This is a genomic window from Bradyrhizobium sp. URHA0013 (assembly GCF_000518345.1).
Taxonomy (GTDB): domain Bacteria; phylum Pseudomonadota; class Alphaproteobacteria; order Rhizobiales; family Xanthobacteraceae; genus Bradyrhizobium.
In genome coordinates this window covers 1-56350 of sequence record NZ_KI912427.1, presented here as the reverse complement: position 1 = coordinate 56350, position 56350 = coordinate 1, and the positions used below count along the sequence as shown (strand labels likewise).

The window sequence follows — 56350 nt, the reverse complement described above, 5'->3', positions numbered from 1 at the left end:
GCGCAGATCGAGCAGGCCGGTGGCGGCATCGGCCCGTGCGGCACGCAATAGCACGTGATCGGCCTGGTGCTTGCGCAAGACATCGTAGACGAGATCGGTCGAGAACAGCACCTGGCGACGGCTCTTCTCCTCGCCAGTGTGCCGGCGCGCGATCAGGCCGGAGATGATCGCGCAATTGCGGAACGTGCGCTTCATCAGCGCGGATTCGGCAAGCCAGGCTTCGAGATCGTCGCCGAGCATGTCGGGATCGAACAGCGCGTCGAGGTCGATCCTGCCGTCCCGGATCATGAAGGACAGGTCGCCGAGCGCCCAGACCGCGATCGCATATTCGTTGGCGACGAAACCGAGCGGCCGGGCGCGGGCGCGCTCCAGCCGGCGAGTCAACAGCATGCCGAGCGTCTGGTGCGCGAGACGGCCTTCGAAGGGGTAGCAGACGATGTAATGCTTGTTGGCACGGGGAAAACTCTCGACCAGCAGCTCGCGCACTTCAGGCACGCGCGAGACATCCTTCTGCAACGACAGCCAATCGCGCACCTGCTCCGGCAAGGCGCCCCACGCGCGCCCGTCATCGAGCAGACGGCGGACGCGTTCGGCAAGATAGGTCGACAGCGGAAACTTGCCGCCCATGTAGGACGGCACTTTCGGGTCCTTGTCGTTGGCGCGCGACACGTAGACCTGGTCCTCGACCAGGGTCTCGTAGCGCACCACCTCGCCCGAGAACACGAAGGTGTCGCCGGGGCTAAGGCCCTCGATGAAGGCTTCCTCGATCTCGCCGAGCAGCCTGCCACCGCGCGCGATCACGCCCGTCGAGCCGCCTGCCTTGCCTTGGCCGCCGCCGCGCGAGCGCACCAGCCGCACCTTGAGCATGTCGTCCTCGACGATGGTGCCGACATTCATGCGGTAGCTCTGCCGCACCCTGGGATTGGCGACGCGCCAGCGCCCCTCCTTGTCCTGCTTGATGCGGGCGAAGCGCTCATAGGTCTTCAGCGCGTAGCCGCCGGAGGCGACGAAATCGACCACGTCGTCGAAATCCTGCCGCGTGAGATCGGCGTAGGGCGCGGCGGTGCGCACCTCGTCATAGAGCTCGTCGGAGAAAAACGGTTCGCCGCAGGCGCAGCCGAGCACATGCTGGGCCAGCACGTCGAGTGCACCGATGCGTAGTGGCGGCGTGTCCTGCGCATTCTCCGCGATGGCGTCGATCGCGACGCGGCACTCCAGCACCTCGAAACGGTTCGCCGGCACCAGCACCGCGCGTGAGGCTTCGTCGAGCCGATGATTGGCGCGGCCGATGCGCTGCATCAGGCGCGAGGAGCCCTTGGGCGCGCCGATATTGACGACCAGATCGACGTCGCCCCAGTCGACGCCGAGATCGAGCGAGGAGGTACAGACCACGCCGCGCAGTTTGCCCGCCGACATCGCATCCTCGACCTTGCGACGTTGCGCGACGTCGAGCGAGCCGTGATGCAGCGCGATGGCAAGGTTGTCGTCGTTCATGCTCCAGAGGTTCTGGAACAGCATCTCGGCCTGGCTGCGGGTGTTGACGAAAACAAGCGTGGTCTTGTTGGCCTTGATCAGCTCGTAGATCTCGGGAAGCGCATGGCGCGCGCTGTGGCCGGCCCAGGGCAGGCGCTCGCGCGTGTCCATCATCTCGACCAGCGGCGGCGCCGCGCCGCCGGCAATGACGATGTCGGCCGCCGCTTCCTTGCCGCCGGGCTGCGGCACCAGGAAGCGCGCCAGCGATTCCGGCTCGGCCACGGTCGCCGACAGGCCGATGGCGCGCATCTGCGGCGCCAATCGCCACAGCCGCGCGAGCCCAAGAGACAGAAGATCACCGCGCTTGGACGTCACCAGCGCATGCAGCTCGTCGAGCACGATGCGCTTCAAGGAGGAGAACAGGAACGGCGCGTCGTCGGACGACAGCAGCAGCGCGAGCTGTTCGGGCGTCGTCAGCAGGATATCAGGCGGATAGCGCCGCTGCCGCTGCCGCCGCGATGTTGGCGTGTCGCCGGTGCGGGTCTCGATCTTGATCGGCAGCGCCATCTCGGCGACGGGACGCTCGAGGTTGCGCGCGATATCGACGGCGAGCGCCTTGAGCGGTGAGATGTAGAGGGTGTGCAGGCCGCCGCTGCGTTGCAGGCTGCGGTCGGTGGAGACGACGGATTTCGCTGGAGCTGCGGGCGCGGAACTCAGCTCCACCAGCGTCGGCAAAAAACCGGCCAGCGTCTTGCCGGCGCCGGTCGGCGCGATCAGCAGCGCGGAACGGTCCTCGCGGGCTTTCTCCAGCAGCGCCAATTGATGTTCGCGCGGCGACCAGCCGCGGGCCGCGAACCACGCCTGGAAGCGGTCGGGCAACAGCGTGGCCGGCTGGGCCGATATTTTGCGGATACGGGGAGGCACGGCATGACAGGTAAGCCGTGGGGCGGGGTTCGTCGAGGGGTGGGAGGCCTTCCTTACCCTCTCCCCGCTTGCGGGGAGAGGGTAAGATACAGCAGTGCTCGCCTCTACTCCGTCACAGGCTTGTCGGACACGATCCAATCCTTGCCGTTGAAGGTCGAGATGAACAACGTCTTCATCGGGGTGTAGTCGCCGGGCGTGTAGTTGTAATTGACGCCGTCGAGGAAGAACGGCGAATGGAAGCCGTCGAGGGTCGATGCCTGCTTGAGCACGTTTTCGCGCGTGAGCTCATCGCCGCAGCGGCGCAGAATCTCGCCCATGGTCACCGCCTGGCCGTAACCGGCGTAGGCGATGGTGTTGTCGGGATCGACGCTCGGCAAATAGGCTTTCCGCAGCGCGTCGAACGCCATCACGTCCTTATCCGCCTCCCAGGGGCCGGGCCCGGCATCCTTGGAGTAACGGATCGCGACGATGCCGGTCGCATTCTCGAGTCCGGCGGCACTGAGGATCGAGCGGCCGGTGGAGCCGGCCGACAGCAGTTGCAGCGGCTTCCAGCCGAGCTCGGTGACCTTGCGGATCGACTGCGACGAGGCCTTGCCGGTGGAGATGTTGTAGAAGACGTCGGCGCCGGACTTCGAGAGATTGATGAGCTGGGAATCGACGGTCGGATCGGTCAGATCGTAGGTCTGCTCCATGATCACCTTTGCGGCCCCGCCGGCGTCTTCCAAGACTTTCTTGAAGGGCCCGAGGAAGTCGCGGCCAAAATCGTCGTTCTGATAGAGGATGCCGACCTTGGCATTCGGCTTCACGCTGAGGACGTGCCGCGCCAGGATGCGGGCTTCGGTCGGATAGAGCGGCAGGCCCGCCATCGTCCATTTGAACTCTTTCGGATTATTCCACTTGGAGGCGCCGGTGTTGAGCAAAAGCTGCGGCACGCCCTTTGAGTTCAGATATTTGTGCACGGCGGTTTGCGGCGCGGTGCCGAGCGAGCCGTAGAGCGCGAGCACCTCTTCCTGTTCGACCAGGCGCCGCGTCGCCTCGACGCATTTCGGCGCGCTGTAGGCATCGTCCATGGTGAGGAATTTGACCTTGCGTCCGTTGATGCCGCCCTTCTCGTTCAGCATCTGGAAATAGGCTTCGCCGATGCGCCCGAGCACGCCGTAGAGCGAGCCGGGGCCGGAATGCGGCACGGTCTGCCCGATCTTGATCTCGGTGTCGCTGGCGCCGGCATCGTATTTCTTCTCGGCAGCCCAGACGGAGGGCGCGGACAAGGTGGATGCCGCGATGGTGGCGAGCGCGGCGGCGCTGAAATCGCGCCGCGATGGATTCTTCGTCATTATTCGTTTCTCCCTGGTGCGCGCATTGTGCTGGCATCGCCGCACGGCTCGCAAGTGGGAAGTCACGGCTTTGCGACGCAATGACGCTTAAACCGCCGCATATAGCGCCTAGACTCAAGTTTTCTCGGCGACCACGACGAGGCCGCGCACCGGCTCGTTGTTCTCGGTGCGTGGCGAGGCCTGCTCCAATGTGAGGAGCTTGAAGCCGGCCTGCGCCATCGTATCGCGCACATATTCCGCCGAATGGGCATAGCGCAGGCCGTCGCCGAGCACGATGCCGCTGCCGTCATGGGTCTCCAGCGTGAACGCAAGCACGCCGCCGGGCGCGAGCACGCGCCTGGCTTCACTGAGCACCGGGGCGAGATCGGGGAGATAGACGAACGCATCGGCCGCGACGACGAGGTTCGTGCTCGCATCGCTCCTGCTGCGCAGGCCCTCGATCATGTCGGCGACTTCGAGCTCGGCATAGAGGCCGGTGGCGCGCGCCTCCTTGACCATGCCGGGCGACAGATCGATGCCGATGAACTGGTCGACCTGTTTTGCGAAGGCGGCGGCCGCAAGCCCCGTCCCACATCCGAGATCGATGGCGCGCTTGAACAGGGCGGGCTTCTTCGCGGCGACGCGGGCAGCCACCACCGCCTTGAAGATCAACGACGGCGCGCGATAGCCGAGATCGTTGATCAGAACGTGCTCGAAGCGCGGCGCGTATTGATCGAACAAGGCCTGCACATAGGCCTTTGGCATCTCGGACAATTGCGCGTCGCCGAGGCGCATCAGATGCAGATGAGCGCCGTGCTGATCGCTCGGGTCGGACTCGCGCGATTTGCGAAAGGCCGCAATCGCCTTGTCGCGCTCGCCGAGTTGCGCGCAGATTTCGCCGAGCGTGAACCAGGCCGAGGTGAAATTCGGCGCAAGCTCGATGGTCTGCTCCAGCAGATTGGCAGCGGCCGCCAGATCGCCCTTGAGCTGAAGATCGCGCGCGAACTCGAAGCGGCGGTCGGCCATGAGATCGCCGGAGGTCAGGAACAGGCGCAGGGGCATTGGGGAACCAGGAAGCGAAGTGGGCGGGTGACTCGAAGATGCGGGGTCGCGACCTATATAACAGGCATGCGTCCGCAAGACATCCTGCTGCCAGTTGCTGCCGGCCTATGCTGCAAGCCGGGCGGCTTCCATATCGACCCCGTCCGGCCGGTCGAGCGGGCCGTGATCACCCACGGCCATTCCGACCATGCCCGCGCCGGCCACGGCGCGGTGCTGGCGACGCAGGAAACGCTGGACATGATGCGGCTGCGCTATGGCGAGAATTTCGCCGGCTCGACGCAGGCGATCCGCTATGGCGAGGAGATCCGGCTCGGCGACGTCAGCGTGAAGTTTCACCCGGCCGGCCATGTGCTCGGTTCGGCGCAGGTCGCGGTCACCTGCAAGGACACCTGCATCGTCGCCTCCGGCGACTACAAGGATGCACCCGACCCGACCTGCACGCCGTTCGAGCTGGTATCCTGCGACGTCTTCATCACCGAGGCGACGTTCGGACTGCCGGTGTTTCGCCATGGCGATGCGGCCGATGAGGTCAAGAAGCTGCTGGCTTCGGTGGCGCTGTTTCCGGAGCGCGCGCATCTCGTCGGCGCCTATTCGCTCGGCAAGGCGCAGCGCGTGATCGCGCTGCTGCGCCAAACCGGCTACGACGCGCCGATCTATCTGCATGGCGCGATGGAGAAGATCACGCATTACTATCAGAGCCGCGGGATCGAGCTCGGCGAACTCAGGCCGGTGAAGGGCGTCAAGAAGGTGGCGCTCGCCGGCACCATCACGCTGGCGCCGCCCTCTGCGACATCCGATCTCTGGACCCGGCGGTTTCCCGATCCGGTCACGGCATTCGCCTCCGGCTGGATGCGGGTGCGCGCCCGCGCGCGGCAACGCGGCATCGAGCTGCCGCTGGTGATCTCGGATCATGCCGATTGGGACGGCCTCACCGTCACGATCGCGGCGACCGGTGCCGGCGAGATCTGGGTCACCCACGGCCAGGAAGACGCGCTGGTGCATTGGTGCCAAAGCACGGGCTTGCGGGCGCGGCCGCTCGATCTGGTCGGCTACGGCGACGAGGAGGAGACCGAGACCCCGCTCGCTGACGAGGCCGAAGCGTGAACCGCTTCGCCGAACTGCTCGACCGCCTCGCCTACGAGCCCGGCCGCAACAACAAGCTGCGCCTGATCACCAGCTATTTTCGCGAGGTCGCGGATCCCGACCGCGGCTACGCGCTGGCCGCGCTGACCGGTGCGCTCAGCTTCAAGCACGCCAAGCCCGCATTGATCCGCGACCTGATCGCCTCGCGCACCGATCCGGTGCTGTTCGGGCTGAGTTACGATTATGTCGGCGATCTCTCCGAGACGGTGGCGCTGATGTGGCCGAAGGCCATGGGTGTCCACAACAACCCGCCACCCCCAACCCTCACCGAGGTCGTCACCACGCTGCGCACGCTCGGCAAGACCGAGCTGCCAAAACAGCTCGAGCGCTGGCTCGACGAGTTGGATGAGACCGGCCGCTGGGCGCTGTTGAAGCTCGTCACCGGCGCGTTGCGCATCGGCATCTCCGCGCGCCTGGCCAAGACTGCGGCCGCGGCACTCGGCGACAAGGACCCGCATGAGGTCGAGCTGATCTGGCCCGGTCTCGCGCCGCCCTATCTCGACCTGTTCGCCTGGCTGGAAGGCCGCGGCGACAAGCCGGTCAATCGCGATCCCGCGCCGTTTCGCCCGGTGATGCTGGCGCATGCGATCGAGGACACGGATTTCGCCGCGCTCGATCCCGCCGACTACATCGCCGAATGGAAATGGGACGGCATCCGCGTGCAGGCGGTCGCCGGCCGCGACGAGCACGGCCAGATCACCGCGCGGCTCTATTCGCGCACCGGCGAGGACATCACCGGAAGCTTTCCGGATCTCGTGCCATCGTTGCGGCTACCCGGCGCCATTGACGGCGAGCTTCTGATTCTGCGCGAAGGGCGCGTGCAGAGTTTCAATGTTCTGCAACAGCGGCTCAACCGCAAGGTCGTGTCGCCGAAGCTGATCAAGGAGTTTCCAATTCATCTGCGCGCCTACGATCTGCTCGGCGACGACGAGAATGATCTGCGCGAGCTGCCCTTTGCGGAGCGGCGCGAACGGCTGGAGACCTTCATCGGCAAGCTCGACGATTCCCGCATCGATCTCTCGCCCACCGTGCCCTTCGCAAGCTGGGACGCACTGACCGCCGCACGCGCCGATCCCGCGAGCGCTGGTGCGGGCGAAGACGCGGACGCCGTCGAAGGCGTGATGCTGAAGCGGCGCGATGCCCCCTATCTGCCGGGACGGCCGAAGGGACAGTGGTGGAAGTGGAAGCGCGATCCGCACATCATCGACGCCGTGCTGATGTATGCGCAGCGCGGCCACGGCAAACGCTCGTCCTACTATTCCGACTACACCTTTGGCGTCTGGACCGCAGGCGCGGGCAGTGACGAGCTGGTGCCGGTCGGAAAAGCCTATTTCGGCTTCACCGACGAGGAGTTGCTCCAGATCGACCGCTTCGTGCGTCGCAATACCACCGAAAAATTCGGTCCCGTCCGCCACGTCGTGCACGAGCCGGACAAAGGCCTGGTGCTGGAGGTCGCCTTCGAGGGGCTGCAGCGCTCACCACGGCACAAATCCGGCGTCGCGATGCGCTTTCCCCGCATCAGCCGCTTGCGCTGGGACAAGCCGCCGCGGGAGGCCGACCGGCTGGAAACACTGGAAAAGATGCTGAAAGCGGAGGCGGCGGAGATTGAGGCTTAAGAAGCCCCGGGCGTGTGGTTGCCCGAATTAAAATCCCGTAAGCCGATTGACGCCCCCTCACGGGTTCCCCATGTCCACCGCCTTGCCCTATGATAGGGTCGAATCCCCTGAGGAGTTTGAGATGGCCCACGACGTCAGAGATTTGCCGGCCGGCCGCAGTGATGGCCTGAACCGCTTTCTCGGCGGCTCGCCGCTGGCGGTCGCGTTTCGCCTGGTGCTGCTCTCGATCCTCGTCGGCGTCGTGCTGGCGGCGATCGGCTTCGATCCCTGGAATATTCTCTACAGCATTCGTCTCTTGTTCCAGCGGTTGTGGGATCTCGGCTTCGATACCGTGAACTGGCTGTGGCGCTACTTCCTGCTCGGCGCTGTCATCGTGATCCCGATCTGGCTGCTGATGCGCGTTTTCGGCGCGCCGCGCAGGTAGGCCGTTAGTTTTGAGCATGATCTTGTCGGAAAACCGCTTCACACTTTTCCGGATCATGCTCTAGGGAGCTCGCAGCCGATGCAATTGCGCTTTGTCGGCTGCGGCGACGCCTTCGGATCGGGGGGCAGGCTCAACACCTGCTTCCACGTCTCGGGGCGCGAAGCCAACTTCCTGATCGATTGTGGCGCGTCGGCTTTGCCGGCGCTGAAGCGGCTTGAGATCGACTGCAATGAGATCGATCTCATCCTGATCACGCATTTCCACGGCGACCATTTTGCGGGGCTGCCGTTTGTTCTGCTCGACGCGCAATTCTCGCGGCGGACGCGGCCGCTCACGATCGCCGGCCCCAAAGGCATCGAGACGCGGCTGCGTGCGGTGATGGAGGCTCTGTTCGAGCACTCCTCGAAGACGAAACAGCGCTTCGAGCTGTCGGTCGTCGAGCTCGCGCCCGAGCAGAGCCAAAGCTTCGGCGCGGTAACGGTGACGCCCTACCCCGTCGTGCACGGTGAATCCGGCGGACCGTTCCTCGCTTATCGCGTCGAAGCGGAAGGCCGCACGCTGGCCTACAGCGCCGATACCGAATGGACGGAGACGCTCATTCCGTTGGCGCATGGCGCGGACCTTTTCATCGCCGAGGCCTATATGTACGAGAAGGTGGTCAAGAATCACCTCAGCCTGAAGACCTTGGAACAGCACCTTCCCGAAATCGGCGCAAAACGGCTCGTGCTCACCCATATGAGCGAAGACGTGCTGTCGCGCCTCGACGACATCGCCCATCTCGCCGCCGAAGACGGCATGGTGCTCGTGTTCTGACATGCACGCACCCGTTCACGTGAAGATCGGTTCCCGTCAGGTCTTCGCCATCGCAGGCCCCGCGATGGTCGCGAACCTCACCACGCCGCTGATCGGCGTGGTCTCGACCACCGCGATCGGACGGCTGGACGATGCCGCGCTGCTCGGCGGCGTCGCCATCGCGTCCGTCATCTTCGATTGCCTGTTCTGGCTATTCGGCTTCCTTCGCATGAGCACGCTCGCCTTCACGGCGCAGGCGCTCGGCGCCGGCGAGACGCGCGAGCTGACCGCGATTCTGGTGCGCGGCTTCATCGTCGCGGGCCTGATCGGCATAGCCCTGATCGCGCTGCAACTGCCGCTGGCCGCCGTGCTGTTCGACCTGATGGGCGGCAGCGAAGGCGTTACGCGCGCGGCGAAAACCTATTTCGTGATCCGGATCTGGTCGGCGCCGCTGGCGCTCGCCAATTATGTCATCCTCGGCTGGCTGGTCGGCCAGGCCCGCGCCAATCCGGCGCTCGCTCTCCAGGTCGTCATCAATCTCGTCAACGCGGCGGCGACGATCCTGCTGGTGCTGGTCTACGACACCGGCATCGCGGGTGCTGCGATCGCCGCACTGCTATCTGAAGCGGCCGGATTCGGGCTCGGCATGATGGTCTGCCGCCGCTATGCGGACGGCGGGTTCGCGGTGCCATACGCAGAGCTGTTCGACCGGACCAAGCTGATGCGGCTGCTGGCGGTGAATTCCGACATCCTGATCCGCACCGCGGCACTGATCGCCGTGTTTCTGTTTTTCACAGCCAAGGGCGCACGGGCTGGCGACGTCACGCTGGCCGCCAATTCCGTGCTCAACAATTTTCTGCTGGTTAGCGCCTTCTTCCTCGACGGTCTAGCGAACGCAGCCCAGCAGCTTTGCGGCCGTACGCTCGGCGCACGCGACGCGAGGGGATTTGCGGATTCGACCCGGCTGGTGCTGCTATGGGGGCTCGGCTTCGCGCTGGTCGTGTCCGCGCTGTTCGCGCTGCTCGGGCCGAATTTGATCGATGTCATGACGGCGAGCGAAAGCGTCCGTCGCGGCGCGCGGGAATTCCTGCCGTTCGTCGTGCTCGCGCCCATTCCCGGCGTGTACGCCTTCGGCTTCGACGGCATCTATATCGGCGCGACCTGGGCGCGCGAGATGCGCAATCTGATGCTGGCCTCGCTCGCGATCTTCCTCGCCACATGGTGGGCGCTGCAATCGTTCGGCAATGCCGGGCTGTGGAGCGCGCTGATCGCCTCCTACGTCTCGCGCGGCGGCTTGCAGGCCGCGCGCTATCCGGCGCTGTACAGGAAGACGTTTTCGAAACAGTCGCTGTAACGCGTAGCCCGGATGGAGCGAAAGCGTAGTCCGGGGCCTTCGCGTCCGCGGATCGAATCCCGGATTGCGCTTCGCTCCATCCGGGCTACGCCGCGAAGAGCTACATCCCCGGCCAGGCTTCCGCCGTCAACGTGGCGGCGTCGGAGCCGACGATCTCGGAGAGAGAATCCCGCCCGGTGCGCAATAGGGTTGAGGTGAGGTCGCGCTTGATCTCGTCAACGAGGCCGAGGCCCTTGTAGACCAGCGACGAATAGAGCTGGATCAGGCTCGCGCCGGCGCGGATTTTCGTCAGCGCGGCGCCGCCCGAGTCCACGCCGCCGACGCCGATCAGGGGGAATGCGCCCTCGACGCGCACATAGGTCTCGGCGACCATCCGCGTCGACAGCCGGAACAGCGGCCGGCCGGACAGGCCGCCCTGCTCCTTGGCGCGCATCTCCTCGCGCAGCGTGCTCGGCCGCGCGATCGTGGTGTTCGACACGATCATGCCGTCGACCCGGCGCGAGCGCGCGACCTGCACGACATCGTCGAGCTGGGCGAGGCTGAGATCGGGCGCGATCTTGAGCAGCACCGGCGTGTCGCCGGCGCTCTCGCGCACCCGCTCGCGCGCGTCGATCACCCTGGCGAGGAGATCGTCGAGCAGCGCGCCTTCCTGCAGATTGCGCAGGCCCGGCGTGTTCGGCGAGGAGACGTTGACGGTGAAATAGCTCGCGACCGGCGCAAAGGTCTCGATCAGCCTGACGTAATCATTGACGCGATCGGGTGAATCCTTGTTGGCGCCGACATTGACGCCGACGATGCCGCCGTGCTGCGCGCGCGCCGCGAGCCGGCGCAGGGCGGTCTCCGCGCCGTCATTGTTGAAGCCCATGCGGTTGATCACGGCCTCGTCGCGCTCCAGACGAAACAGCCGCGGCCGCGGATTGCCGCTTTGCGGTTTCGGCGTCACCGAGCCGATCTCGACGAAGCCGAAGCCGAGCCGCAGCAGCGCATCCGGCACTTCGGCGCTCTTGTCGAAGCCCGCGGCCATGCCGATCGGATTGGGGAAGTTGAGCCCGAAGGCACGCACCGCAAGCTTGGGATCGTCAGCCTGCGGCTTGCCCGGCGGCAGGAAGCGCAGGCCTTGGATCGCGAGGCGATGCGCATCCTCCGGATCGAGCCAACGCAACACCGGCAGCGAGAGAGCGTCGAAAGCGCGGATCACGGGGCAAGCTCCGGAACGTCGTGGCCGCCGTCGGAGCGCGTGTTGAGGTTCATCACGGCCATCACAGCGCCGAGATCGAGCTCGCCGTAAAGATGCGGAAACAGCTCCTCATTGCGCGAACGCTCCCAGCGCAATGCGCTGCCGAGCGCATCGCCGTCGACCTCGACCAGGAACAGCGCGCGCTGCCCGACATAATGCTTGTGCAGGGTCTCGGGAACCTGGGCGGCGGTCGAGAAATGGATGAATCCGTCGCGCGAATCGTCCGCGCTGCCGCGGTAGACACCCTGCCGTTCCGCCTCACGCCAGGCCGAGGCCGGACAGATTTTGTAGATCTTGACCACCGCTTACGCAGTCCTGTTTGCCCGTGGAGACAGCTCTTTGAGTCTCCTGGGGATTTTCGTCTCTCGTGGGTCGTTAATCCCGGGCGGGACCGTAAAGGCCACCCCTGCCGAACTCAAGACTTAGACGCCGCCTCTTGCACCGAAAACGGAAAACCGATTGATTTGAGGATAGTTTTCCTGAGTTGCGACGGGCTGGACCTTCCATGGTCAGGCAGGCCAAAGCGCAGAGGATGCTCACCCACGACCAGATCTGGGGCGCGCTGGATCGGCTGGCGGCGCGTGCCGGCCTGTCGCCCTCCGGCCTCGCCAAGCGCGCCGGGCTCGATCCCACCACCTTCAACAAGTCCAAGCGCGTCACCTCCGACGGCCGCGAGCGCTGGCCCTCGACCGAATCGATCGCGAAAGCGCTGGCGGCCGCAGATTCCTCGATCGACACTTTTGCAAGGCTGATCGCCGACGAGGCAGGCGGCGGCCGCTCGGTGCCGCTGCTCGGCTTCGCGCTGGCGAGCGCGAGCGGCGCCTTCGACGAGTCCGGCTTTCCCATCGGCAAGAGCTGGACCGAGTTTGCGCTTCCCACCGCCGAAGACAGCCACAGCTTCGCGCTGCAGATTTCCGGCGAAGCGCTACAGCCCGCCTATCGCGACGGCGACGTCATCCTGGTCTCACCCGGCACACCGATCCGCAAAGGCGATCGCGTGGTGGTGAAGACCAAAGCGGGCGAGGTCACGGTGGCAACGCTGAAGCGCCGCACGGCAAAGGTTCTGGATTTGCAGCCGCTCGATCCGCCACAGCCCGAGCGGACGATGGCGGCGAGCGAGGTTGCGTGGATCGCAAGGATCGTGTGGGCGAGCCAGTGAGGGGGGCTCCGCTGTCATTCCCCGCGAAAGCGGGGAATCCAGTACGCCGCGGCGTTTCGGTTCAGCACGGCGGGCTCTGGAATACTGGATCGTCCGCCTTCGCGGACGATGACGGTGAGTGCTGGACTCACGCACTCCGCGCCAGCGCGCCGTCGATCATGTTCACCGCGTTCTGCACGCCATACACCGCGACAAAGGAGCCGAAGCGCGGGCCCTTTTCCTGGCCGAGCAGCACCTGGTAGAGCATGTTGAACCAGTCGAGTGTCACGCCGGGACGGCCGTCCTTGCCCTTCTTGACCTGGTCGAGGAACGGCTCGCGGCGGCCGATCTCGTAGACGACGTTCTGGATGTCCTCGGCCGAGGCGTCCTGCGGAAGCTGCGATAATGCATCCCGCAAATCCTGCAGCGCCGCGCGCTCGGTCTCGGTCGGTTCGCGGAACGTCTTTGTCGGCGCGACGAAGTCGCGATAATAGTTGATGGCATAGCCGACCATCGCATCGAGCTTGGGATGCGTCTGCGGGCTCACGCCGGGCCGATAGCGGCCAATGAAACCCCACAGCGTCTCGGCATTCTCCGCGTTCGACGAAGACACCAGCGTCAGCAAGAGCTGGAACGTGACGGGCATATCGAACTTCGGCGGATGGCCGCTGTGGACATGCCAGACCGGATTGCCGAGCTGCTGCTTGGCGTCCTGCTTCGCAAAGCCGTCGATGAACTGCTGGTAGTCGTCGACGTTGCGCGGGATGACATCGAAATACAGCCGCTTGGCCGCCTTCGGCTCGCGATACATGAACAGCGACAGCGATTCCGGCGAGGCATAGCGCAGCCATTCGTCGATGGTGAGGCCGTTGCCCTTCGACTTCGAAATCTTCTGGCCCTTGTCGTCGAGGAAGAGCTCGTAGTTGAAGCCCTCCGGCGGCGTGGCGCCGAGTGCCCTCGCGATCGCGCCGGACAGCTTGACCGAGTCGATCAAATCCTTGCCGGCCATCTCGTAATCGACGCCGAGCGCGACCCAGCGCATCGCCCAGTCGGCCTTCCATTGGCACTTGACGTTGCCGCCGGTGACCGGCGTCTCGACTTCCTGGTTGGTATCGGGATCGAGATAGGTCACCGTGCCGGCCGCAACGTCGCGGCGGATCATCGGCACCTGCAGCACGACACCCGTGGTCTTGCTGATGGGGAGGAACGGCGAATAGGTCGCGCGGCGGTCGGGTCCGAGCGTCGGCAGGATGATCGCCATCACCTTGTCGTAGGCAGCTAACATCTTGAGCAGCGTCGCGTCGAAACGGCCGGACGTATAATAGTCGGTCGAGCTCGCGAATTCGTAGTCGAAACCGAAATGATCGAGGAAGGCGCGCAGCCGCGCATTGTTGTGGTGCCCGAACGACGGATATTCGTTGGAGAACGGATCCGGCACGCGGGTCAGCGGCTTGCCGAGATGCGCGGCCAGCATCTCCTTGTTGGGGACGTTGTCGGGCACTTTCCGAAACCCGTCCATGTCGTCGGAGAACGCGAGCAGGCGCGTCTTGATCTTGTTCTCGGTCAGCACATGAAAGGCGTGCCGCACCATCGAGGTGCGCGCGACCTCGCCGAAGGTGCCGATATGCGGCAGGCCTGATGGCCCGTAGCCGGTCTCGAACAGCACCTCGTCCTTCGGGCTTTTCTTCAGCCGCGCGACAATGGCCTTCGCCTGCTCGAACGGCCAGGCGTTGGATTGTTCGGCGAGCGCACGCAGATCGCTCGGGTTCGCGGCAAGATCGATAACGGACATCTAAGGGGCCTCCGGGGCGCGGAAAATAGCGATTTCCAGGCAGAATGCAATTTTGCGGGGTACTGCCACCGCGCCGTCATTGCGAGCGAAGCGAAGCAATCCACTGCGGAAACAGCCTGGATTGCTTCATCGCAAGGGCTCCTCGCAATGACGGCAGAGCAGGCAGCGAAACTAGAACGGGCTCACCGAGAAGTACCGCAGCCACAGATCCGTGTAGCGGCCCTTTTCCCAGACGCGGAACATCGCCCAGTTCAGGGCCTGGCGCAGCACGTCGTTGCCCTTGCGCACGGCGATGCCGATGCCCTCGCCGAAGAACCGGCTTTCGACGAAGGGGCCGCCGGAGAAGGCGCAGCAATCGCCGGAATCGGTGCCGTTGATCCAGAACGCGAGCGCGATGGCGTCGCCGAAGATGAAATCGACCTCGCCCTTGCGCAAGGCGCCGCGCATGGCATCGTCGTTGGGATAGGGGTGCAGCTCGGCGTCGGTGAACATCGCCTTGAGATAGGCTTCATGCGCGGAGCCGGCGATGACGCCGACCTTCTTGCCCTCGAGATATTCGGGACGGATCTCCGGCATCACCGCGTCCTTGCGCGAGGCGAAGCGCGCCGGCACGCGGTAATAGGGGTCGGTGAAGTCGACCCGGGCGCGGAGCTGCGGGCTCACCGCCATCGAGGCGATGATGGCGTCGCCCCGGTTGGAGGCGAGCGCATCGACCAGCGTCTCGAAGCGGCGCATCTGCACCGTGCAGGTGACCTTGATCTCCTCGCACAGCGCGCGGGCGAAGTCGACGTTGAAGCCGGCCGGATTGCCGTCGGCGCCGGTATAGTTGAAGGGCGGATAATCAGTCTCGGTCAGGAAGCGGATCACGGTCAGGCGCGACAAATCCGGCCGCTCCGGCCGCCGCCGCGGGTCCCAAAAGCCCGGCACGGCCTGCGGGGCGGCTTGCGGCGCGACCTGGGGTGAGGCTTGCGGCGCCGTTGGGGGCTGCTTGGCCGGGGCCTGCGCCTGCGCGCGTGGCGCAGCAGCGAGCAGGCAGACGCCGACGACCAGCCCGGTCAGCAAGCCACGGGCGGATTTGGACGATTTCGCCTGTTGCGATGGGGCCATCGGCTGAAAATGAACGAATTTCGTTGGGATCGGAGGGCCTTATAGCCCATCCGGCCGGGAACGCGAGCGCGGATTGCGGCCAATAGGGAAGCCTACAGATACCGCTTCAAGTCCACCGCGGCCTCTTCAGGCGTGCGCTTCAGGTTGAATGGCGAGACGAAGCGGCCGTCGCGGTCCATCAGATAGATCAGCGCGGTGTGGTCCATGGTGTAGTCGCCGTCCTTGGTCGGGACCTTCTTGGCGTAGACCCGGTAGGAGGTGATCACCTTGGCGGTCTCGGCAGGATCGCCGCTGAGGCCCTCGAGGTGCGGGTCGAAGCTCGACAGATAATCCTTCATCGCCGCCGGCGTATCGCGCTCGGGATCGACCGAGATGAAGACAGCATTGACCTTGTCGGCGTCCTTGCCCAACGCGCGCAGCACTTCCGAGATCTCGAACAGCGAGGTCGGGCAGACGTCGGGGCAATGGGTGTAGCCGAAGAAGATCAGGGTCGGCTTGCCCTTGAGGTTCTTGTCGGTGATGGCCTTGCCGTTCTGGTCGGTGAGCTGGAACGGGCCGCCGATCGCGGCCGGCTGCGCCACCTTGCTGACCCCGCCCATGGCCCAGAATACGATCAGCAGCCCGAGGATGAGGCTTGCGGCGAAGGCGGTCGCGATCACCAGCGGACGGGCGGCGGAGCTCATGGGCGGAAAACTTCCTGTCGCGGGTCAGAAGCAGGCGGCGAAACCGGTCCTGATCATTTCGAAGAACACCTGGCTGCCGTAGTGGAACCAGAGCGCGAGCACGCCGAGCACGACCAGGCCGCCGACGCCAGCACCCGCCAACAGCAGCACGAACGGCATCCGGCCGGCAGTGGGCGAATTGTCCGATACAGGATGTGCGGGGTGCAGTGGTTGAGCCATGACAACGATCGGGGTGAAGGCCGGAATTCCCTGCCTTTCAAATAGGCGCTGGGACGGGACCGGGCAAGCGCAGCCGGCGGGCCGGAGATCAATTGGGGCGGAGGATCTCCATCATGCCCGGGCTTGTCCCGCCTGCGCGGCCGGAGCCGCTCCGGCGAGGCGAAGGCCCGGGCATCCACGGACTTTCCAGCCGGGCCAAAAACGTGGATGGCCGGGACATAGGCGAGCGAAAGCGACGCCGTCCTTCGGACGGCTACGCCCGGCCATGACGATCAATTAGTGAAAGGCGAATGACTGCCGCGCCCTACCGCGGCGATGGCTTGTTGGCGGAGGCCTGCGCGTCGAGGTAGCAGGGCTTGTACATGGCCTGGAGCTGCCTGCCCTTCAGGAAGAGCATATGCGGGGTGAGGCCGCCGCGCTGATTGATCCAGCGTTTCACCTGCGAAGGATACATCGCATAGAGCATCTGGGTCGCTTCGGTATTGGTGACGGCGCGGCCGTTGCTGCCGAAATCCCACGCGGCGTGGAAGCCCAGTGTCGCGTGCGACGTCACGCAGATGCGGTCAGGCGGGATGGCGCCGAGGACGATGGTGCAGGCAGAGGCGCAGAGACCGTCAATGATGACGGTGTCGCCCGACTGTCGCAGGTCCTGATATTTGTCGACGTAGGTTCCGATCCGGCCACCGCGGTCATCCGCGATCCGAACCACCGCGTGAGAAGCGCCCATGCTCGCGATCAGGAGAACCGCCGCAAGCAACCCCGTCAGAAACTTCATTGGCCCCCGCCCCAGTCGAATTCGAATCTGTGTGTCAGGTGGTGATGCCCTGCTAGGGTCCGTCGTAACCGCGGTTTTGTCTAGGCATGCCGGCTCGCTCAAAACAAATTCAAATCCAGTGTTGCGCCGGCGCTGCACTCAGCCGGTCTTTTTCCCGAAGTGGAACAAGTTAACGATGTCTTACGCGGCACACTCTTGATCTCAGTTGCAACCGCCGGCTTCAATCCGGGCAACTACAGGGGGGAACTGTGAAGGGGAGACACATGAAGGGGGAAACATATGGCCGAACAGATGGCTGAAGAGACTGACGTCATCGTTGTCGGCGCAGGACTGTCCGGCCTCGTGGCCGCAACCGAGATCGCGGACGCCGGCAAGCGCGTGATCGTGGTCGACCAGGAGGGCGAGCAGTCGCTCGGCGGCCAGGCGTTCTGGTCGTTCGGCGGATTGTTCCTGGTCGATTCGCCGGAGCAGCGCCGGCTCGGCATCAAGGACTCCTTCGACCTCGCGATGCAGGACTGGCTCGGCACCGCCGGCTTCGACCGTGACGAGGATTTCTGGCCGCGGCAATGGGCCGAGGCCTATGTGGCGTTCGCGGCCGGCGAGAAGCGTGCGTGGCTGCGCGCGATGGGCCATCGCATTTTCCCCGTGGTCGGATGGGCCGAGCGCGGCGGCTATGACGCCATGGGCCACGGCAATTCGGTGCCGCGCTTTCATGTCACCTGGGGCACCGGGCCCGGCATCGTCGAGCCGTTCGAGCGCCGCGCGCGCGAGGCCGTCAGAACCGGCCGGCTGAGCTTTCGGTTCCGCCATCGCGTCGATGCGCTCTCGATCACCAACGGCACGGTGGATGGCGTCAGCGGCGCCATTCTCGCCCCGGATAATGTCGAGCGCGGCAAGAGCTCATCGCGCAACGTCGTCGGCGAGTTTGCGTTGAAGGCCCAAGCCGTGATCGTGGCGTCCGGCGGCATCGGCGGCAATCACGAGCTGGTGCGGCAGAACTGGCCGAAGCGGCTCGGTGCGCCGCCGAAATTCATGATCTCCGGCGTGCCCGAGCATGTCGACGGCCGCATGATCGGCATCACCGAGAAATCAGGCGCGCGCCTGATCAACCGCGACCGCATGTGGCATTATGTCGAAGGCATCCAGAACTGGTCACCGATCTGGCCGCGCCACGGCATCCGCATCCTGCCCGGCCCCTCCTCGATGTGGTTCGACGCCACCGGCACGCGCTTGCCGGCGCCGTTGTTTCCCGGCTCCGACACGCTCGGCCAGCTCCAATACATCATGTCCACCGGCTACGATTATTCCTGGTTCATCCTGACCCAGAGCATCATCAAGAAGGAGTTTGCGCTGTCGGGCTCGGAGCAGAACCCCGACCTCACCGGCAAGAGCTGGCGCATGACCATCAAGCGCGCCACCAACAAGGGCGCGCCGGCGCCGGTGGAAGCGTTCAAAAGCCATGGTGTCGACTTCATCGTGCGCGACAAGATCGAGGACCTCATTGCGGCCATGAACAAGCTGGCCGGCAGCGACCTCCTCAAGCTCGAGCACATCAGGATGCAGATCGAGGCGCGCGACCGTGAGATCGCCAATCCTTACGTCAAGGATGCGCAGGTGATGAACATCCACAATGCGCGGCGCTATATCGGCGACAGGCTGATCCGCACCGCCTCGCCGCACCGCATCCTCGATCCCGCGCAAGGGCCGCTGATCGCGGTCAAGCTCAACATCCTCACCCGCAAGACGCTGGGCGGTTTCGAGACCGACCTCTCTTCGCGCGTGTTCGGCGAGGAGGGCAGCGTCATCGCCGGCCTCTATGCAGCGGGCGAAGCCGCCGGCTTCGGCGGCGGCGGCGTGCACGGCTATCGTTCGCTGGAAGGCACGTTCCTCGGCGGCTGCCTGTTCTCGGGCCGCAATGCGGGCCGCGCCGCGGCGAAGGCCGTGGGCTAGATGATGCGGCGGCGAATGCGCATCGCGGCGTTTGTCGCGGCATTGGCCGCCACTTCGGCTGCGTCCGCCGACACGATCGACATCGACGGCGTGAAGCGGTCCTATACTGTGCAACTGCCGGCGAAGCGGCTCGTGCCGCTTGTCGTGGTGTTGCATGGCAAGACCCAGCGCGGCGCCGACATGATGACGCGGACGGCGTGGCCGCAGGTCGCAAAGCGCGAAGGGTTTGCCGTGGTCTTTCCTGATGGCCTCAACCACGCATGGGCCGATGCGAGGACCAAAGCGGGACCGGCGCTCCGTGGCCCGCCCGCGGGCACCGACGACGTCGCCTTCATCGCAAAGCTCGTCGAGAAGCTGGTGGCGAGCGGCACCGCCGATCCTCGCCGCGTCTATGTCACCGGCATCTCCAATGGCGGCGCCATGGCCATGACGCTGGTCTGTGCCCGCGCCGATCTGTTTGCTGCCGGCGCGAGCGTGAGCATGAACCTCACCGATGAGGCCGCGGTCACGTGCCATCCGTCGCGGCCGCTGCCGATGCTGCTGATGAACGGCACCGCCGATCCGCTGGTCCCCTACGAGGGCGGCCGCGGATCGAGCTATTATGCCGCAGACGGGTTCTGGTCCACCGACGAGACGCTTGCGTTCTGGCGCAAGCTCAACGGCTGCGAGACCGACAATGCCGACGCGACCGATTTGCCCGACAGGGCGCCCGCAGATCAGTCCACGGTGACACGGATCTCGTCGCGCTGTCCTGGAGGGCACGACGTCGTGCTTTATCGCATCAATCAAGGCGGTCACCGCATGCCCGGATTTTCTCCGGATGCGCGCTTCCCGAAGGTCGCCGCCAGCTTGCTCGGATCGCAGAACGGCGACATCGACGCCGCCGAGACGATCTGGACGTTCTTCGGCCAGTTTCCTTGAAGTGCGACGCATGCATAGCCAGGCACGCATGCGTGCCTGGGGTGGCACGAGGCAGGCCGCTGCGCTAGACAGAGCCGCCATTCAAAGGAGACTCCCAATGAGCATTCAGCGTCTTGAAACCGGCCCGCGCATGAGCCAGGTCGTCGTGCACGGCAACACCGTCTATCTCGCCGGTGTCGTCGCCAACAACGCCGCCGGCGAAAGCGTGACGAAGCAGACCCAGGACATCCTGGCGACCATCGACAGCCATCTCGCCAAAGCGGGCACCGACAAGTCGAAGCTGCTCTCGGCCACGATCTACATCACCGACATGAAGACGTTTGGCGAGATGAACGCGGTGTGGGACGCCTGGGTCTCGCCCGGCAACACGCCGGCACGCGCCACCGTCGAAGCCAAGCTCGCGGCAGCCCAATACACCGTCGAAATCATGGTCACGGCGGCGAAGTAAGTTCGCGACGACATTTGCGCGCGCTTGTCGACGCATGATCTGATCGGGAAACCGCCTTCCCGGATCATGCGCATGACCTCCGAGGTAATCGATCAGCGCGCGCAAACCTTCGATAGTCAGGTCAGCCGAACGACACGGCGCCATCGAAGGAGACCACAATGACCGACCCCATCACCATCGCCCGCCGCTACATCGATCTCTGGAACGAGCGTGCAGCCGGCCGCCGGCGCGAACTGCTGAGCCAGAACTGGACGGCGGATGCGAGCTATGTCGATCCCCTGATGAAGGGGGATGGCCATGACGGCGTCGATGCGCTGATCGCAGGCGTGCAGCAGCGCTTTCCCGATTTCAAGTTCAAGCTGATCGGCGAGCCCAACGGCTACGGCGACCATGTTCGCTTCAGTTGGGGCCTTGGTCCCGATGGCATCGACAGCCCGATCAAGGGGACGGATTTCGCCGTACTGAAGGACGGCCGTATCAGGAGCATCACGGGATTTCTGGACCAGGTGCCCGCAGGCGCGTGAGCACGCGCTGATCGTTGCCAGGCCCTCTCCGTTGTAAAGGGAGAGGGCGCACTTTCGCTCGTCGCACAGGCGCTAGTTATTCGCGCTCGCGGAATCGTCCATTGCCTTGAAGGCTTCCTCCAGCTGCAGCGAGATCGGCACGTTCAGCCGTTCGCCGGTCGGAAGCCTTGCGGTGAACCATTTATTGTAGAGCGGAACGAGGTCGTGGTTGGAGCCGAGCTTGCGGAAGGTGCGGTCGACCACGGCCGTCAGTTGCGGCTCGCCCTTGCGGAACATGATGCCGTAGGGGTCGTAGGACAGGTAATCGCCGGTGACGCGGAACTTGTCCTGTGCCTTGTGGCGCACGATCAGGCTGGACAGCAGGATGTCGTCGGTCGCAAACGCATCGGCCTTGCCGTCGACGAGCATCTGGTATGACTGTTCGTGATCGGCACCGACAACGATGGTCAGTCCCAACGAGGACTTCTTGTCGGCCGCCTGGATCGCCTGCTCGTTGGTGGTCCCCTTCGTCACCACGATAGTCTTGCCCTTCAGATCAGTCAGTGACTGGACGCTGGACGCCTTCGGCACCATCAGTTTGGTGCCGGCAACGAACATCAGCGGCGAGAAGGCGACGCGCTTGCCGCGCTCGGCATTGGCCGTGGTCGAGCCGCATTCCAGGTCGATCTTGTTCTGGAGCACGGCGTCGATGCGGTCATCCGAGGTGACCTTGACGTAGGCGATCTTGAGATTGGGATCGTCGACCTCGACGCCGATCTCCTCGACGATGGCTTCGCAAAGCTCGAGGCTGTAGCCGATCGGCCGGTTGGCCTGATCGAGGAAGGAGAACGGCGGCGAGCTCTCGCGATAGCCGAGCCGCACTGTGTGCGCCGTCTTGATCGCTGACAGCGTCGGGCTAAGCCCTTCGCTGCCACCGGTCTGGGCGGAGGCACCCGTGGCCAGCTGGCACGCTGCTAAAAACAAGCCGCCCGATATCGCCATTGAAAGGCGCATGATGCACTCCGATCAATGGCCGGCCATCGCAGGCACTTCGCCGGGGATCATGTCCCCCGGCACGGCATCGCCCGGCTCAAGCTCGTGCTCGGGCCCGAGCTCGCCTTCCCACTTGGCCACCACCGAGGTCGCGAGCGTGTTGCCGATCACGTTGGTGGCGCTGCGGCCCATGTCGAGGAAGGTGTCGATACCCATGATCATCAACAGCCCCGCCTCGGGGATGCCGAACTGCGACAGCGTCGAGGCGATCACCACGAGGGAGGCGCGCGGCACGCCGGCGACGCCCTTCGAGGTGATCATCAGGGTCGCCAGCATCGCGAGCTGAGTGCCGAGCGGCATGTCGATGTGGTAGCTCTGCGCGATGAAGACGCTCGCGAAGGTGCAGTACATCATCGTGCCGTCGAGATTGAAGGAATACCCGAGCGGCAGCACGAAGCTCGATATCCGCGACGAGGCGCCGAACTTGTTCAGCCCCTCCAGGGTTTTCGGATAGGCCGCTTCGGAGCTCGCGGTGGAGAACGCGATCATCAGCGGCTCGCGGATCAGCTTCAGCAGATGGGCGTAGCGCGGCCCGATCACGATGAAGCCCACGACCACCAGGATGCCCCACAGCAGCGCGAGCGAGAGATAGAAGCCACCCATGAAGACGATGAGCTTCCAGAGCACCAGCAGGCCGTTCTTGGCAACCGTCGCGGTGATGGCGGCCCAGACCGCGAACGGCGCGAACAGCATCACATAGCCCGTCACCTTGAGCATGATGTGGCCGATATCGTCGATCAGCGCCAGGATCGGCTTGGAGCGCTCGGGCATCGAACCCATCGCCACCGAGAAGAACACGGCGAAGATCACGATCTGCAGGATCTCGTTCTGCGCCATCGCGTCCGCGATCGAGGTCGGGATCAGATGGGTCAGGAATTTTTCGATCGAGAAGGCGGAAACCGGCAGGCCGGTCGACTGCGCCTTGTCAGGCAGCGTACCCGGGAAATTCGCGCCGGGCTGGAGCAGATTGACCATCACGAGGCCGAGCATCAGCGAGACGAAAGAGGCGCTGACGAACCAGCCCATGGTCTTGGCGAAGATGCGGCCGAGCTTGGAGCCCGAACCCATATGAGCAATGCCGCCGACCAGGGTCGCAAACACCAGCGGCGCGATGATCATCTTGATCAGGCGCAGGAAAATCACGGCGATCAGGTTGATGGACGAGGCCCAATCGCCCCGCGTATCGGGCAGGAAGTTGTAGATCGCCGCGCCCATGATGATGCCGAGCACCATCGCCACCAGAATGAATTGCGTAAACCTGTTCGACATTGAACACCCCCGCTACACCGACCGCTTCATGATGTCGCAGATATGACGGCTGCGCAACACGCTTGGCGTGCGATCGTCGGGGCGGATGTTCCCGTTGCGAAACTGGCCCCCGCGATCTAGCCTTCATGCAGCGCACAACGAAAGCGGCTTGCACGTTTTTCTTGCGGCAGCTGCATCAATAATCGTCAAACGACCGAGGGGAAACATCATGAGCGGCAGCGTCAATCGTCAGATTCTTTTGGTGGAAAAGCCCAGCGGCAAGCTCGGTCCCGAGCACTTCAAGCTGGTCGAAGGTGCGGTGCCCGAGCCGAAGGACGGCGAGGCCTTGCTGCGCGTGCGTTACATCTCGCTCGACGCCGCCAACCGCGCCTGGATGCACGGCGCGACCTACCGTTCAGCAGTCGAAGCCAACAGCGTGATGGCCGGCGGCGCCATCGCCGAGGTCGTCAGCTCGAAGGCGCCGGGGCTTGCGCCGGGCGACATCGTGTTCGGCGACACCGGCTGGCAGGAGTTGGCGGCAGTGCCCGCCAAGCACCTCACCAAGATGCCGAAGCTCGAGCCGATGACGCATCTGCTCAGCGTGTTCGGCATCGCCGGCCTCACGGCCTATTTCGGCCTGCTGGAGATCGGCAAGCCCAAAGAGGGCGAGACGGTCGTGGTCTCCGCGGCCGCAGGCTCGGTCGGCTCGATCGTCGGGCAGATCGCGAAGATCAAAGGATGCCGCGTGGTCGGCATCGCCGGCGGCGCCGACAAGTGCCGCTGGCTGACCTCCGAACTCGGCTTCGATGCCGCCGTCGACTACAAGGACGGCGCGGTGTTCAAGGCGTTACGCGCGGCGGCGCCGAAGGGCATCGACGTCTATTTCGACAATGTCGGCGGCGACATTCTCGAGGCCTGTCTGCCGCAGATGAACAATTACGGCCGCATCGCCTGCTGCGGCGCGATCTCGCAATATGACGGCGCGCCCTCGGCACACGGCCCGCGCGGCGTGCCCGGCCTGATCGTGGTGAAACGGCTCGTCATGCAGGGCTTCATCGTGATGGACTACATGAAGGAAAGCCAGCGCGCGCTCGCCGACCTCCAGGCATGGGTCACATCCGGCAAGCTGAAGGTTCAGGAGGACATCATCGACGGCCTCGAGAACACGCCGAAGGCGCTGATCGGATTGCTGGCGGGCGACAACCGCGGCAAGCGGATGGTCAAGCTCTGACGACGTAGTTACGTCGCAATTGCAAAGCCAATATCTACTTGCGGTAGAGGTCGCGGCGGCCAATGATGCCGCGCGCGGCATCACTCGCGACGATTGTTTGCATCACATTTGAAAAATTGTCAGCATTACCGATAGGGCGGGAATTCACTCAGATGTTCAACATGTTGAAACATGCGTCGGCACGCGGGACGTTGCTGGCGGCGACTCTCTTCGCAACTGCAGCAGGCGCATTCGCACAGGCACCGACCGAGGCGCAGAAGAGCGCGATCCGCTCCGCATGCCGTTCGGATTTCATGGCGCACTGCGCGAGCGTCACGCCGGGCGGTGTGGAAGCGTATCAATGTTTGCAGAAGAACATGTCGGGCCTGTCCTCCGGATGCCAATCCGCGGTTCGCGCCGTCGAGCCTGCTGCGGCGCCGAAGACCGAAGCCGCGCCGAAAACCGAGGCTGCACCCAAGGAGGCTGCACCGAAGGCGGAGGCCACGCCTGCCGCGCCGAAGGCTGAAACCGCTCCCGCCGCAAAGCCGGCTGCCGCGCCCAAGGCTGCCGCAGCCGCCCCGGCGACCAAACAGCCGAGCAGCGCGCAGGTCGCTGCCGTCAAGAGCGCGTGCCGCGCCGATTATCCCAAGGTGTGCGCCAGCGTCCCGCCGGGCGGCGCGCCCGCGCTCGAATGCCTGGAGAAGAACAAGGCAAAGGTTTCGCCGGCCTGCGAGAAGGCCGTGAGCGCCGCGGCCGGCGGCGGTGGCGCGGCAGCAACAGCGGCACCTGCGGGCGCAGCTCCTGCGGCGGCAGCAGCACCGGCAGCCGCGCCCGCCGTGATCGTGCTGCGCCCGCTGCGGCCACGCGAAGAGCTGTTCATCGTCCAGTCCGCATGTCGCGAGGATGTCCGCACGCTGTGCGGCAGCGTGGCGCCAGGTGGCGGTCGGATCATCCAATGCGTTGCCAGCAACGCCGCGTCGTTGTCGCCCGCCTGCAAGGACGTGCTGGCGCCGTTCGCTGCACGCTAGAGAAGCAAGCCATCCGGCGGCCCGCCGCACCACGGCGCTGGTGAACGGCGGCTGGATCAAGCCCTGCGTCTGACCTGCGGATGGCCAAGCCGGCGCGGTTTGTCTATGCTTCGCGCGTCGCTGCTTCGGACACGCGCCAAACGCGTGTCCGGGCATGAGCTTCGGCGTGCCGCGCGCTTCGCCGATAATTCCGCTGGCGCGGGAAGCCGGAGCACATTAGTCTACCCCTAGATAGTAAGTATACTGTCAATCAAGGAGGACAGACGTTGCGGATCGCCGTGATTGGCGGGGGGCCCGGTGGGCTCTACTTCGCCTATCTCTGGAAGAAGCGTCACCCCGAGGATCAGGTCGACCTGTTCGAACAGAACCCGGCCGACGCGACCTGGGGCTTTGGCGTCGTGTTCTCGGACCAGGCGCTCGAATTTTTGCGCGCCGACGACCCCGAGACGGTCGACGCGATCGCGCCGCACATGGAGAGCTGGGAGAACATCACGCTGAACCTGGGCGGCGATAGCGTCGCCATCGACGGTGTCGGCTTCTCCTCGATTGGCCGGCTCGAACTCTTGCGATTCCTGCAGCAGCGCGCGCTCGATGCCGGCGTCACCCCACGCTTCGACACGCCGATCCACTCCATCGACCAGCTCAACGGCCATGATCTGATCGTCGCCGCCGACGGGCTGAACTCGCTGGTACGCCGCGCCTTCGAGGGCGATTTCGGCACCTCGCTGTCCTACTCCTCCAACAAGTTCGTCTGGTACGGCACCTCGAAACGCTTCGACACGCTGTCGCAGACCTTCGTCAAGACCGACCGCGGCACCTTCAACGCCCACCACTACCGCTACTCGCCGACCATGAGCACGTTCCTGGTCGAATGCGACCACGCGACCTGGCAGGCCTACGGTTTCGCCTACAAGGACGTGGAGCAGTCCAAGGGTGTCTGCGAGGAGGTGTTCGCCGACACGCTCGGCGGCCGCTCGCTGGTCTCCAATAAATCGGTCTGGCGCAACTTCCCCTGGGTCTGGAACGAGCACTGGTCGTTCAAGAACATGGTGCTGCTCGGTGACGCCCTGCACTCGGCGCATTTCTCGATCGGCTCTGGCACGCGGCTCGCAATCGAGGACGCCATTGCGCTGGTCAAGGCGCTGGAATCGGACGCCCATCTCTCGACCGCCCTGCATCGCTACCAGGCCGCGCGAAAGCCGGTGGTGCAGAAGCTCGTCAACGCCGCGCGGACCAGCGCTTTCTGGTACGAGCACTTTGCTCAGCACATGCAGCAGGGCCTGATGGACTTTGCCTACAGCTACATCACCCGCTCCGGCCGCATCGACGACTCCCGCCTGCGCGCGATGTCGCCGGCCTTCATGGCGCGCTACGAAGCCGCCAAGAACGGTGGGGACGAGGCATGAGCGGGCAGATTAACGACCAGGTGCCCGTCGACAGCGCGGGCGCGCGCGAGATCGGCTTTTCCGTTCCGCAGGTCTACAATGCCAGCCGCGTGCTGTTCGACAATCTCGCGAGAGGATGCGGCGACAAGCTCGCACTCATTGGCCCCGCGGGCACGCGCACCTACGCCGAGCTCTGCGCGGAAGCCTGCCGGTGGGGCAACGGCTTTGCCTCGCTCGGCCTCGAGCGCGGCGATCGCGTGCTGTTGTTCCTCGATGACACCTCGGCCTATCCGGCCGCATTCTTCGGCGCGGTGCGCGCCGGCTTCGTGCCATTGCTGATCAATACGCTGACGCCGCCGGATCTGCTGCAATTCTATCTCGCCGATTCCGGCGCTTCTGTCGCGGTGGCGGATGCCGAGTTCTGTGCACGTTTCATCGCCGAGGCCTGCAAGGACACGGCCCTGCATACGCTGGTCGTCGTCAATGGCACGGTGAGCGATCACGCCGCACCAAACGCCATTTCTGCCGCCGGTTGGCTTCCGCAATTTCCGACTGAGCTCGCGGAAGCCGACACGCACCGCAACGACATGGCGTTCTGGATGTACTCGTCCGGATCGACCGGCCGGCCCAAGGGCATCGTGCACCTCCAGCACGACATGGCCTATAGCGAGGCCGCCTTTGCCAGGAACGTGCTGAAGCTGGCTCCCGGCGACATCTGCTTCTCGGTGCCGAAAATCTTCTTCGCCTATGGCTTTGGCAACGCGATCACCTTCCCGTTCTCGGCGGGCGCGACCACGCTGCTGTTGCCGGGCCAGCCGAAGCCCGCGGCGATCTTCAAGGCGATCGAGCAATACAAGCCGACGGTCTTCTTCGGCCTGCCGACGCTTTATACGTCGCTGACCAAGGCCGAGTGTGCGGACAGGACCGACTTCTCTTCCCTGCGCATGGCGCTCTCAGCCGCAGAGGTGCTCTCGGCCGACGTTTTCAACGGCTGGAAGACGCTCACCGGTCTCGAGATCGTCGAAGGCCTCGGCTCGACCGAGGTGCTGCACATCTATCTCTCCAACCGCCCCGAGCGGAAGAAGCTCGGCGCCGCCGGCCTGCGCGTGCCCGGCTACGAGGTCGCGCTGCGCGACAAGGACGGCCGCGACGTCGCCGACGACGAGGAAGGCATCTTGTGGGTGCGCGGCGATTCCAACACGCCGCTGTACTGGAACCGGCCGGACAAATCCGCCGAGACCATCCGCGAAGGCGGCTGGATCTACACCGGCGACCGCTTCGTCCGCGATGCCGACGGCTTTCACTTCTTCCGCGGCCGCGCCGACGATCTCATCAAGATCTCCGGCCAGTGGGTCTACCCGCTTGAGGTCGAGCTGTGCCTCGCCGATCACCCGGACATCCGCGAATGCGCGGTGTTCGCGGCCGAGCTGCCGGACCGGCGCATGACGCTGAAGGCAGTCGTGGTGATGAACAGCCGCGCGGCGGATCAGAGCGAGACGACCCGCAGGCTGCAGGACTACGTGAAAGGCAAGCTGCTTCCGTACAAATATCCGCGCGAGGTGATCTTCATCGACGAGTTGCCGAAGACGGGCACGGGGAAGATCGACCGGCAGGCGCTGTTGAGGATGTGAGGAAGGATGTGGCCACACTCTCGCTGTCGTCCCGGCGAAGGCCGGGACCCATACGCCGAGTGAGAGTTATTGCGCGAGCTGGTCACCACCTGTCTTCGCCAAACCGAACTAGGTGGTTATGGGTCCCGGCCTTCGCCGGGACGACGGCGGTATTTGACGCCCCCACCCTCACCCCGCCTTCCCCAGATGCTCCAGCGCGTCCTCCGCCCGGAGCGGCACCCGCGACGCCTCGTTGTTGAGATCGACGAGCTGCACCAGGAGCCCCATCAACGCCTTGCGGTCCGCCGGCTTGAGCGGTTCGAGCATCCGCGCCTGGGCGCGCTCGACGGCGGGAATGATGTCGCGTAGGATCGCCGCGCCTGATTTGGTCAAATAGAGCAGCTTGATCCGCTTGTCTTCCGGCGCTGGCCTGCGCTCGACGAAATCCTTGGCCTGAAGCCGCTCGATCACGCTGCCGAGCGTGGAGCGATCGAAGGCGATCACCGCGGACAGCCGCGTCGCGTCGATGCCGGGGTGGGTGTGGATGGCGATCAGCGCCGCGTATTGCACCGGCGTGAGGTCGAACGCCTTGCACTCCTCCATGAAGATCGAGACCGCGATCTGCTGCATGCGCCGGAACAGATAGCCCGGCGCGGCATAGACCGCGTCTATCGTGATCTGAGGCGCAGGCTTACTCGGCATCGGGTTGGTTCTCCGGCGCGGCGTTGACGAACGCCGGCAGCGTCTTGGCCGCATCTTCCGCCTTCAGCAGGCGCGGATAGGCAGAGACGTCGACGCCGAAGCGGCGCGCATTGGCGAGTTGCGGCACCAGACAGAGATCGGCGAGCGTCGGCCCATCCCCGAAGCAGAACAGGCCCGGCTCGTTTCTGATCAGCATGTCGCAGGCCGCGAGCCCCTCGCGGTTGACCCAGGCCGCCCAGTCCTGAACCTTCTCCTCAGGCAGCCCGAGCTCGCGCAGCCGCGCCAGCACCTTCAGATTCTGCACGGGGTGAGTGTCGCAGGCGATCGCCAAGGCGAACGCCCTCACCTTGGCGCGCTGCAAAATATCCTTCGGCAGCAGCGGCGGGTTGGGATGGGTCTCGTCGAGCCATTCGATGATGGCAACCGATTGGGTCAGCACTGCGCCCGCATCGTTCTCCAGCGCGGGCACCAGGCCCTGCGGATTGATGGCGAGATAGGCGGGCGCGCATTGCTCGCCCTTGCGAAGGTGATGCGGCAGGTGCTCGGCACCGAGACCCTTGAGGTTTAGCGCGATTCGTACCCGGTAGGCGGCGCTGGAGCGGAAATAGCCGTGCAGCTTCATCGGAACCCTCCCGTTTCGTTCTCGTTCGCACGTTGACGCTACCTAGATCGTAAGTATACTGTCAATCAACAAAACGACGGGAGCCGCACCATGGAAGCCGTGACCAAGACGCCGGAACGCGAGGCGTTCTACAAGAAGATCGACGGCGAGAATCTCACCGCGCTCTGGACCGTCATGAGCGATTTGATCACGCCGGAGCCGAAGAGCGCCTGCCGGCCCCATCTGTGGAAGTTCGACATCATCCGCGACTACATGACGGAAGCCGGCAAGCTGATCACGGCGAAAGAAGCCGAGCGGCGCGTACTGGTGCTGGAAAATCCCGGCCTGCGCGGGCAGTCGAAAATCACCACGTCGCTCTATGCCGGCGTGCAGATGGTGGTGCCCGGCGACGTCGCGCCCGCCCACCGGCACAGCCAATCGGCCCTGCGCTTCGTGCTCGAAGGCAAGGGCGCCCACACAGCGGTTGACGGCGAGCGCACCGCGATGGAGCCCGGCGACTTTATCATCACGCCCTCGATGACCTGGCATGATCATTCCAACGAGACCGACCAGCCGATGTTCTGGCTCGACGGTCTCGACATTCCGCTGGTGCAGTTCTTCGACTGCTCCTTCGCGGAAGGCTCCAACGAGGATCAGCAGAAGATTACAAGGCCCGCCGGCGACAGCTTTGCGCGCTACGGCCACAATCTGCTGCCGGTCGACGTGAAGCGGAGCTCGAAGACCTCGCCGATCTTCAGCTATCCCTACGCCTACACGCGTGAAGCACTGGAGAAGGCTCGCACCAGCCAGGAGTGGGACGCATGTCACGGGCTGAAGCTGAAATTCAGCAACCCCGAAACCGGCGACTTCGCAATGCCGACCATCGGCACCTTCATCCAGCTGCTGCCGAAGGGTTTCAAGTCCGCGCGCTATCGCGCGACGGACGCAACCGTGTTCTGCCCGATCGAAGGCCATGGACGCACGCGCATCGGCGATGCGACCTTCGAATGGGGCCCGCGCGATTTGTTCGTGGTGCCGAGCTGGCAATGGGTGACGCACGAGGCTGACATGGATGCGGTGCTGTTCAGCTTCTCGGACCGACCCGTGCAGCAGAAGCTGGACTTGTTCCGCGAGGATCGTGGGAACGTTTAGGCTGCGCTGTCAGCCCCATCGTCATTGCGAGCGCAGCGAACCAATCCAGAATCTTTCTGGGGCGACAGTCTGGATTGCTTCGCTGCGCTCGCAATGACGGAGTAAACCTCACCGCCAGTGCAACAGCCGTGTCTCCAGCCAGTTGATCACCCGCCCCACCATCAATCCAAACACCGATAAAATCACCACGCCCGCGAGCAGCTGATCCGTCTGCATCAAATTGCCGGCCTGCAGTACGAACGCGCCGATGCCGTATTGCGCGCCGATCATCTCGGCGCTGACGACGAGCAGCAGCGCCACCGACGACGTGATGCGGAAGCCGGCGAGGATCGCGGGCAGCGCGCCCGGCCAGACCACCTTGCGCACGATGGTGGCGAACGGCACGTTGAAGCTTTGTGCCATGCGGATCAGGTTGCGCGGCACCGCGTCGACGCCGCTATAGACCGAGATCGCGGTCGAGAAGAACACCCCGAGCGCAATGGTCGCGATCTTGGGCTCTTCACCGATGCCGAGCCAGAGGATCAACAGCGGCAGCAGCGCGATTTTCGGGATCGGAAACAGCGCCGAGATGAAAGTGATGCCGACGCTGCGCGCCAGCCGCGACAGGCCGATGGCAAAGCCAACCGCGACACCGGCCGCCGTGCCGAGCAGCCAGCCGACACCGATGCGCAGGAGCGACGCGGAAAGGTGCTGCCACAGCGCACCCGAGATCGCGAGCTGGTAGATCGCACGCGCGATCGCCGATGGTGGTGGCAGGAACAGCGGATTGACGAGACCGCCGCTGCCCGCCGCCTGCCAGATCGCAATGACCAGCGCGAGCGCGATCCAGCCGCCGAAACGGCTGCTCGCCGGCACGAAGCCGGCGCCGCGAAAACGGACGCGCCGGACCACTTCATCCTTGGCAGATGTTCCCACTGGCGCGCGATCAAGCATGCTGGACCTCGCGCTCGGCATCGATCGCCTCGTTGCGGATCAGCGACCAGATCTGGTTCTGCACCGCGAGCAGCTTTTCACGGGCTGCAATTTCACCGCGCTCAGTGCGCGTCATCGGCACGCTCACGACTTCGCGAATGCGGCCAGGACGCCGCGACAGCACCACGATGCGGTCGGCAAGCCGCGCCGCCTCTTCGAGATTATGCGTGACATAGACCGCGCCCATGCCGCCATCGGCGAGCAGCCGGACGAAATCCTCCATCAGCAGTTCGCGGGTCTGCGAATCCAGCGCCGACAACGGCTCGTCCATCAGGAGAATGGCCGGCCTGACAGCAAGCGCACGCGAAATGCCGACGCGCTGGCGCATGCCGCCGGACAGCTGCTTTGGATAGGTTTTGCGAAAATCGGTCAGGCCGGTGCGGCGCAAGGCGTCGTCGACCAGCGCGCGGCGCTGCACGGCCGAGAGCTGGGTGTGCAGCAGCGCGAATTCGACGTTCTCCTCCACATTGGCCCAGGGCAGCAGCGCAAAATCCTGGAACACGAAGGTGAGCGGATTGAGACTGTCCGCCGGCGGCGATCCACGCAGCTCAGGCGCGCCGGAGGTCGGCAGCAACAGCCCGCCGACGATCGACAGCAGCGTGCTCTTGCCGCAGCCCGAGGGCCCTACGATCGCCACCACCTCGCCCGCGCTGACGGTGAACGAGACGTCGTCGAGCACCGCGAGTTCGCCGAAACGATGGGTGATGTGGTTGGCGATCAGGTCCATAGGCTGCGTTCTACTCTCAATCCGCCTTCACAAATTCCTTGGCTATGATCGCATTCGCGTCAAAGCCCTTGTCGGCAAAACCCTGCTCCTGGAGCCATTTGATCTGGTTGTCGACGTTCTTCACATCCAGCTTGCCGTCGGGATCGATATAGGCGCAATTGCCGACCACCTGCTCGACCGGGAGGTTCGTATATTTGGCGATGATCTCCAGCAGCGGCTTTGTCTTGTCATTGATCGGCGCGACGCCGTCCTTCATCGCGGCAAGGATGACGTCGTGATATTCGCGGTCGGCTTTTGCCAAAGCGCCGAGCAGCTTCGTCACCAGCACCTTGTTGGTCAGCGTCTTCGGTGAAGCGAACACCGCGCCCAATTGCCAGGGCGTCTCGTCGCCGACCCAGCCGAGAAACTTCGCACCGCCGTCGTCCATCAGCTTTCGCGCGGTGGAGATCGGCAGCAGCGCGGCATCCACGGTCTCGCCCTTCAGCGCCGCCGCCGCATTCGACAGCGATTGCAGCGGCACGATCTTCACGTCGGCGAGCCTGAAGCCGTATTTGTCGGCAAGCAGGCCGAGCGAATAGTGAAAGGAGGAGCCGACCTGCGTCATCGCCACGCGCTTGCCCGCGAGATCCTTCGGCGTCTTCAGGCCGCTCGCATAGGCGTTGTTGCTGGCGAAATAGCCGATCAGGGGATAGCCGGCCTTCTCGCGGCTCATGCCGCCGATCACCTTGAGCACGCCCTTGCCGGCGAGATTGTAGAGACCGGCGGTAAAGGCGGTGACGCCGAAATCGATGTCGCCCGAGGTCGTCGCCACCGCGATCGGCTGCGCCGCATCGAAGAATTTCAGCTCGACGTCGAGGCCGGCCTCGCGGAAATAGCCCTTGTCCTGCGCGATGAAGACCGGCGCGGAGGAGGATAGCCTGAGCACCCCGATCCTGGCCTTCAGCGCGTCCTCGGCTCGGGCCGTGCCCATCGCTGTGATCGCCATCAGGGCAGCTAGCGCGAGCCGCACAATTCCGGTCATTTCGTTTCCTCGCCGTCGTTATCTTGCAGTCGGTTACAGGCCCTCGGGCACGGGCTGGTCCCGTCCGATGAAGGCGCCCTGTTGTTTCAACGCTTCCTGCAGCTTTTCAACGGGGATGTCACGCGGGATCCGGTTTCCGGAGAGCGCCAGCGCGGCGGCGGAACCGGCGGTCTCCCCCATCACGAAACAGGCACCGGAGACCCGGGCCGCCGACTGGCCCTCATGGGTCATCGAGGCGCAGCGGCCGGCGACCAGCAGATTGTCGACGCCTTCGGGCACCAGCATGCGGTAAGGCAGCTCGTTATAGCCGCGCGATTCCGGGATCGGCGGGAAGGTGAAGACGACGTCGCCGGGGACATGGGCCTCGATCGGCCAGCCATTGACCCCGATGGAATCCTCGAACGAGGCGCAGCCGAGCACGTCCTCGCCGCTAAGCTGATAGCCGCCGGTGATGCGGCGGGTTTCGCGGATGCCGAGCTGCGGCGGCAGGTCGACGATGTAGGATTTTTCAAACCCCGGCACGGTGCGCAGGAATTCGAATGCGGCGAGCGCTTGCTTGCGGCCCTCGATCTCGCCGCGGGTGAGATCGTCAGGCTCGATGCCGTTGATGGCATGGCCGTCCTCGCGCGCCACTTGCGTGAAGTTCACCCGCCATTCGATGCCGGACTTCTGCGGCCGCACGATCGCGCTCTTGCGCGGGAATGTGTGGGTGCCGGCGGCGGTTGCCTTCTCCATCAATTGCGGGATGGTGCGCCAGGCATCGCCGGCCTTCGCGGGATCGATGCCGTTGAGACGGAGCATCATCGACGGGTACATCGGATGACCGTGCTCGTCGCCGAATTCGAACGGCGCGCCGGCCCAGACCGCAAGATCGCCGTCGCCGGAGCAATCGATGAAGATCTCCGATCGCACCGCCTGCCGGCCGGCCTTGGTCTCGACCATCAGCGCATCGATGCGGCTGTTATCACCCATCACGACGCCGGCACCGAGCGCGTGGAAAAGGATGTGCACCTTGTGGCTGGCGAGCAGCTGGTCGGCCGCGATCTTGTAGGCGGCGGTGTCGTAAGCCTGGGCGAAGACCTTGCCGAGAATCAGATGCGGCGCATTGAGGCCGTTCAAGCGATCGATCCGCGCCAGCAGCTCGGACGCCATGCCCTGCACCAGCCGGTGGGCCTCGCCGTAGACATTGCCGTGCAGGCCGCAGAAATTGGTGACGCCGGCAGCAGTCCCCATGCCACCAAGAAAGCCGTAGCGCTCGATCAGCAGCGTCTTCCGTCCCGCGCGTGCGCTTGAGGCCGCCGCCACGATGCCGGCCGGACCGCCGCCGAGCACGACCACTTCATATTCGCCATAGATCGGCACATGGCGCGCCGGTTCTTCGATGGTCATGGCCTGCATGGCGCGTTCTGCTCCCGAAATCTCTTGCTTAAGCCGACTATGAATTAACGCGTCCCGGGCTACAATCCACCAAAATACACGATCAGCTTTCGCGAATCGAGAAAGGTGAAAAATGGACGTCCTCGTGAACCTCCAAGCCTTCCTCGCCACCGCGGACGCCGCCGGATTTTCCGCCGCGGCGAGAAAACTCAATGTCGCAACTTCGGTGGTCGCAAAGCGGGTCACCCAATTGGAGACGCGGATCGGCACGCCGCTGTTTCATCGCTCGACGCGGCAATTGCGGCTGACCGCGGCCGGTCAGGAATATGTCCAGAGGGCGCGGAGCGTGGTCGCCGATGTCGGCGATCTCCTGTCGCGCATGGGCGAGAAAGGACATGATCTTATCGATCATTTGCGTATCAAGGCACCGACATCGCTGACCATCGCCCGGCTTGCCGATGTGTTCAGCGCGTTCCAGACCCAAAACCCGAAGCTGAAACTCGAAATCGTCTTGATCGACCGTCCCGTCGATCCGGTGACGGAAGGATTCGATATCGCCATCGGCGCGTTCCCGCATTCGTTTGGCGGCGTGGTCGACGAACCCCTATGCCGATTGAAGCGCTTGTTATGCGCGTCGCCGGCCTATCTCGGCGCACACGGCATGCCGCGCCACCCGCGCGATCTGGTCGATCATCGTTGCCTGAGTTTTCTTCCCACCGGCCCGGACTGGGTGTTCGACGGGCCGCGCGACCGTATCACCGTTCAGGTCCGCCCACTGTTGAGTTCGAACGAGGGCCACGTGCTCGTGAAGAGCGCGATCGCCGGCAACGGCATCGCCTTCACCTCGCACTACCTTGCGGAAGAGGCCCTACGCCAAGGCACGTTGCAGGTCGTGTTGCCGGATTTTCCAATCCCCGATCTATGGGTCAAGGCAACCATTCCCGAGCGACGGGTCCAGGCTGCAGCGGTTCAGGCGCTATTGCGCGAATTGAAGAGTTCGCTGTTGCCGGTGCTGTAAGGCCCGTTTCGTTTGCACCGGCGGCGTCGCCGATTTCTCCGAAAATTCAGGCCGCCGAGCGGATGGTGTGGAGGAAATCGTCGACGTTCGACTTCATTGAATCCGCTTGCTGCTTGAGGGCCGCCGCGACCGTAAGAGCGGCTTCAGCACCGGCGTCGGTCTCGCCCGCCACCGCGCGCACCTGACCGATTTCCTGCGTCACCGCCGTGGTGCCGTTGGCCGCCTCTTCGACGTTGCGGGCGATTTCGCCCGTTGCCGCGCCCTGCTCTTCGACCGCCGCGGCGATCGCGGTGGCGATGTCGGCCATTTCCTTGACGGTGGTGCCGAACTGCTTGATCGCCTGGACCGATTGGCCGGTCGCACTCTGGATCGTCGCGATCTGGCTGGCGATCTGCTCGGTCGCCTGCGCTGTCTGGGTGGCGAGACTCTTGACCTCGCTGGCGACGATCGCGAAGCCCCGGCCGGCGTCCCCGGCGCGGGCCGCTTCGATGGTCGCGTTCAGTGCCAGCAGATTGGTCTGACTGGCGATGGCCTGAATCAATTGAATGATGGTGCCGATCTTTTCGGCTGCGTCCGAGAGCCCATGGATCAAATCGGAGGTGCGGTTGGTCTCGTCGGTCGCCCGGTTCGAGACCGCGACGGAGCGATGCACCTGGCTCGAGATTTCGCGGATCGAGGCCGCGAGCTGCTGGGTGGCGGAGGCGACGGTCTGCACGTTCATCGATGCCTGCTCGGCGCGGGTCGCGACCGCTTCGGCGAGCCCGCGACCACGCTCGGCGACCTTTGCCAACTCCTCGGCGCTGCGCCCCATGTCGTCGGCGCGACCACCGACACCGGCAATCACCCCCTGCATGCCCTGCTCGAAGCGGCCGGCAAGATCAGACATCATGCGGGCACGGTCGGCCTCGGTAGCTTCGCGCTGTGCCGTGGCTTCGCCTTCCATACGACGAACCGCCAGTGCGTTTTCGCGGAACACCTCGACGGCACGCGCCATGCGGCCGATTTCGTCGCGCGATTCGCCGCCCGGAATGGGATCATCGAGCTCGCCCGCCGCCAGCGATTGCATCCGGTCTGTCATGCCGCGAATCGGGCCGGATACGCTGGCGCCGATCAGCCATGCGAGCACCGCTCCCAGCAGCAGCGCCCCGGCCGCGGTCGCGATGACGGTCTGTTTGGTTTGATCGACCGCTGCCGAGGTCTTGTCACCCTGCTCGGCGCGCACGGTGCCGAGCTTCGCATTGATCTTGTTGACCTGATCGTCGATCGCCGCACTCGCCTTTTTCAGTTCGGCCTGCCTGGCGCGTAGATCGGCGGCAACCTTGATGACCTCTTCGAGCGCCGTCGTGTCGGCGGCGATCGCGGTCTTGAGTGCTGCGACCAGCGTCTTCAATTTGGGGGCGTCCGCCGTCGCCAGCTCAGCCTCGGTGTCTGCGATCGCCAACTGGGCGTAGGACAACGCCTGCCTGGCGTCGTCGGCATCGCCTGTCGACAAAGTGGAGCCATAGCGCATCACGGTGACGCGCAGCGCGTCGACGACGCCGGCCAGCCGCATCGGGTTGACAAGCCGTTCCGCGTCATCCGAGCGATTGGCGAGTGCAACCTGAATGCCGCTGACATTGAGACCGGCGGCCGCGCCCTGGGCGTCGGTCTTCGTGGTGGCGGCGCGCAGCCGATCCGCGGCATCCGCCGCCGCGGTGAACGACGAACGATAGGTTTCCAGCGCCGTCTTGACCGGGCCGATGCCTTCCGCGATCGCTTGCAGTTTGCCGAATTGCCGATCGGCCTGATCGGCCAGTTTGCCCACGCCGTCGATCGCCTTGGCCGCGGCATCCTTGTCGCCGACATTCCAGGTTCGGATGAATTTCTCGACCGCCGAGTTCGCTTCCAAAAGCGCGGCACGCGCCTGTGACATGCCGGCGTCGCCAGCAGCGCTGGTCACGAGGTCATTGACCGTTCCTCCGATCCGCTCGACCTGGACTACGGCAAAGCCCGCCAGCAGGACCAGAAAGCTGAGAACCAGCGCGAAACCGCCAAACACGCGCGGACGGATGCCGACCCGGGACATCATGTGCGATAATTTCATGGGAATCCCGAAATTCTTACTGGGTGGACCGGATGGTGGCGAGCAGATCCTTGCCGAACCGCTTCTCGAATTCCTGATCGAGCGGCTTGACCGCGTCGACGAAGGGTTGGCGATCGAATTTCTCGATCACGTCCATGCCGCCGTTGCGCACCTGCTCGAGCGACGCGGCATCGAGCTTTGCCTGCCATGTCGCCTCCGCCCCCGCCTTTGCCTGCGCGATCAGCGTTGCCTGGTCGGCCGGAGTGAGCTGCTCGAACATGGCACGGTTGGCGATGAACACGATCGGCGCGAAGAAGTGGCCGGTCAATGTGAGATATTTCTGGACTTCATAGAGACGGGAGCCGGCAATGGTTGGCACCGGATTTTCCTGCCCATCGAGCCGGCCGTCCTTGAGCGCGGTATAGACCAGCGGAAATTCCATCGGGACCACTTCGGCACCGAGCGCCTTGAACGTCATTTGATAGATCGGGTTCGGGATGACACGAATCTTCAGACCCTTGATATCGTCGGGGCTACGAACGGGCCGTTTGGAATTCGTGACGTTGCGGAAGCCCTGTCGGCCAATCGCCAGCAGGGTCAGCCCCTTATCGCCGAATTTGGCGGCGATTGCCGCGCCGGCCGGACCTTGCGCCACGGCCTTGGCGTGAGCCGTATCGCGAAACAGGAAGGGAATGTCGAACACGCCGAGTTCGGGGACGACCGCACTGACCACCGAACCCGACAGCACCGCCATATCGACGGCGCCGGACTGCGTCGCTGCCAGAATGGCGTTCTCGCTCCCGAGCGCATTGGTGGCGCGCTGGTCGATCACGATGTGCTTGCCGGACAATGCCACCAGCTTCTGGCGAAACTCATCCGCCCCGATCTGCTGCGGGCTTCCGAGCTGGGAATTGAACGCCAGAGAGACCAGCCGAGGTGAAGCGGCAACCGGATGCAGGACCAGCAGCGTTGCCGCTGCGACGATCGATCCGGCCTTCCAAAACCCCAGAACTTCTCTGTGCATTCGACACCATGGCGTGACAATTGTCGTAACCATAATGGCCGGGAATGATTGAACTCTTAAGGATGGCCCCGCGGAATTACGGGGATTCGAATCGGTCCCGCGGACAAGATTTGGGGATGATGCACGATGCAGATCGTATCGGGCAGCCGCAGAGCGGCGCGCTCATGCCTTGCCGCCGCTCCAATTCGCCGCGCGCTTTTCGGCGAACGACGCCAGCCCTTCCGCGGCTTCCGCACTCTGTCGCTTGACCGAATGCAGGTGGACGAGCCGCTTGTAAGCGGCATCGTCGACTGCCATTCCGCCGAACGAGCTCTCCAGCGCCAGCCGCTTGGTCTCGGCCATCGCTTCAGGTCCGTTGGCAAGCAACTGCTCGACCGCCTTGGCGCCGGCGGCCTCGAGATCGGCGAGCGGCACGACCTCGTGGACGAGGCCGATGCGGCGGGCGTCCTCGGCGCCGAAACGTTCACCCGTCAGCGCGTAGCGGCGGACTTGCCGTACGCCGATGGCATCGCAGAGCTGCGGGATGATGATGGCCGCGGTCAGGCCCCAGCGCACTTCGGTGATCGAGAACAGGGCGTTGTCGGCCGCGATCACGACGTCGCAGGCTGCGATCACGCCGGTGCCGCCGCCGAAGCAGCCGCCCTGGACCAGCGCAACCGTCGGGATCGGCAGCGTGTTGAGCCGCTGCACGGCCTCGAACGTCGCACGCGACGCGGCCTCGTTCGCCTCGGTCGACTGCGGCCGGACGCCGTTGATCCATTTGAGGTCGGCGCCGGCCTGGAAATGCTTGCCATTGCCCCGGAGCACGACGACGCGAAGGTTGGGCTTGCTGCCGAGATCGTCCATGGCCGCAAGCACGCCCGCGATCAATGCGCCGTCATAGGCGTTGTTGACCTCCGGCCGGTTCAACGTGACGGTCGCAATCCCACGCGCATCCAGGGTCCACAGGACGGGGCTGTCGGTCATTGGTGTTCCTCCGCTCGTTTGTTTGGCGCGCACTATGACCGAGGCTCCGCACCTTGATCCATATCTTTCGAGCGTAGGGCAGCCGCGTCCATCGCATGGCGGCTTGTGTCATGCTGCCGCGGGGCGGCATCAAGGGATCAGGGACGGACATTACATGCGCATCTGCATTTTCGGCGCGGGCGCCGTCGGCAGCCATCTCGCGGTCAGGCTGGCCCGCGCCGGCCACGAGGTCTCGTGCGTGATGCGCGGCGCCCACCTGGAGGCGGTCCGGGCCAACGGCCTCAAGCTGCGCGTCGGCGATTCCGAGGTCTCCGCCAAGGTGAACGCCTCCGGCGATCCGGCCCAGCTCGGCCCCCAGGACGTCGTGATCAGCACCTTGAAGGCAACCGCGCTGACCGGGCTGGTCTCCAGTCTCAAGCCGCTGCTGCAGGACGACACCGCCATCGTGTTCGCGCAGAACGGCATTCCCTGGTGGTACGGGATCGGCCTGCCGCCACGACACCCGACTCCGCCCGACATCTCGTTCCTCGACCCGGGCGGGCGCTTGCGCGCCTGCATTCCGAAGGAGCGGATCGTCGGCGGCGTGGTCTTCTCCTCGAACGAGGTGATCGCGCCCGGTGTGGTGCAGAACCTGACGCCGGACCGCAACCGCCTGCTGATCGGCGAATGCGACGATCGCAATTGCGAGCGCATCACGACGCTGCGCGGTGTCTTCACAGACGCGAGGCTGGAATCGCCGCCGGTCGCCGAGATCCGCGAGGCGATCTGGTCAAAGCTGCTGACCAACATGTCGTTGTCGGTGCTGTGCCTGCTCACCGGCCAGACCGCGCGCGGCGTGCGCGACGATCCTGCGTTCGCCGAGGTTATCCCGCGGATGCTGAACGAGGCCAACGAGATCGCCCAGCACTTCATCCCCGAGGTCAAGCGCGTATCACGCAGCGGCCCCGCCCCCAATCACAAGCCGTCGCTGCTGCAGGATTACGAGCTCGGCCGCGCCATGGAGATCGACGTCCTGGTGAAGGCGCCCCAAGCCTTCGCGCGCACCGCCGGCCTGTCCACGCCAACGCTCGACCTGATCGCCGCCCTCGCGATCCAGAAAGCGCGCGACAAAGGGCTTTATTCGTCGTGAGATTTCAGGCGAGCTTGTCGATCCAGACCACCAGCGCATCAAGCACCTCCGCAAGCGCCTCCTCATTGCTGCGGCCGGACCTTTTGAGCACCGCGAAGGAGTGATCGCCGCCTTCGAGCTCGTGCAGCGTCGCTTTCGGGGCAAGAGCGGCGATGACGGGCTTGAGGAGGCCGAGATCGGCGAGCCCGTCGCGGGTGCCTTGCAGGAACAGCATCGGGATCTCGACACGGGCCAGGTGCTCGGCGCGCTCCGTCGACGGCTTCTTGTCGGCGTGCAGGGGAAAGCCGAGGAAGGCGAGCCCTTTGACATCAGGCAGCGGCGTCTTGGACTGCGCCTGCGATGTCATGCGCCCGCCGAAGGATTTTCCGCCCGCGACGAGCTTCACACCTGGGCAGAGCCGCGCGGCTTCCTCGACTGCCGCGCGGATCGTGGCATGGGCGACCGCCGGCTGGTCGGGACGGCCCAGCTTGTTCTCCATGTAGGGAAAATTGAAGCGGAAAGTCGCGATGCCGCGAGCAGCGAGCCCCTCCGCAATCTTGTCCATCGATGCGTGCCGCATCCCTGCACCGGCACCATGCGCCAGCACGTAGCAGCCGCGCGCCTTGTCCGGCTGCATCAGGATCGCGGAGACCGTGCCGATGCGCGCGATGTCGAGCTTGAGCTCTTTGGTTTTGGCAGCCACAATCAACCATTCCGACAGACGCTACTCCGGCCGCCTTGGTAGCGTCACCGGCGCAGCCTGAAAACACAATAATTGCCGCTGCCGACTGGCCTACCAAGCCGGAACACTGCATCAACCGAGGTTTCCATGTCCTACCGCTCCTACTGGATGACCGAAGAGCTCGAAATCTTCCGCGACCAGTTCCGGAAATACCTCGCCAAGGATCTGGCCCCGCATGCCGAAAAATGGCGCGAGCAGAAGATGGTCGACCGCTTTGCCTGGCGCGGGCTCGGCGAGATGGGCGCGCTGCTGGCGAGCGTGCCGGAGGAATATGGCGGCCTCGGCGCGACCTTCGCCTATGACGCCGCCGTGCTCGACGACCTCGAAAGCACGGTACCGGAGCTGACGACCGGCGTCTCCGTGCACAGCGCCATCGTCGCCCACTACATCCTCAATTACGGCTCCGAGGAGCAGAAGAAGCGTTGGCTGCCGAAGATGGCCTCGGGCGAGATGGTCGGCGCCATCGCCATGACCGAGCCCGGCACCGGCTCGGATTTGCAGGCCGTCAAGACCACCGCCAGGAAGCAGGGCAATTCCTACGTCATCAACGGACAGAAGACTTTCATCACCAACGGCCAGGCCGCCGATCTCGTCATCGTGGTCGCGCGCACCGGCGATGTCGGCGCCAAGGGCATTTCGCTGATCGTGGTCGAAACCTCAGGCGCGGATGGATACAAGCGCGGGCGCAACCTCGACAAGATCGGCCTGCATGCCTCCGACACGTCCGAGCTGTTCTTCGACAACGTCGCGGTCCCGCCAGACAATTTGCTCGGCGGCGAGGAAGGCCAGGGCTTCGTGCAGCTGATGCAGCAATTGCCGCAGGAGCGCCTCGCGCTCGCCGTCGGCGCGGTCGCCGCGATGGAGCGCGCGATAAAACTCACCGTCGACTACACCAAGGAGCGAAAGGCGTTCGGCAAGCCGCTGATGGATTTCCAGAACACCGCCTTCAAGCTCGCCGAGCGCAAGACCGAAGCGATGATCGCGCGCGTCTTCGTCGACTGGTGCATCGAGCGGCTGGTCGCCAAGGACCTCGACACCGTCACGGCGTCGATGGCGAAATACTGGTGCTCGGAGAAGCAGGTCGAGACCGCCGACGAATGCCTCCAGCTGTTCGGCGGCTACGGCTACATGCAGGAATATCCGATCTCGCGCATCTTCATCGATTCCCGCATCCAGAAGATCTATGGCGGGACGAATGAGATCATGAAGCTGTTGATCGCGAGATCGCTGTAATCAGGTCGTGAGCGGCCCACCGCTCAATTCGGATGCCACCAGCGGCCGCCGATGACGACGCCTTCGGACACGATCTTGCGATCCCCGATCAGGTGCTCGCCGACGACGTCCTCATAGTCGAACTGGCCTTGCTTGATCGAGATCAGCGTGGCGTCGCCGACGCTGCCCGGCTTGAGGCTGCCGAGTTCGGGCCGCCGCAGCGCCATCGCGGCGTTGACAGTGGAGGTTGCGATGACGTCGGACAGCGGCATGCCCATGCACAGGAATTTCGACAGGGTCGTCACTTGGTCGAACGCCGGGCCGTCGATGCAGAGCTGATGAATGTCGGACGAGATGGTGTCCGGATAGAAGCCGTTGGCGAGCATGGCACGTGCGGTCTTGAACGCGAACGAGCCCTTGCCGTGGCCGATGTCGAACAGCACGCCGCGCTCGCGGGCGTCGAGCACCGCACGTTTCACCGTGCCCTGCGCGGTCGCGGGCGTGTTGGGGAAGGGCCGGAACGCGTGGGTGAGCACGTCGCCGGGGCGCAGGCGCGCCAGCACCTCCTCGTAGCTCGGCGGCGGATGATCGATATGCGCCATCAGCGGCATGCCGACCTCGTTCGCGACCTCGAGCGCGATGTCGAGCGGCACGACGCCCGACGTGCCCGAGGAGTGCAAGCCCACGCGCACCTTGATGCCGACGATGAGATCGCGATTTTCGTCAGCCACCTTGGCCGCCTCGACCGGATTCATCAGCCGCAGTTCCTCGCTCTCACCGACCATGATCCGGTGCGAGAAGCCAAAAATGCCGGCATGCGAGACGTGCAGATAAGCGAGAATGCGAACCTGGCTCGGCTCGATCACATGCTTGCGGAAGCCCGCGAAATTGCCCGGCCCCGCGCTGCCGGTGTCGACGGCGGTGGTGACGCCGGAGAGACGGCAGAATTCCTCGGCGTCGATGCCAAGTGAAGTGCCGCCCCAATAGACATGGGTGTGGAGATCGATCAGCCCCGGCGTCACGATGTAGCGTGACACATCGCGCACATCGGTGCCCGGATCGGCCTTGAGCCTGGTGCCGATCGCAGCGACCTTGCCGCCGGAAAAGGCGACATCGGTCACGGCATCGAGCTTCTGGGACGGGTCGACCACACGGCCGCCGCGCAGGATCAAGTCGAAGGGCATTGTGGTCTCCGGATGGGGCGGTGAGGCGGGCCGGCAGTCAGTCCGGGCCAGGAAGGAAGCTTCGCGCTTCTAGCAATTTTTGCGCCGACAAGCGTGGCAAACGCGACGATTGCTCACTGAAAAACTGGCGATCCCGGCATGACTCGAACATGCGACCTACGGTTTAGGAAACCGTATTACGGCATAAGAAATCAATGAGTTAGGACCCCGGTGTTGCAGATACGTTGCAGGCCCGTTTTCGGACGCTAGGGCCCCCCGTCCCCTCAGGCTTCGAATCGTGCATATTGCGGCCCCGGCTGAGCCGAACATCGCTTCGGCATCGGCATACGTCGCGGCGAGCCGCCGTATGCTCGAGCGAGACGAGAAATGGATCCCGTTGTTACCTCTCCGAGCGGTCTAACGCCGGTAAAGCTCGCGAGCATCATCCGCTTTCATCTGGGCGAGCTTTCGGCCCGCAACGGCCACCACGAATTTGAGAACCTCTGCCGTCATCTCGCGCGGGCTCGGATCTACCGCAACATCCTGCCGGCGACCGGACCGGTCTCCGCAGGCGGAGACCAGGGCCGCGACTTCGAGACCTACAGCGCCGGCGTCAGGATCGGCCTGTTCGACCGCAGGGTCTCCGACGGTAAGGCGGTCTTTCTGTGCTCGATCGAGAAACGGATCGAGGCGAAGATCAAAGCAGACGTCAACTCCGCGCTGAAGGGAGGAAAGGCCGACGAGATCTTCTACTTCTGCGAAAGCAATTTGCCGGTCGGCAGACGGCATGCGCTCCAAGATTGGGTCCGCAAGACCCAAGATGTCCCTCTCGAGATTTTCGACGGAACCGCGATCGCCGAGATGTTGAGCGACCGCGATGTCTTCTGGATCGCCCAGGAGTTCCTCCACATCCCAGCCGAGATAGTTCCAGCGGCCGCCGACCAGAACGAATGGTACGGGAAACTGCGCGAGCGATGGAGCGGGCGGACACCGCTTTCGGCCAGCGCAGCCGATTTCGCTGAAATAAAGTTCGGTCTCCGTCGCGCGACTCGGGAGGAAGACGCGAAGCCGGACTTCCTGCGCTGGATCGGACTGATGGAGCGCTTCACCGAGCCTGGTTCGCCCCGCCACCTGCAACGCTGGGCCATATACGAGATCGCGGTCGCTTTCCTTCGCGGCAAGAGCGAGATGACGAGCCAGTTGCCGCGTCTGCGGGACTTTTTCTCGGACCTCGAAGACTGGTTGGCCGTGGCGGATATGAAAGACGCATCGGTTCTGCTGGTCTACGCTTTCGGAGGCTTGGCTTTGAAGCATCTCGAAACGAACCCGGCCGAGCTTTTCGCGTGGCGCGCTCGATTGCAGTCGCTGCTCGATCGCGAGATCTTGGGAGCACGGGGGCCGGGACGACGGAGCACCCTGCTCGACGCCCGGGCTTTCCTGCAGTTGCTGCCGGAGATGGAGGGCGGCCCACTTCTCACCGATCGCGCATTCGACGACTGGGAGCTGATGCTGAAGGACGCGGAGGTAACGCCGCTCTTTCCGATCGCCGAGTTTGCAAGCCATCTGTCGAAGATGACCGGCCCCTTGGGACGCCACCCTCGGTTTTCGAAATTAGCTGAAGACACCGACGCGCTGCTCGCGAGACGGCAGGGTCCGGTGCTGGCGACGGAAAGCACCTTCGAGCGTGCGCGGGCATTCTACAAGGCCGACGATCTACTCCAGGCGGTGCGCGATCTGCACCGCGTGCAGCAACGTTGGTTGACCGGCGACTCCATGGTCGCCTTCCAGCAAGCGAGCTACCTTCTGGCCACCTCATACCTCGAACTTGGAGCCGCTTATGCCGCGAAGTACGTTGCCTTGACGGCCGCGTTCGTGGCTCGCGCGTCCGACGACCAGGAGGTCGCCCGTACCGCGCCAACGATGCTCTTCCGAGCCGCGGATGCGGACGACACGGCGGGCAATTCCCTGTCGTTCTTTCGATTGCTCCTGCTGGGGATGCTTGCCCACGTCGAACACGACGCCGATCCGCTAGATGATGATCGGCACCCAGACATTCGGGCTCAGCTCGGCCAAGCTGCCGCTCTCCGAGGTCTCGCGGCACGTGCCGGATCCTCGTATCTCGCGCAAGTGGATGCCGCGCTTTCGAAATGGCCTCCGCCGCTGCGGGAGACGATCGTCCAATCGTCTCTCGACCCGGACGGTTTCTGGGCAAAGGGCTCGTGGGACGAGACCTGGAGCAAAATCGAGGAGAGCTTCGCGGATCGGCCTTTCGGCGACCTCGGCGCGACCCGGACGATTTCCTGGCGCGCCCTCGGTGTTCGCTGGACGGCCTCGTTCGCCAATGTCCCGGGGACGGTCGCGGTCGCTGAGGAAACCATAGCCACTCTCCAGATCGCACTGGTCGCGCTGGCCGGCCTCGATCTGTGCCTGCTGCCCTTGAAGGTGCATCTGAACATCACGCTTTGTCGGAAAGCGCCTCGTGTCCAAGTTCGCGACGGGTCTTCCGTCAAGAATTCGATTACCGTGGACATGGAGGTTCGCCGGGACTTTCCCGAGAAGCAAGTCAAGCGATGGATCGTCGACGCCTTCGTGCCGATCATGGGGCTGTTGAGCCTAATCTCGCTCCTGCCGAAAGATCGGCTGCAGTCGGCTATCGAACGGGACCTCCAGGAAGCCGCAGGCCGGGTCCATATCGCGCGGCCTTATCGCGAACTCTATCGAGAGTTCACGGATGACCAGGGTTTTGAGCGTACGGCCCCCGCCGACACCGCTCCGCTCGCACTCGATCGCCGATTCGAAGGACAGGAACATCCGCTGCTCGCTTCCAAAACCGGTCCGGGACCGACCTATTCGAAGGCCGAAGCGTTGGAGCGGATCCAACGCCGATACGAAAAAGGCATCGCGTGCGTCGGCTACACCGCCCGGCGCCTCGCCGATCGCGCGGATCGCCGCGAGCTCCTGGTGCAGTGGCATCGCGAAGGATTGCGGGATTGGGAAATCCTAACGATCATAACCAACGTCGCGGCGAATCTGCGACATCCCGTGGAAGACGATGCCACCGAGGCTCATGTGGCCGAAGCGCTTCGCGCAACATTCGAATTCGTTGAAGATGCAGATTCCGCCCTCGATCCCAACCTTATTTCGGTTGAACTACTGCAGCGATTCCGACCCGTCTATCAAACGACCTATCTGAAAACCTGGGATTTGGACGTGCACTTCCCCGCGGTCGACGAAAAGACGCTCGAAGCGTTCTTAGTCGCGCGATATGGACTACGAAGCGACGACGTCGAACATCCGGATATCTTCGCCTGGGCGCGGCAGTAAAAAGACATCTGCCACCGCGATCGAGGGCGGTGACAAGCCCTCCTGGGCGAACTGTGAGAGCTAGTAGGATGTAGAAGTTCCGAGATCGCGGTGCCGCGACGTCGAGAACACAGTATCTAGCGCGGCGCGTCCTCTGCAGCTTCCGAGAGTTCGATCTTGTGGCCTTCGGGGTCGCGCAGTACGCAGTGCCGTCTTCGATTCGGATCTTTCCGGTCCGAGATCACTTGCGCGCGCGGACCGAGACGCTCGAGTACGCCCGAGACCGATTGTACGCGGAAGCCGAGCCTGACGCCTTGCGAGGTCGGTTCGTCGCAACGGCGCGGGTAGATCTCGAAAACCGCGCCGTTGCCGTTGCTGGCGAGATGTTCACGTCCGTTGCCGTGGCGCTCCACCTTGAAGCGCATGCCGAGGTTCTCGTAGAAAGAAGCGAGGTTCGCTGGATCTTCGGAGCGCAAGACCACAAGGTTGATAGCCGGAGAGTTCATCAGACGCTCGCCTTAAGCGCACTCAGCTCCAATCGGGCTTCCATGTCGTCAAAGACGACGCTCATTTCCAATCGACCGCCCATAGCATGAATGTGTCTCGCAAGCGTCTCGATTTGGACGTTTCCGCGCCTTTCGATGCGCTGCACCGAAGGCTGCTTTATGTCCAGCGCATTGGCGACGTCCACTTGCGTCAGGCCACTCAAGACACGCATCTCAACTAAGGTTAGATGCTTGAGGACGCCGTCTCTGGAAAAGGACTCCCGAAGTTGTCCGATCCTCTTGGCGGCCTTGTCGGCGTTCCGGAAAACCTCGTCGGGTCGCTGCCCGTAAACTCCCGGAGTCACGTAGATGCCGAAACCGAAGCTCGGTCGGTACGACACCTCCGTGCGGAAGTCGCCATCCGAAATATCGATGAAGGACTCCCCCCCTTCGGATTCCGCTTCATCCACGGCGATCTTCGCATCGGGAGCGAGGTCTCGAAGGGCGCTGACGAAAGCTTCTACCAATTGAGAGGTCATTCCAGTTTCACCGTTTGTCCGTCCTGGCCCGGCTTGTCCAGGCAACAGCGCGGTCCACCGCTTTTGCCGGGAAGCTCCTCTATCCGGATCGCCCCGTTCGAACCGATCCACGTATTGTGGCCCTTCGAACGGTAGCGGATCAAATCCGGCCGCCCTGGGACCTTCCTCCGGCTATCCTCCTGAGGAGGATACAACCGGCCGTCGTCGAGATGATTGTCGGGGTCTTCCGGAACACCAGAAAACTCATCCTCGACGGCGGTCAAAGTTCTTTTTAGCAGTTCGAAAGCCTCGTCATGCGACGCCGCGTGGGCTGCGGACCCAAGCCGGTCCAGAAACACTGCGATCCGTTGCCGACGATCCAACATTACATAGCGTCCTTCAATATACTCCGCAAGGTATAAATGTTGCCTTCGGATCTCGCTACTTTGTTGTACCGAGTTGTACCAGATGCTTGACATGCATCGCCCAACATGTCAAGTCAGACTGGTACAACGAGGAACAACACCATGGCACAGTCTCGGTATTCCGCCGCCAAAGCCCGCGCGCAAGGAAGGCCTGGCTGGACCGTCACTTTCCGCCACCCTTTGCGAAGCGATGCGAAAGGCAGGCCGGGCCTCAAGGTCCGAAGGGGTCTCGGCACGGCAGATAGCGAAGAGGCCGACCGCCTCGTCGCCGAACTCAACGTCATTCTCGCCGACACCTCATGGTGGAGCGCGCTGAAGCGCGAGGAAGCCGAACGTAGATTCTCCAAGGTGATCACCGCGGCCTTCTACGACGAGATACAAGCTGGCCGTCCGGACCCCTGGGACGTCCGCGAACGTCACATCCGATTGCGCGACGCGGCGGAGGACTACAGCCGTGTCATTTTCGTGGGGACGACTGGTGCCGGCAAAACGAGCCTGCTGCGTCACGTGATCGGTTCTGATCCGGACGAAGATCGGTTTCCTTCTACCTCGACCGCGAAGACGACAGTTTCCGACATCGAAGTCGTCCTGGCAGATGAACCGTTCGCGGCGGTGGTCACGTTCTTTTCGGAATTCTGGGTGCAGGCGAATCTCGAGGATTGCATCGCGGATGCCTGCTCCGCAGCTTGGGCCAAGGCGCCCCAGGCTAAGGTGGCGGACCGTTTTCTGAATCACCGCGACCAGCGCTTCCGGCTGACCTACACTCTAGGTTCGTGGGAGGACGAAAGTGCGAATATCTCCGACGACGATTGGGCTTTCGAGGAGAACGCCGCGCCTGTCGGCATGGGCGAAGGCCACATCGACGAGGAGGAGCGACGAACGAACGCTTCACTGCTCCGTACCTACGTGGATCGTATCTTCGCGATCAGCGCGCGCGCGACGCAAACTCTATCGAGCGAATTGGACGAAGACGTCAGCAAGCTTACCGGACCGGATCTGGAGGCCGCGCAGGAGCTATTCGAGGAGCGGATACAAGACGATCCCGACTTCGACGAATTGGTCCACGATGTTATGGACAGTCTACGTTCGAAGTTCGACCTGCTTTTGAAAGGTGAGCTGGACTTTCATCCGTCCGGTTGGCCGGCTAAATGGATGTTCGAATGCGAAGAGAGGCGAGAGTTCATCGAGCAGATCCGCTGGTTCTCGAGTAATTACGCTCCCCAGTTCGGACGACTACTGACGCCGCTCGTTGACGGCATCCGAATCCTCGGCCCGCTCTTCCCGACATTCACAAAAACTCAGCCGAAGCTCGTGCTTCTCGACGGTCAGGGACTTGGCCACACGCCAGACTCCTCGGCGAGCGTGACGACTCACATCACGCGGCGGTTCGCAGAAGTCGACGTCATTCTGCTCGTGGACAATGCTCAGCAACCCATGCAGGCTGCTTCTCTTTCGGTCATCAGGGCCGCAGCGACAGGTGGCCATCAGCAGAAGTTATCCATCGCCTTCACCCACTTCGATCAGGTCAAGGGCGTCAACCTGCCGGGTTTTGCCGAAAAGCGGGCTCACGTCATGGCATCCGTCACCAACGGTCTGGCGAATTTGAGAGATGTGCTCGGCAACTCCATCATTCGAACTCTGGAGCGCTCGGTGGATCAACAGTGCTTCATGCTGGGCGCTCTCGACCAGCCGAGCAGCAAATTGCCGAAAGGGGTCAAGGGCGAACTCGAGCGAATGCTCGAAACGTTCAGGAAGGCAATCGAGCCGCCGCCCGCGCCGGCGGCGAACCCCGTCTATCGTCCTGACGGGCTCGTCCTCGCCCTGCAAAGCGCCGCGAGGGGGTTCAGACGGCCGTGGAGCGCTCGCCTCGGGCTGCAGCCGCACGAGAACGCCTACAAGGAGCATTGGGGACGCATCAAGGCGCTGAACAAGAGGATCGCGACCGAAATCGGTACGGAGTACGATAATCTGAAACCGGTCGCAGATCTTCTGGCGAGGCTCAGCGAGGAGATTTCGCGCTTCCTCGACAATCCAGCGACCTGGCACCCTCGCTCTCCGGACGACGCGGAGGCCGAAGCCGCACTCTCATCGATACGGCAGCAAGTCTACACCGATCTTCATCGGATCGTCGAACGCCGGCTGGTGCAGGACCATCTTGACGATTGGCGCACGGCGTACGATCTACGCGGAAAAAACTCGACCTTCGGACGCGCGCAGCAAATAAACGCCATCTACGAGGCGGGCGCGCCGATCGCGTCGACCGTGATCAATTCCGTCGCGGCCGAATTCATTCAGGAGATGCGGCGGCTCGTCTATCAGGCGATAGTCGCTAAGGGAGGTACTATACAGGCCGACGACGTAAGCTGAAGACTTGCCGCAACGCCGTATTTCAAGCGGCATCGAAGCGCATAAGCGTGTGCGCCTCCGCGTCCATATTTCGTTCCTTCGGGATAAACGGTGCGTCGGCATACAATCGGCGTTGTTGCTGAGGCGTATGAACTGGCTCTCACCGAGTGCGAGTCGCTTCGCCGTGGGGTAGCCGAACCGTTGCACCGTGGATTGCTTGCTCTGCTACAGAAACGGGGGAAGACTAGGTCGGCTCGTCACGCAATGGAGCGGCCCCTGCCCCACGGAAGCTCTTCTCGTCTCGGCACTGCGCGCGACGTTGAGGCCCTGCTCCCCGCGCTTTGGCGGTTTCGTCGATCTTTCACGATGGAGCGGTTCGATCTTCGATGACGCTGTGATTTTGAGCAGTCGCAAGGTTCGTTAAACAAGCCTTGCGCGGCCGCACCGACGACACCTTTCAGAGGCTGTCGTGCGGCTCGCGCTCGAGCGGTTTGCTGATATCATTGAAGGCGCTTTGGTGAGGATCACTCCGGTACACTGGAACGGTCCGGACGGAGAGCCGCCGCGCTCCTGGATCATCCTGACTCAAGGCCTGAGCGGCCCTATGGTGCGACATCCTAGACACCGAGACCTAACATGCAACAATGCCCCGGCGGCAAAAGCGGGATAGGATTGAGTTTTCCCTTCTGGAGCATTTCATGTTCGACACGGCAACAATCGCGCTTTTGGACGCGGTTCTCGATGAAGTCTGCGAAAGCGTCTCGCACCGCGAGATCGGAGCACGGACCCGTGTGGGATCGAAGATCCTAGAAGCTGCTACCCGGGAAGACATTTCTCACGAAGACTTGCTTGCGCGAATACAACGGCGAAACATAATCAGATTTGGGCAACTCGATGCGGACGCCTCGCGGCGTGAACGATGTGATGGTGTACGAATCCTCCTTGCGCGCTTTCGCCACGCTGCGTTTCGCCTTGCCGCGGTTTGCCATGCTGCCTCTCGATCTGATGGGTCTGGAACACGGCATTAGTGTTTGCAGGCAAAGTCGACATAAGCCAGCCAATTCGGCATTCGGACATCTCGAGATCGTGGAAAACCCGAAATCGGGAAGCTAACTTTTCTTCGCGACAACCAGTTCATGATGATCGGCCATTACGCAATTCTAGATTGTGGTCCTGTGTACTTCCCGCATGGTCTAGCAGCTTTTGGGGGCCGTGCTGCGCTGCGAGAAGGCCTATTCCCCCTAGTAGATGGCGACTGCCGTCACCGGCCCCAAGTGACCACGATACCAAGGTCAAAACAGGGCTTTGCCGCCATTTGGGGGGCACTCGAGGGCTGGATTTGAGAGTAATAAGCGGCCCCGGTGTCGGTGGGTATGCCGGTGCCGAATTTAGCCTGCCGTCTCCCTTGCCCTATTGTCGAAGAGCCCACGGCCTGGCTCCATCAGGCTCCAGACACCTATCCTCCATCGCGCAATTTGCAGCGCGGGTGGATGCCGTTGGACTAGCGGCGAAGAATCGGAGAGATTCGCGACGGCGGATGATCAGACCGAATGGGAAGGCATGGGGCGCAAGTACAAAGACAAAGAAAAAACTACGCCGGAAAGCTTTAAGGTTCTGCGCGCGAACCTGTCTCAGAACGTCAAGATGTTGAGGGAGAAGAAAGCTCTGACGCAATTGGAGCTCGTTAACCTGGCCGAACTCATGCGGCCGGCTCTGCTAAGCGATATCGAGCGCAACGTAAACACGGTGAACCCTACGTTAGAAACGTTATGCCGTCTCGCGGAGGCCTTAGAGGTCGAGGTGGTCAAACTTCTCTCTCCGCCACGGAAGACGTAAGCGGCCCTGCTTCCTTGTCCGTCGCTTCCTGCCGAGCGAGCCATTCTTTCAGAGCGTATTGAACGACGTGTGATACGCGCGCGTTGCTCCTGATTGCGGCGATCTTGATCCGCTCGACTACGTCCTCGTCCAGGATGCATAACAACTGCCTTCTACCCGTCGGCAAGCGCTTGCTCCCGCCCTTCTTCACTTCCATCATCGCCTAGCATCCTAGCCGTCTATGACCCCATTGACATGGTCAAAATTACGTTATAAAGCATACGTTATACAGCAATATATCGGGTTTGACGAGGAAGATTATCGTGACCTACCTGGAGTACATCACAAGCCACAAATGGCGGACCAGCGCCGCGCGCTTAGGCGAACTCGCTGCGTCGGGCCACCGGTGCCGGACCTGTTATGCATCACCCGGCGACGACGTGCGGCTGGAGGTTCATCACAGGACGTACGAGCGCCTGGGCCATGAACTGATCGGCGATCTTACGACCCTGTGCTGCTACTGCCATCACGTGATCACAGACGCCCATCGGCGCCGCCGCTACGCGTTGATCCGACCGAACCCCGTCGACACGGCTCCGCTGTTCGAGAGGACTGCACCTCTCTTCGACCCCTCCATGGGATTTCAGCGCCATGAGCGATATTGAGCAGATCTCGCTGCGCCTGACCGGCGTACGCCCACTTCTGATGCACAACGGCGCCTTGGCCGACCCGCTCGATCAACAATCGATCGACCTCGCGGCGTTCACGGGCAAGCGCGCGAAGACGAGGGCCGACCACGAAATCATCGCCGAGCTCGAATGGTACGGAGGCTTGTGGTTGCACCAGTCCCAGCCCTGCCTTCCGGAGCACGTGCTCGAGAGCGTCTTCGTGGACGGCGCGAAGTACAAGCGGAAGGGGCGCGTCGCAACCGCCGGCCTAGAGGTCGTCGCACCCGCGATGCTCGATTACGGCGATCAACGCGATCTGCCTTCGTTGTGGTCGGATCCCGAATTCCGCAAGCGCGCCGCCGTGAGGATCCGCGACGTCAAAACCATGAGGACTAGACCCCGTTTTGCCGTGTGGTCGGCCGAATTCACGGCGTCGTATCTGCCGTCTCTCCTCGACCGGGAGGAGGTCGTGGCCTTCTTCAAGATCGCCGGAGCTCTGGTCGGAGTCGGCGATTGGCGCCCGAAATTCGGGAAGTTCACGGTCGAAGAGGTCCCCCGGAGGCGGGGATGACGCGTGGCGGGTCGTGGCCCGGCGAGCCAGGGCAGTGCCCGGCGAGGCAAGGCGAGAGCCCGAAAGGGCTGCTCCTTCTTATTTCAAACGGCCGGCATCGCCGGCCCTGCGTAAAGGCGTAAGCATGAGTACCAGAAAGACCTTCCGCACCGGTTCGAGGAAGCGGTCTACGGTCAGCCGCCACCGTCGACCCGACGCTCTGGAGTCCGCGTTCGATCCGAAGACGAAATGGAGGACGTTGCGCGCCGATCAGTTCGACGCGACGGACGCCAGAGAGATCGATGGTGTCCTAGACCGGACTGTGATCTTCGGCCGCGAGGACTGGAGCGCCGCCGTCAAGGGGGACATCGAGGCTGCGCTCCGGCTCGTGATCGGCTTCATGCCCATCGGCGAGATCACAGTTCAGGTCGACCTGGCCATGACTGCGATGCTCCGGCTCGCGCTCGGAGGCAACAGCGAAGCCGCGGCCGCCATCTCCCTGGTCGTACATCACCTGCCGGGCCGCTTCGCCTTCCACCGTGAAATCTCGAAGTCTTGGATGATTCGCAACGTGCTCGCCGCGTACGGCAAGTCCCACCATCGGCTGCTGGCCGAGTAGCGCATCGTCCCAAGCGCCCGGAAATGACCATGATTGATCCGCAACTCGACTTGCGCATGCCCGGAGAGGGTGCGCCAAGTACTGAATCGCACCCGGCACAGCCACACGGAATCCTCTCGGCACGGCTTCCGCCTGCCGCCCGATCGTTCGAGAGGATGGCCACGAAGCTCGAGCTGACGGGAAGCTATCGGGTGCTGCGTCGCTTGACGGCTCCGCCGTCGCTTCCAGCCAACGGCAGGCCGGTCCGGCGCGCTGTCGTGGTCGACGTCGAGACCACGGGGCTCGATCATTCCGAAGACAACGTCATCGAACTTGCCATGGCGGCTTTCGACTATTCGATCGACGGCGAGATTCTCGGTATCCGCGATACCTTCCAGTCGTTCAACGACCCGGGCCGGCCCCTGTCGCCTTTCGTGACACGGCTGACCGGCATCAGCGACGAGACGGTCTCAGGCAAGCGCGTAGACCCCGACCAGGTAGATGGGTTTCTCTCGGATATCTCGTTGATTCTGGCGCATAATGCGTCTTTCGACAGGCCGTTCTGCGAGAGGCTGAGTTCCCGTTTCGCCGTTCTGCCTTGGGGCTGTTCGCTCCGAGAGATCTCTTGGTCCGACGAAGGATTCGAAGGCGCCCGGCTCGGGCAGCTGGCGATCGGCCACGGCCTCTTTTTCGCCGGCCATCGGGCGCTCGACGACTGCATCGCGGCCGTATCCATTCTCGCCCGACCGCTTCCCGTAAGCGGTCGCACCGCTTTGGCCGTCCTTCTCGAGTCGGCCCGAAAGGCCCGCTGGAGGGTGCGGGCGGTCGGCGCACCCTTCGCGGCGCGCACGGCACTGAAGGCCCGCGGATATCGCTGGGACGGGCGCGACGGACCCTTGCGCGGATGGTACGTCGACGTCGATGACGCCGGGCTGGCGGTGGAGACAACCTACCTCCGCGACGAGATTTATGGCCGCGCGGACGCTCCGATCGACGTACGTGAGGTTTCCGCGTTCGACCGCTATTCCGATAGATGCTGAGGATGCTCCGATGACGAAACAGACGAGAAGTGTCAATCGGCGTTCAAATTTGACCCTGTATCGGCGTCCAATTTTGACCCCTTCGAGCGGCGGGTTTTGGCGGTAGCGCTCGCACCGTCGGAGCTGGTCGGGGTTGCGGAGACGGTGCGAGCGCGGGTTGCGTGATCGTCGTCGCGGCTTTTGAAGCGCCAGCTGTCGTTGCCGGTCTCGACGATGTCGCAATGGTGGGTCAGGCGATCGAGAAGCGCGGTGGTCATTTTGGCGTCGCCGAACACGCTGGGCCATTCACCGAACGCGAGATTGGTGGTGACGACGATGGACGTGCGCTCGTAGAGCCGGCTGACGAG

53 protein-coding genes and 1 tRNA gene (1 of these 54 cut by a window edge) are annotated in these 56350 nt (G+C 63.9%); 25 read left to right on the top strand and 29 right to left on the bottom strand.

The window, feature by feature from the left end:
- The 3 genes from N551_RS0129680 to N551_RS0129670 all read right to left on the bottom strand — a co-directional run.
- On the bottom strand, positions 1 to 2397 hold the 5' portion of the coding sequence (locus N551_RS0129680; RefSeq protein WP_027570013.1) for a ligase-associated DNA damage response DEXH box helicase. The gene continues 180 nt to the left of window position 1, outside the view; the window shows 2397 of its 2577 coding nt (coding positions 1–2397); its start codon is at positions 2395 to 2397; its stop codon lies beyond the left edge, outside the window.
- Positions 2398 to 2501: 104 nt separating this feature from the next.
- On the bottom strand, positions 2502 to 3731 hold the full coding sequence (locus N551_RS0129675) for an ABC transporter substrate-binding protein (RefSeq protein WP_027570012.1): 1230 nt from the start codon (positions 3729 to 3731) through the stop codon (positions 2502 to 2504).
- A gap of 114 nt (positions 3732 to 3845) precedes the next feature.
- The gene (locus N551_RS0129670) at positions 3846 to 4772 is read right to left on the bottom strand and encodes a methyltransferase domain-containing protein (protein ID WP_027570011.1); all 927 of its coding nucleotides are present in this window, start codon (positions 4770 to 4772) and stop codon (positions 3846 to 3848) included.
- A gap of 66 nt (positions 4773 to 4838) precedes the next feature.
- On the opposite strand from N551_RS0129670, the gene N551_RS0129665 reads away from it, so the two are divergent.
- From N551_RS0129665 to N551_RS0129645, 5 genes are all read left to right on the top strand, one after another.
- Positions 4839 to 5876 carry a ligase-associated DNA damage response exonuclease gene (locus N551_RS0129665; RefSeq protein WP_035963306.1) on the top strand — a complete coding sequence of 346 codons (1038 nt, stop codon included), beginning with the start codon at positions 4839 to 4841 and terminating at the stop codon, positions 5874 to 5876.
- Positions 5873 to 7531: a cisplatin damage response ATP-dependent DNA ligase gene (locus N551_RS0129660; RefSeq protein ID WP_027570009.1), complete on the top strand. Its 1659-nt coding sequence runs from the start codon at positions 5873 to 5875 to the stop codon at positions 7529 to 7531. Before N551_RS0129665 ends, N551_RS0129660 begins: the two co-directional genes overlap by 4 nt.
- A 121-nt stretch (positions 7532 to 7652) precedes the next feature.
- Positions 7653 to 7955, top strand: coding sequence for a DUF6460 domain-containing protein (locus N551_RS0129655; RefSeq protein ID WP_007605031.1), 303 nt, complete (start codon positions 7653 to 7655; stop codon positions 7953 to 7955).
- A gap of 78 nt (positions 7956 to 8033) precedes the next feature.
- Positions 8034 to 8768 (top strand): MBL fold metallo-hydrolase, encoded by a 735-nt coding sequence (locus tag N551_RS0129650; protein ID WP_027570008.1) that lies wholly within the window; start codon positions 8034 to 8036, stop codon positions 8766 to 8768.
- Between the two features lies 1 nt (position 8769).
- A complete protein-coding gene (locus tag N551_RS0129645; protein WP_027570007.1) occupies positions 8770 to 10101 on the top strand; it encodes an MATE family efflux transporter in 1332 nt (443 codons plus the stop codon).
- Between the two features lie 100 nt (positions 10102 to 10201).
- Here the strand turns inward: N551_RS0129645 and N551_RS0129640 are convergent, their stop codons facing one another.
- Positions 10202 to 11299, bottom strand: coding sequence for a quinone-dependent dihydroorotate dehydrogenase (locus N551_RS0129640; protein ID WP_027570006.1), 1098 nt, complete (start codon positions 11297 to 11299; stop codon positions 10202 to 10204).
- Positions 11296 to 11640, bottom strand: coding sequence for a DUF952 domain-containing protein (locus N551_RS0129635; protein ID WP_027570005.1), 345 nt, complete (start codon positions 11638 to 11640; stop codon positions 11296 to 11298). Before N551_RS0129635 ends, N551_RS0129640 begins: the two co-directional genes overlap by 4 nt.
- A gap of 203 nt (positions 11641 to 11843) precedes the next feature.
- Here N551_RS0129635 and N551_RS0129630 point away from each other — a divergent pair, with 203 nt between their 5' ends.
- Entirely contained in the window at positions 11844 to 12497 is a 654-nt protein-coding gene (locus N551_RS0129630) for a helix-turn-helix transcriptional regulator (RefSeq protein WP_027570004.1), read from the top strand.
- A gap of 127 nt (positions 12498 to 12624) precedes the next feature.
- Here the strand turns inward: N551_RS0129630 and N551_RS0129625 are convergent, their stop codons facing one another.
- The 5 genes from N551_RS0129625 to N551_RS0129605 all read right to left on the bottom strand — a co-directional run bounded on the left by N551_RS0129625 (position 12625) and on the right by N551_RS0129605 (position 17052).
- Positions 12625 to 14268, bottom strand: coding sequence for a lysine--tRNA ligase (locus N551_RS0129625; RefSeq protein ID WP_027570003.1), 1644 nt, complete (start codon positions 14266 to 14268; stop codon positions 12625 to 12627).
- 171 nt (positions 14269 to 14439) lie between these two features.
- Entirely contained in the window at positions 14440 to 15375 is a 936-nt protein-coding gene (locus N551_RS0129620) for a transporter substrate-binding domain-containing protein (protein WP_027570002.1), read from the bottom strand.
- Positions 15376 to 15467: 92 nt separating this feature from the next.
- Positions 15468 to 16058 carry an SCO family protein gene (locus tag N551_RS0129615; protein WP_027570001.1) on the bottom strand — a complete coding sequence of 197 codons (591 nt, stop codon included), beginning with the start codon at positions 16056 to 16058 and terminating at the stop codon, positions 15468 to 15470.
- Positions 16059 to 16082: 24 nt separating this feature from the next.
- Positions 16083 to 16277 (bottom strand): hypothetical protein, encoded by a 195-nt coding sequence (locus tag N551_RS0129610; protein WP_027570000.1) that lies wholly within the window; start codon positions 16275 to 16277, stop codon positions 16083 to 16085.
- Between the two features lie 304 nt (positions 16278 to 16581).
- On the bottom strand, positions 16582 to 17052 hold the full coding sequence (locus N551_RS0129605) for a hypothetical protein (protein WP_027569999.1): 471 nt from the start codon (positions 17050 to 17052) through the stop codon (positions 16582 to 16584).
- A 291-nt stretch (positions 17053 to 17343) separates the two neighbouring features.
- On the opposite strand from N551_RS0129605, the gene N551_RS0129600 reads away from it, so the two are divergent.
- The 4 genes from N551_RS0129600 (at position 17344) to N551_RS0129585 (ending at position 20895) form a co-directional block, all read left to right on the top strand.
- Positions 17344 to 19002, top strand: coding sequence for an FAD-binding dehydrogenase (locus N551_RS0129600; RefSeq protein WP_027569998.1), 1659 nt, complete (start codon positions 17344 to 17346; stop codon positions 19000 to 19002).
- On the top strand, positions 19003 to 19923 hold the full coding sequence (locus N551_RS0129595) for a PHB depolymerase family esterase (protein WP_035963303.1): 921 nt from the start codon (positions 19003 to 19005) through the stop codon (positions 19921 to 19923).
- A 97-nt stretch (positions 19924 to 20020) separates the two neighbouring features.
- Positions 20021 to 20371, top strand: coding sequence for a RidA family protein (locus N551_RS0129590; RefSeq protein ID WP_007599359.1), 351 nt, complete (start codon positions 20021 to 20023; stop codon positions 20369 to 20371).
- A gap of 158 nt (positions 20372 to 20529) precedes the next feature.
- Complete coding sequence (locus N551_RS0129585) at positions 20530 to 20895, top strand: nuclear transport factor 2 family protein (protein WP_027569996.1); 366 nt, start codon at positions 20530 to 20532, stop codon at positions 20893 to 20895.
- Positions 20896 to 20967: 72 nt separating this feature from the next.
- On the opposite strand, the gene N551_RS0129580 is transcribed toward N551_RS0129585, so the two are convergent.
- Together N551_RS0129580 and N551_RS0129575 are read right to left on the bottom strand one after the other, a co-directional pair.
- Positions 20968 to 21888, bottom strand: coding sequence for an amino acid ABC transporter substrate-binding protein (locus tag N551_RS0129580; RefSeq protein WP_027569995.1), 921 nt, complete (start codon positions 21886 to 21888; stop codon positions 20968 to 20970).
- A gap of 12 nt (positions 21889 to 21900) precedes the next feature.
- Complete coding sequence (locus N551_RS0129575; RefSeq protein ID WP_027569994.1) at positions 21901 to 23196, bottom strand: dicarboxylate/amino acid:cation symporter; 1296 nt, start codon at positions 23194 to 23196, stop codon at positions 21901 to 21903.
- Positions 23197 to 23404: 208 nt separating this feature from the next.
- On the opposite strand from N551_RS0129575, the gene N551_RS0129570 reads away from it, so the two are divergent.
- From N551_RS0129570 to N551_RS0129555, 4 genes are all read left to right on the top strand, one after another.
- Positions 23405 to 24406: an NADP-dependent oxidoreductase gene (locus tag N551_RS0129570; protein WP_027569993.1), complete on the top strand. Its 1002-nt coding sequence runs from the start codon at positions 23405 to 23407 to the stop codon at positions 24404 to 24406.
- Between the two features lie 152 nt (positions 24407 to 24558).
- On the top strand, positions 24559 to 25413 hold the full coding sequence (locus N551_RS0129565) for a cysteine rich repeat-containing protein (RefSeq protein WP_027569992.1): 855 nt from the start codon (positions 24559 to 24561) through the stop codon (positions 25411 to 25413).
- A gap of 266 nt (positions 25414 to 25679) precedes the next feature.
- A complete protein-coding gene (locus tag N551_RS0129560; RefSeq protein ID WP_027569991.1) occupies positions 25680 to 26819 on the top strand; it encodes an FAD-dependent monooxygenase in 1140 nt (379 codons plus the stop codon).
- Positions 26816 to 28429, top strand: a complete 1614-nt coding sequence (locus N551_RS0129555) for a benzoate-CoA ligase family protein (RefSeq protein ID WP_027569990.1) — start codon at positions 26816 to 26818, stop codon at positions 28427 to 28429. The genes N551_RS0129560 and N551_RS0129555 overlap by 4 nt, the downstream gene beginning before the upstream one ends.
- Before the next feature lie 168 nt (positions 28430 to 28597).
- Here the strand turns inward: N551_RS0129555 and N551_RS0129550 are convergent, their stop codons facing one another.
- Positions 28598 to 29110, bottom strand: a complete 513-nt coding sequence (locus N551_RS0129550) for a MarR family winged helix-turn-helix transcriptional regulator (protein WP_027569989.1) — start codon at positions 29108 to 29110, stop codon at positions 28598 to 28600.
- A complete protein-coding gene (gene maiA / locus N551_RS0129545) occupies positions 29100 to 29732 on the bottom strand; it encodes a maleylacetoacetate isomerase (RefSeq protein ID WP_027569988.1) in 633 nt (210 codons plus the stop codon). The genes N551_RS0129550 and maiA overlap by 11 nt, the downstream gene beginning before the upstream one ends.
- A 90-nt stretch (positions 29733 to 29822) precedes the next feature.
- Between maiA and gtdA the strand changes: the two genes are divergently transcribed.
- Positions 29823 to 30863, top strand: coding sequence for a gentisate 1,2-dioxygenase (gene gtdA / locus N551_RS0129540; protein ID WP_027569987.1), 1041 nt, complete (start codon positions 29823 to 29825; stop codon positions 30861 to 30863).
- 108 nt (positions 30864 to 30971) lie between these two features.
- On the opposite strand, the gene N551_RS0129535 is transcribed toward gtdA, so the two are convergent.
- From N551_RS0129535 to N551_RS0129520, 4 genes are read right to left on the bottom strand one after another with little or no spacing between them, the layout of a single operon-like run.
- The gene (locus N551_RS0129535; RefSeq protein ID WP_027569986.1) at positions 30972 to 31796 is read right to left on the bottom strand and encodes an ABC transporter permease; all 825 of its coding nucleotides are present in this window, start codon (positions 31794 to 31796) and stop codon (positions 30972 to 30974) included.
- Entirely contained in the window at positions 31789 to 32562 is a 774-nt protein-coding gene (locus N551_RS0129530) for an ABC transporter ATP-binding protein (RefSeq protein WP_027569985.1), read from the bottom strand. Before N551_RS0129530 ends, N551_RS0129535 begins: the two co-directional genes overlap by 8 nt.
- Positions 32563 to 32578: 16 nt before the next feature.
- Entirely contained in the window at positions 32579 to 33583 is a 1005-nt protein-coding gene (locus N551_RS0129525) for an ABC transporter substrate-binding protein (protein ID WP_027569984.1), read from the bottom strand.
- Between the two features lie 33 nt (positions 33584 to 33616).
- The gene (locus tag N551_RS0129520) at positions 33617 to 34981 is read right to left on the bottom strand and encodes an FAD-dependent oxidoreductase (RefSeq protein WP_027569983.1); all 1365 of its coding nucleotides are present in this window, start codon (positions 34979 to 34981) and stop codon (positions 33617 to 33619) included.
- Between the two features lie 112 nt (positions 34982 to 35093).
- On the opposite strand from N551_RS0129520, the gene N551_RS0129515 reads away from it, so the two are divergent.
- Complete coding sequence (locus N551_RS0129515) at positions 35094 to 35978, top strand: LysR family transcriptional regulator (protein ID WP_027569982.1); 885 nt, start codon at positions 35094 to 35096, stop codon at positions 35976 to 35978.
- 46 nt (positions 35979 to 36024) lie between these two features.
- Here N551_RS0129515 and N551_RS0129510 read toward each other — a convergent pair whose 3' ends face one another.
- The 3 genes from N551_RS0129510 to N551_RS0129500 form a co-directional block, all read right to left on the bottom strand.
- Positions 36025 to 38061 (bottom strand): methyl-accepting chemotaxis protein, encoded by a 2037-nt coding sequence (locus tag N551_RS0129510; RefSeq protein ID WP_027569981.1) that lies wholly within the window; start codon positions 38059 to 38061, stop codon positions 36025 to 36027.
- A 16-nt stretch (positions 38062 to 38077) separates the two neighbouring features.
- Entirely contained in the window at positions 38078 to 39064 is a 987-nt protein-coding gene (locus tag N551_RS0129505; protein ID WP_027569980.1) for a TRAP transporter substrate-binding protein, read from the bottom strand.
- A 162-nt stretch (positions 39065 to 39226) separates the two neighbouring features.
- Positions 39227 to 40030 carry an enoyl-CoA hydratase-related protein gene (locus N551_RS0129500; protein WP_027569979.1) on the bottom strand — a complete coding sequence of 268 codons (804 nt, stop codon included), beginning with the start codon at positions 40028 to 40030 and terminating at the stop codon, positions 39227 to 39229.
- 154 nt (positions 40031 to 40184) lie between these two features.
- On the opposite strand from N551_RS0129500, the gene N551_RS0129495 reads away from it, so the two are divergent.
- On the top strand, positions 40185 to 41159 hold the full coding sequence (locus N551_RS0129495) for a ketopantoate reductase family protein (protein ID WP_027569978.1): 975 nt from the start codon (positions 40185 to 40187) through the stop codon (positions 41157 to 41159).
- 4 nt (positions 41160 to 41163) lie between these two features.
- Here N551_RS0129495 and N551_RS0129490 read toward each other — a convergent pair whose 3' ends face one another.
- Complete coding sequence (locus tag N551_RS0129490; protein ID WP_027569977.1) at positions 41164 to 41841, bottom strand: alpha/beta family hydrolase; 678 nt, start codon at positions 41839 to 41841, stop codon at positions 41164 to 41166.
- Positions 41842 to 41967: 126 nt separating this feature from the next.
- On the opposite strand from N551_RS0129490, the gene N551_RS0129485 reads away from it, so the two are divergent.
- The gene (locus N551_RS0129485) at positions 41968 to 43113 is read left to right on the top strand and encodes an acyl-CoA dehydrogenase family protein (RefSeq protein WP_027569976.1); all 1146 of its coding nucleotides are present in this window, start codon (positions 41968 to 41970) and stop codon (positions 43111 to 43113) included.
- 23 nt (positions 43114 to 43136) lie between these two features.
- Here N551_RS0129485 and N551_RS0129480 read toward each other — a convergent pair whose 3' ends face one another.
- Positions 43137 to 44276 (bottom strand): amidohydrolase/deacetylase family metallohydrolase, encoded by a 1140-nt coding sequence (locus tag N551_RS0129480; protein ID WP_027569975.1) that lies wholly within the window; start codon positions 44274 to 44276, stop codon positions 43137 to 43139.
- Positions 44277 to 44401: 125 nt separating this feature from the next.
- Positions 44402 to 44483: transfer RNA gene (locus tag N551_RS38470), tRNA-Ser, on the bottom strand.
- Between the two features lie 159 nt (positions 44484 to 44642).
- Between N551_RS38470 and N551_RS0129475 the strand changes: the two genes are divergently transcribed.
- A complete protein-coding gene (locus tag N551_RS0129475) occupies positions 44643 to 47579 on the top strand; it encodes a hypothetical protein (RefSeq protein WP_027569974.1) in 2937 nt (978 codons plus the stop codon).
- A gap of 116 nt (positions 47580 to 47695) precedes the next feature.
- Here the strand turns inward: N551_RS0129475 and N551_RS0129470 are convergent, their stop codons facing one another.
- Genes N551_RS0129470 through N551_RS39095 form a run of 3 tightly spaced genes read right to left on the bottom strand, consistent with a single transcriptional unit; the run spans position 47696 to position 49040 of the window.
- Positions 47696 to 48064 carry a VOC family protein gene (locus N551_RS0129470; protein WP_035963297.1) on the bottom strand — a complete coding sequence of 123 codons (369 nt, stop codon included), beginning with the start codon at positions 48062 to 48064 and terminating at the stop codon, positions 47696 to 47698.
- A complete protein-coding gene (locus N551_RS36720) occupies positions 48064 to 48582 on the bottom strand; it encodes a helix-turn-helix domain-containing protein (RefSeq protein WP_051462971.1) in 519 nt (172 codons plus the stop codon). Before N551_RS36720 ends, N551_RS0129470 begins: the two co-directional genes overlap by 1 nt.
- Positions 48579 to 49040, bottom strand: a complete 462-nt coding sequence (locus N551_RS39095) for a hypothetical protein (protein WP_197031212.1) — start codon at positions 49038 to 49040, stop codon at positions 48579 to 48581. Before N551_RS39095 ends, N551_RS36720 begins: the two co-directional genes overlap by 4 nt.
- A gap of 48 nt (positions 49041 to 49088) precedes the next feature.
- Here N551_RS39095 and N551_RS0129450 point away from each other — a divergent pair, with 48 nt between their 5' ends.
- Positions 49089 to 51353, top strand: coding sequence for a hypothetical protein (locus tag N551_RS0129450; protein WP_051462970.1), 2265 nt, complete (start codon positions 49089 to 49091; stop codon positions 51351 to 51353).
- Positions 51354 to 52138: 785 nt separating this feature from the next.
- Here the strand turns inward: N551_RS0129450 and N551_RS38465 are convergent.
- Positions 52139 to 52321: a hypothetical protein gene (locus tag N551_RS38465; protein WP_027569971.1), complete on the bottom strand. Its 183-nt coding sequence runs from the start codon at positions 52319 to 52321 to the stop codon at positions 52139 to 52141.
- Between the two features lie 571 nt (positions 52322 to 52892).
- On the opposite strand from N551_RS38465, the gene N551_RS0129440 reads away from it, so the two are divergent.
- From N551_RS0129440 to N551_RS0129415, 5 genes are all read left to right on the top strand, one after another.
- Entirely contained in the window at positions 52893 to 53168 is a 276-nt protein-coding gene (locus N551_RS0129440; RefSeq protein WP_035963294.1) for a helix-turn-helix domain-containing protein, read from the top strand.
- A gap of 302 nt (positions 53169 to 53470) precedes the next feature.
- Complete coding sequence (locus tag N551_RS38460; protein WP_155810017.1) at positions 53471 to 53812, top strand: hypothetical protein; 342 nt, start codon at positions 53471 to 53473, stop codon at positions 53810 to 53812.
- Positions 53799 to 54386 carry a hypothetical protein gene (locus tag N551_RS0129425; protein WP_027569967.1) on the top strand — a complete coding sequence of 196 codons (588 nt, stop codon included), beginning with the start codon at positions 53799 to 53801 and terminating at the stop codon, positions 54384 to 54386. The genes N551_RS38460 and N551_RS0129425 overlap by 14 nt, the downstream gene beginning before the upstream one ends.
- A 124-nt stretch (positions 54387 to 54510) precedes the next feature.
- Entirely contained in the window at positions 54511 to 54984 is a 474-nt protein-coding gene (locus tag N551_RS0129420; RefSeq protein ID WP_155810016.1) for a hypothetical protein, read from the top strand.
- Positions 54985 to 55094: 110 nt separating this feature from the next.
- Positions 55095 to 56003 (top strand): 3'-5' exonuclease, encoded by a 909-nt coding sequence (locus N551_RS0129415; RefSeq protein ID WP_256379066.1) that lies wholly within the window; start codon positions 55095 to 55097, stop codon positions 56001 to 56003.
- 32 nt (positions 56004 to 56035) lie between these two features.
- On the opposite strand, the gene N551_RS0129410 is transcribed toward N551_RS0129415, so the two are convergent.
- Positions 56036 to 56350, bottom strand: a 315-nt coding sequence (locus N551_RS0129410; protein WP_027568445.1) for an ATP-binding protein, incomplete at its 5' end; no start/stop codon positions are given.

Coding starts and splice junctions, on each gene's coding strand:
- gtdA (WP_027569987.1), top strand. CDS start 29,823: ATGGAAGCCGTGACCAAGACGCCGGAACGCGAGGCGTTCTACAAGAAG.
- N551_RS0129600 (WP_027569998.1), top strand. CDS start 17,344: ATGGCTGAAGAGACTGACGTCATCGTTGTCGGCGCAGGACTGTCCGGC.
- N551_RS39095 (WP_197031212.1), bottom strand. CDS start 49,040: ATGTCAAGCATCTGGTACAACTCGGTACAACAAAGTAGCGAGATCCGA.
- N551_RS0129650 (WP_027570008.1), top strand. CDS start 8,034: ATGCAATTGCGCTTTGTCGGCTGCGGCGACGCCTTCGGATCGGGGGGC.
- N551_RS0129625 (WP_027570003.1), bottom strand. CDS start 14,268: ATGTCCGTTATCGATCTTGCCGCGAACCCGAGCGATCTGCGTGCGCTC.
- N551_RS0129505 (WP_027569980.1), bottom strand. CDS start 39,064: ATGCACAGAGAAGTTCTGGGGTTTTGGAAGGCCGGATCGATCGTCGCA.
- N551_RS0129590 (WP_007599359.1), top strand. CDS start 20,021: ATGAGCATTCAGCGTCTTGAAACCGGCCCGCGCATGAGCCAGGTCGTC.
- N551_RS0129610 (WP_027570000.1), bottom strand. CDS start 16,277: ATGGCTCAACCACTGCACCCCGCACATCCTGTATCGGACAATTCGCCC.
- N551_RS0129515 (WP_027569982.1), top strand. CDS start 35,094: ATGGACGTCCTCGTGAACCTCCAAGCCTTCCTCGCCACCGCGGACGCC.
- N551_RS0129565 (WP_027569992.1), top strand. CDS start 24,559: ATGTTCAACATGTTGAAACATGCGTCGGCACGCGGGACGTTGCTGGCG.
- N551_RS0129425 (WP_027569967.1), top strand. CDS start 53,799: ATGAGCGATATTGAGCAGATCTCGCTGCGCCTGACCGGCGTACGCCCA.
- N551_RS0129670 (WP_027570011.1), bottom strand. CDS start 4,772: ATGCCCCTGCGCCTGTTCCTGACCTCCGGCGATCTCATGGCCGACCGC.
- N551_RS0129535 (WP_027569986.1), bottom strand. CDS start 31,796: ATGCTTGATCGCGCGCCAGTGGGAACATCTGCCAAGGATGAAGTGGTC.
- N551_RS0129420 (WP_155810016.1), top strand. CDS start 54,511: ATGAGTACCAGAAAGACCTTCCGCACCGGTTCGAGGAAGCGGTCTACG.
- N551_RS0129520 (WP_027569983.1), bottom strand. CDS start 34,981: ATGCAGGCCATGACCATCGAAGAACCGGCGCGCCATGTGCCGATCTAT.
- N551_RS0129615 (WP_027570001.1), bottom strand. CDS start 16,058: ATGAGCTCCGCCGCCCGTCCGCTGGTGATCGCGACCGCCTTCGCCGCA.
- N551_RS0129570 (WP_027569993.1), top strand. CDS start 23,405: ATGAGCGGCAGCGTCAATCGTCAGATTCTTTTGGTGGAAAAGCCCAGC.
- N551_RS0129575 (WP_027569994.1), bottom strand. CDS start 23,196: ATGTCGAACAGGTTTACGCAATTCATTCTGGTGGCGATGGTGCTCGGC.
- N551_RS0129480 (WP_027569975.1), bottom strand. CDS start 44,276: ATGCCCTTCGACTTGATCCTGCGCGGCGGCCGTGTGGTCGACCCGTCC.
- N551_RS0129665 (WP_035963306.1), top strand. CDS start 4,839: ATGCGTCCGCAAGACATCCTGCTGCCAGTTGCTGCCGGCCTATGCTGC.
- N551_RS0129470 (WP_035963297.1), bottom strand. CDS start 48,064: ATGAACTCTCCGGCTATCAACCTTGTGGTCTTGCGCTCCGAAGATCCA.
- N551_RS0129555 (WP_027569990.1), top strand. CDS start 26,816: ATGAGCGGGCAGATTAACGACCAGGTGCCCGTCGACAGCGCGGGCGCG.
- N551_RS0129530 (WP_027569985.1), bottom strand. CDS start 32,562: ATGGACCTGATCGCCAACCACATCACCCATCGTTTCGGCGAACTCGCG.
- maiA (WP_027569988.1), bottom strand. CDS start 29,732: ATGAAGCTGCACGGCTATTTCCGCTCCAGCGCCGCCTACCGGGTACGA.
- N551_RS0129585 (WP_027569996.1), top strand. CDS start 20,530: ATGACCGACCCCATCACCATCGCCCGCCGCTACATCGATCTCTGGAAC.
- N551_RS0129485 (WP_027569976.1), top strand. CDS start 41,968: ATGTCCTACCGCTCCTACTGGATGACCGAAGAGCTCGAAATCTTCCGC.
- N551_RS0129630 (WP_027570004.1), top strand. CDS start 11,844: ATGGTCAGGCAGGCCAAAGCGCAGAGGATGCTCACCCACGACCAGATC.
- N551_RS0129475 (WP_027569974.1), top strand. CDS start 44,643: ATGGATCCCGTTGTTACCTCTCCGAGCGGTCTAACGCCGGTAAAGCTC.
- N551_RS36720 (WP_051462971.1), bottom strand. CDS start 48,582: ATGACCTCTCAATTGGTAGAAGCTTTCGTCAGCGCCCTTCGAGACCTC.
- N551_RS0129655 (WP_007605031.1), top strand. CDS start 7,653: ATGGCCCACGACGTCAGAGATTTGCCGGCCGGCCGCAGTGATGGCCTG.
- N551_RS0129645 (WP_027570007.1), top strand. CDS start 8,770: ATGCACGCACCCGTTCACGTGAAGATCGGTTCCCGTCAGGTCTTCGCC.
- N551_RS0129605 (WP_027569999.1), bottom strand. CDS start 17,052: ATGAAGTTTCTGACGGGGTTGCTTGCGGCGGTTCTCCTGATCGCGAGC.
- N551_RS0129675 (WP_027570012.1), bottom strand. CDS start 3,731: ATGACGAAGAATCCATCGCGGCGCGATTTCAGCGCCGCCGCGCTCGCC.
- N551_RS0129510 (WP_027569981.1), bottom strand. CDS start 38,061: ATGAAATTATCGCACATGATGTCCCGGGTCGGCATCCGTCCGCGCGTG.
- N551_RS0129525 (WP_027569984.1), bottom strand. CDS start 33,583: ATGACCGGAATTGTGCGGCTCGCGCTAGCTGCCCTGATGGCGATCACA.
- N551_RS0129580 (WP_027569995.1), bottom strand. CDS start 21,888: ATGCGCCTTTCAATGGCGATATCGGGCGGCTTGTTTTTAGCAGCGTGC.
- N551_RS0129440 (WP_035963294.1), top strand. CDS start 52,893: ATGGGGCGCAAGTACAAAGACAAAGAAAAAACTACGCCGGAAAGCTTT.
- N551_RS0129500 (WP_027569979.1), bottom strand. CDS start 40,030: ATGACCGACAGCCCCGTCCTGTGGACCCTGGATGCGCGTGGGATTGCG.
- N551_RS0129495 (WP_027569978.1), top strand. CDS start 40,185: ATGCGCATCTGCATTTTCGGCGCGGGCGCCGTCGGCAGCCATCTCGCG.
- N551_RS0129450 (WP_051462970.1), top strand. CDS start 49,089: ATGGCACAGTCTCGGTATTCCGCCGCCAAAGCCCGCGCGCAAGGAAGG.
- N551_RS0129620 (WP_027570002.1), bottom strand. CDS start 15,375: ATGGCCCCATCGCAACAGGCGAAATCGTCCAAATCCGCCCGTGGCTTG.
- N551_RS38465 (WP_027569971.1), bottom strand. CDS start 52,321: ATGGCAAACCGCGGCAAGGCGAAACGCAGCGTGGCGAAAGCGCGCAAG.
- N551_RS0129550 (WP_027569989.1), bottom strand. CDS start 29,110: ATGCCGAGTAAGCCTGCGCCTCAGATCACGATAGACGCGGTCTATGCC.
- N551_RS0129595 (WP_035963303.1), top strand. CDS start 19,003: ATGATGCGGCGGCGAATGCGCATCGCGGCGTTTGTCGCGGCATTGGCC.